A 51,920-nucleotide genomic window follows, 5' to 3' on the forward strand; every position below is an offset into this window, starting at 1 on the left:
CAGGCATCCCAATGCTAATGGGTGGTGAAAACTTCGGTGACGAAACAAGTCCTCAAATTCAGTACTTGAAAGCACTAGAAGCATGGGATGCAGAATTCCCAGGTTTCGAACACGAAACTGAAGGCGCTGAGATCGAAGACGGTAAATACCACGTTCTTTGTATCAAAAAAGACGCTCTATAATCGACTAAATCGATAACGTGTGATTACCTAAATCCCCGCTCTTTGAGTGGGGATTTTTTTATGTTATTCCATTCATAAAATTAATATCGTGCGTATTACATCGCAATCAATAACGCCAAATTACAGATATAAAAAATGCCGGCCTTAGCCAGCATTTCATGCTTATCAGCAGATAAACTTATAGCGCGATAACATTTGCCGCTTGCAGACCTTTCTGGCCTTGCTCTACGTCAAATGAAACTTTCTGACCTTCAGTTAAGGTTTTGAAACCTTCTGAAGCGATAGCACGGAAGTGAACGAAGACGTCAGCGCCGCCATTGTCTTGGGTTAGAAAACCAAAACCTTTCTCTTCGTTAAACCACTTTACTAAACCAGTTGTTTTATTAGACATTATGTGTCCCTTATATGTATTTCATTGAAGTGTCGCAATACGCGACAGGCTGAAATGAAGATGTTTGAACTATCGATAAAGCAAAGGGAAACACGGATAAAACAACATAAATGCAGCGATAAACAGTTTTCTTCTACGAAAAAGATGACAAATTTCAATTTTCAGCAAGTAAGATTATTAAATTAAGCAAATATGTTTATTCGATTAATTTAATACTCTTTGAGTATTAATATGAGATGGTGAAATTACCAATTAATTTATTATCGGAATTAGTAATATCGCCTTTACCTGTTTTTTCACAGTATGAGAAATTAATATCCACATTATCAACATTCCCTTTCATTAATACATGTCGGGTTAATACATCACTATTTAACTGATGAATTTTTGAGTTCCAAGAATGTTTATTTTTTAATAAGTTAAAATTTACGTTCATTATTTTACTGCTTCTTTTGTTTGTGTATTTATTGTATTTACAGGGCGGTTTTGTTGAAACCAAAATCGTTTACGACCAAGAGATCGAGACATAAGCATATCCTTAGCTTTATCATCAACTTAAATGAATTTATAAGATATTTATTAGTACATTTAAATTATAAAATGAGTATAAAATCTATTTATTATAGGTAACGAGGGAAATAGGAACGTAACGACAAATACAAACAAAAGCAGATATTGGAAGTGGTTATTATTTTCGATGGTACGGTATAACTAATTATTTTTACTTTGAAAGCGGCGCAAATAGTATAACTCTTTGCGCCAACTTAAATTCTTATAGCGCTACAACGTTAGCTGCTTGTAGGCCTTTTTGACCTTGCTCTACTTCGAAAGAAACTTTTTGGCCTTCAGCCAAAGTTTTAAAACCTTCAGAAGCGATAGCACGGAAATGAACGAATACGTCAGCGCCGCCATTATCCTGAGTAATGAAACCGAAACCTTTCTCTTCGTTGAACCACTTAACGATACCAGTAGACATATTGTGTCCCTTATTTAATTTAAAATTCATGAGTTATCGCAATAAAAAATCACGATGCGCTGAAAGCTTGAATTATTGAATGTGACGATGAAGCTAAGGGAAACACTGAGGATGACAACAATAACGAAGAAATTCTGAGGTTTTACTTTTACTTGATGTTTCATTAATAACTCTGAACAACAGAGCGACGCCATTATTGTCTTATAACCAGTAATTGTAAAGGCTTATTTTCTATAATTTTTGGTTATCAATGTAACTCATTGATAGTAATCATTTTAAATTTAAAATAAACATTTTATATTTAAATATCGATTCAATATTCCTCTTTTTCTCTCTTTATTTTCAATAAAGGGCTAATCACATAAGTCACAACATAAACACTTATCACACCAATCGCACCACCCAATACAACATCGAACATTCGAACCATAGCAATTGATTCTGTATGTGTCATCGAGCCAGCAGCAATGGCAATAAACATACAACGTAATGTAAAAGCGACAGGATAAGGTTTAATGACGAGAGTTAAAGGAATAAGAAACGCGGCAAAGCTATTTAGTACTGTAGCACTTCCAATAAGTGAAAATAGATAAACAGCCGCTCCTCCTAAACTTAAACCTAATACCGCCCCTCTACCTCGATGCTTAAGCTTTTTATGCATACTACTTAGTTCCCCGGTTATCACACTCACCGAAGACCAAATAACCCACTGTCCTTGTTTTATAGCGAAATATTTAACAAAAACAGCGGTCATAAAAATAGCGAAGAAAATACTTAATACCGAGTAAATGACCGCTGGTTGTTTTTTAACGATATAGGGATGATCCCTACCAATCAGAGCATATGTCCGATCTTTCGGCATTTTAGCCATATTTAAACAGACTAAAACCAATATTGGTCCAATTAAGGTAACGGGTAATTGTTCAAGTAATTTTATATACGCATGAGTAAATGTATGAGGGTTTACACGATCATAAAGCTCACAACTTAAATATAACGCAGGGATCAATATCCAATTTCCTAACGATTTTAAATTTTTATCCCAATAAGCAAAACTGGCGCAAATCGCCCCCAATAAAGCGCAGAGCAAAGCAAACAACAGTGGAGAGCTTTGCACCCAATACAACACCGTAAAACCTAAAATAATAGCCAGCCAATGTAAGCACGTTTCTAATAACCCACTTAAACCTAAACTATTTTGCACACAAAAAAGTGCCCCACTCACCAACCCCAGTTGCAGGTAATGATGATCGCCGGTTATACACGCCACAATGAAACAGGGAAAAATAGCAACCGTCATGCACACAAGCGTTGGTACATCACACCATGCAGATAGTGTCTGTTTTATATGCCACTGATTATAGCCCCATGTCATTTTCATCGGCTTTATGCTCTTGTATTTGTCTCAATTACTAACAGGTAAGCTGCTCAACCCTGATCACTTCGGCAAGTCGAGAAAGCAACTCAATAGACTGTTGATGTGTTTGCTGACTGTCTGCAGCACAAGCGTCTTCAATAATCGTCACTTTATAATCGCGGTCATGCGCATCTCGGGTCGTCGATTGAATAGCTAAAGTGGTACTCACACCAGCTAAATACACATGTTCAATACGGTTGGCACGTAAAACCGCTTCTAATGGTGTACCGTAAAAAGGGCTAATTCTTGGTTTTTCAATAATAAAGTCACTCGTTTGTACATCTAAATCATCATGAAATTCAGTACCAAAGCAGCCTAACTGCAATGCCTTATATTGATTGGCCAAACCAAAGATTGGCGAGTTTTTAGGTTGGGCATAATAATGGGATTCGAATCCGACTTTAACGAGAATCACTAACCAATCATTTTTACGGGCATATGCAAGCGCTTGGTTGGCATGGGTTATCGCATTTTGTTCTTGAACATGCGTAGCACATGATGGGATTTTGCCGTCGGGGTGGACAATATCATTAATAAAATCGATAACGAGTAATGCTTTTTTCATCATAATTTTCTCTTGTTAGATCATTAGCACTTCAATTAAATATCCTGCTAAAAACGAATATTTCTTCTTGTTTTCACTGTATTTTAGTTTTTAGCAACAATAGAGAGAAACGATATATACTTACGGTTATGTAAGTTTTTCTAACAGATGAAAATGAAGCATCTACCGCCATTAAAATCGCTACCTGTTTTTCTCAGCGTATGTGAACACCTTAATTTTTCTAAAGCAGCCAATGCATTGTGCGTCACTCACTCTGCTGTTAGTCAAAGTATTCAAAGCCTTGAAAGCTATCTCGGAAAGCGGTTATTTCATCGCACAACACGTCAAATGACGTTAACGGAAGATGGAAAACGCTATCAACGTGCCATTCAAGAGGGGATAAATATCATTGAGCAGGCAACTCTTCGAGAGTTAACCTCTCAGCAGCAGATCTCTATCAGTATTATTCCTTCCTTAGGGCTAAAATGGTTAATTCCTCGAATGCCTGCATTACAAGAAAAGTATCCTGATATTGATTTACGTTTTTCTACGCATTCGACGTTGGCATTAGAGCTACTACCCCATAACCTTGATATTGCTATTTGTTATGGTGAGGGAAATGAATGGCCTGAATACAACGTGGTTCCTTGGAATGAAGATAGGTTGGTGCTAGTCGGTAGCCCCGCAAAAAAGCCTCTTCCTGATGATTTAAATAACTACTTTGCTGAACAGCCAACAATTTGGGTGGATCGCTCTCTACGTGATGCTGATTGGACACATTGGTGTCAAAGCTTAGGCGTCGATGTACCTAACAATACCAAGCGACGTTATTTTCAAAGCTCTGTGCAGGCTATTGAAGCTGCTATCGCAGGGTTGGGTGTTTTTGTTACACATCGAATGTTTGTCAACGATGAAATAAAAGCAGGCTTATTAGCTGAGCTTACACCCCATAGTGTATTAAGCCGTTGTAGCTATTTCATCGTCAGTAAGAAAGAAAACCAGAACAAACCAGAAGTACAAAACGTTATTGCTTGGCTGCAAGACACGCTCAAACAAGAAAAGTCAGTAACGTCTTGATAGGCAGGGAGATACTCTCTTATCTTGCCTAATAAGAGAGTATTAAAAATATGGTATCAAATAAATTAGGCATATTGCCCAGCAACATAGCCAGAGCTCCATGCCCACTGGAAGTTATAGCCACCTAACCAACCACTCACATCCATCACTTCACCCGCAAAGTACAAGCCTTTCACTTTCTTTGTTTCCATGGTCTTTGAGGATAATTCATCGGTATCAACGCCGCCTAATGTCACTTCTGCTGTACGATAGCCTTCTGTACCATTTGGCGCGATCTGCCATTGGTGGAAGTATTCACTCAGTAATGCCAGCTCTTTGTGATTAAGTTGCTTTAACGGTTTATCTTGCACATCACCACGCTCAATCAACGCTTCAATTAAACGCTTCGGCAGTAAGCGAGACAGTGAGTTCTTTAAGCTTTGATTCGGGTGTGCGTCACGCATTTCATTTAAGGTGTCAGCCAAGGTTAAATGCGGTAATAAATCTGCGGTGATCTTCTGACCCGGCTTCCAGTATGACGATACCTGTAATATCACAGGGCCTGATAAACCACGGTGGGTAAACAGTAAGTTCTCTTTAAATGAAGTGCCATCTTCAGTTTCAACGACCGCAGGAACAGCAATACCAGACAGATCAGCTAATGCTTCTTTATCTTCTACATGCAGCGTAAACGGTACAAGACCTGCAGTAGTTGGGATCATTTTCAAGCCAAACTGCTCAGCAATTTGATAACCAAACGGGGTTGCACCCAGTTTCGGCATCGATAAACCACCGGTTGCGACCACCAGCGATTCACAGCTAACGGTGTCGGTATTAAGGCCAAGCGTGAAGCCTGAATCCGTCTTTTCAATACTATGAACATCGACTTGGTAACGCTGGGCGATATTAGGCATATCGCATTCAGACAACAACATTTGAACAATGTCTTTGGCTGAATCTAAACAGAATAACTGGCCATGATCACGCTCTTCATAGTCAATCCCGTGTTGGCACACCATGCCTATAAAATCCCATTGGGTGTATTGAGATAGCGCAGATTTCACAAAGTGTGGATTACGACAAACATAATTATTCGCGGCCACATCCATATTGGTAAAGTTACAACGACCGCCACCTGAGATCAGGATTTTACGTCCCGGCTTCTTACCATGATCAACCACCAATACAGAGCGACCACGCTTACCCGCTTCAGCTGCACACATTAGCCCTGCAGCACCTGCACCGATAATGACGACATCGTATTTATTTGCCATGAATTACTATCTGCCTTTCAAAAACACTAAGGGAAAAACGAAAAAAGGATGCTAGTCGCTAGCATCCTTTCTCTCTCGCGGCGGCTATTTTACCTACCTAATGGCGTAATACCAACCGTAATAATTTATCCTGATAGCAAACCTATTAAGCTTGCTGAGCACGCTCAATAGAGGCCAATGCCGTAGATGCCGCTGCAGGCATGTCTAATGTTGTGGTTGGGAAAGCAAAATCGGCCCCATGCGAATGTACAATCTCAACAATTTTAAGCATCACATCCTGCTGTACGTCTTTGTACTTAATCCATTCAACCGTTTTGGTAAAGGTATATACCAAGATATTAAGTGACGACGCACCGTAAGTATCAAAACTCACAATCAAGGTTTGTCGAGTATCGATATCTGGATGGTTTTGTAGCATAGTTTTAATATCACGCACGACATCACCCACCACCGCAGCATCACAATACCGTAAACCGACACTTTGCTTAATACGGCGATTGAGCATGCGAGACGCATTTTCTACCACCACCGAGCTAAACACCGAGTTAGGCACATACATTGGACGCTTATCAAAGGTGCGAATAATGGTCATACGGAAACCAATTTTCTCTACCGTACCTTCAATTTGACGATCAGGACTGCGGATCCAATCACCCACCTTAAACGGACGATCAAAATATAACATCATGCCGCCAAAGAAATTCGCCAGCAGATCTTTGGCTGCCATACCGACAACTAAACCACCAACACCACCAAAGGTGAGTAAGCCTGATAAACTCAAGCCCAGATTTTGCATCGCAATTAAACCGCCAAACACCATGACGATTAAACGCAAAATCTTCGATATCGCATTTACGGTTGTCGCATCACGCTGCGGTCGGTTTTCCAATATGGTCTGCTCCATATTGGAAATTAAACGAAATAGCGTCCAAACAATGGTCCAGATCAGCAACAGATGACGAAGAGTCGATAATGATGTACTGGAATAACTGGTCAAGTTATCGACTAATATGCCTATCGACAGCAGCCCCGGCCAAACCCAAATACATAAAGTAATGGGGGCGCGGATCGCACTGATTAATGCGTCATCCCAAATAAACTGACTTTTTTCTGCCACTATAGCTAAACGGCGTGACAATAAGATCCATCCGCCCCATAACACCGAGCTCAACAATAACAGTAAGCCAATGTTATACATCCAATCGACAGATGCGCCCTTTTCTAACGACGACCACCAATATATGAACTTTTCCATAACGTTTCTGTTTCTCTATGATTAGCGATACGCAAAAAATAGGCTACCGATATAGCCTATCCGTCATATTATATTGAGATCATACTAAACATCAGACACCGCGCAAAGCTAGCCTAAAAACAAGGTTCTTAGTGCTCCGTCGAAGAAGTGTTAGTAGCCAAGAAAGGCAACCGCAAAAATCGCGATAAAAAAGGTGATCATAAAGGTACTGGCGAGAACAAATAGCTTACGTACTTTAATACATTTCGCCATAAAGACCGGATCATGATGCTTTTTATATTGCTCGCTGCGGATGTAATGAAATAAACGGATCTGTTTACTGACATTACCTTGAGAAGAGAAAAAACCGCGCCCATCCACTTGCTGATACAACAGGGGATCACATTCTCGCATCACCACCAGCAATGTTCTTAAGGTACTGATGTAACGAGACGTATTAACAACTGCCACTAAAAAAAGTGCGAAAAGAAATGCATCACTACTCATATATATTCTCCCAAAAAATGCGGTTCCACTCGCCGGGAGATAAGGGAGCAAATTTGCTCCCTATCAATATTAGGCTTGTGAATCCATAACAGATGTAGACTCTGCTTTTGCCATCGCGGATAAATCTTTATCAATAAAGAATAGTGCCTTACCGTCTTCACCGACTAACTCAATTTTATCTAAAATGCCTTTAAACAATTTTTCTTCTTCGTGTTGCTCTGATACGTACCACTGTAAAAAGTTAAATGTTGAGTAATCTTGCGTAGTAAATGCAACATGAGCAAGCTCATTGATCTTCTTAGTAATTAATTGCTCGTGCTCATAGGTTTCACGGAATACATCACCTAGTGATGCAAATTCGTGTTTTGGCGCCTCAATCGTACCAAGAATTGGCAATGCGCCTGTTTCGCTCACATAAGTAAACAAACGTTGCATATGTTCCATTTCTTCAACGGCATGAGCACGTAAAAATTCAGCAGCACCTTCGAAACCTTTATCCTCACACCATGCACTCATCTGTAAGTATAGGTTTGAAGAGAAAAATTCTAAGTTGATTTGCTCGTTTAGGTTATCAACCATAGCCTTGGCTAACATTGCACTACTCCTGTTTGTTTAAGTGTAATCAAGACATTGTCACTGCGCATTGTTTAGAATGCAACTAACGAAAAAAAATACTGAGATAATTCTCTTTTATTTTTCATGAAGTACGAAATCAACAGTAAAATCGCTTACTTGTTTTTGAAAAATAATTAACCACAACTCCGTAATAAGATGCGACTAAATCGATATTTTTGCCCCATACTCAATGCTAATATGAATCATACCTAATGAATATGGAGTGTCAGTTAATGGTCTATAAACATATCCTTGCCGCCATCGATTTATCAGACGATAGCGAAGTATTAGTCCATAAGGCCGCGCTATTAGCCAAAGCCCTAGATGCGAAGTTATCTCTGATCCATATCGATGTTGATTACGCTGATTTATACACCGGACTCATTGATATTAATTTAGCAGAGATGCATGAGCGTGCTGAAAATGATGCGCAAACACGCCTTCATCAACTGGCACAAAAAGCACACTATCCGGTGTCACATACCCTTGTCGGTAGCGGTGATCTGAGTGAAGAAATTTGTCATGCGATAAAAAACATGGATGTTGATTTGGTCATTTGTGGTCATCATCAAGATTTCTGGAGCAAAATCTTATCATCAACCCGCCAACTTCTAAGCCGTACGCCTGTTGATTTATTAATGATTCCACTGAAATAATCTCGCTATCCCCCTCTTAATCCAGCAGCCAACACCGTTGGCTGCTGCTCATACCTGTTATTTTCTACTCTATCTTTCATAGGCGACAAGATTAACTTTCGCTACACTGCATACCCTTAATTTTTCAAATGGATGTTGCTGGCGTAATGGGATATTTATCTGTCATCACCCTTTTATGGGCGTTTTCTTTTAGCTTAATTGGCGTCTACCTTGCCGGTCAGGTTGACCCTTGGTTTTCTGTATTAACTCGTGTCAGTTTAGCCGCGTTGGTTTTTATCCCTTTTTTACGCTTTAAACATATTCATCCCAAATTAGCGCTCAAATTAATGATGGTTGGCGCTTTCCAATTAGGGATCATGTATTGCTTCTACTACCAATCTTTTTTATATCTCAGTGTGCCTGAGGTATTACTGTTTACTATTTTCACCCCAATTTATGTCACTTTGATTTACGATGCACTCCATAAACAGTTTTCTCCGTGGTATTTGCTCACCGCAGCAATCGCTGTACTGGGTGCTGCTGTGATCAAGTTTGAAGGCATCAACCAAAACTTTATTATCGGCTTTTTCATCGTCCAAGGGGCGAACCTGTGTTTTGCTATCGGGCAAGTGGGCTATAAGCGAATTATCGAACAAGAAACCACAGAGTTGCCACAACATACGGTATTTGGCTGGTTTTACATTGGTGCTATCTGTATCGCGTTACCGATGTTCTTATTGTTTGGCAATAACGACAAGCTACCGACGACCGATACTCAATGGGGGATATTGGTTTATCTTGGTATCGTTGCTTCAGGCTTAGGGTATTTCATCTGGAATAAAGGGGCGACGTTAGTCAATGCTGGCGCGCTGGCAATCATGAATAATGCACTGGTACCTGCTGGGTTGATTGTGAATATCGTGATTTGGAATCGTGATGTGGATTATTCACGTTTGATAGTCGGTGGCGTGATCATAATGTTTTCACTGTGGCTAAATGAAACCTGGGTGAAACGCAAAGTTCAGCAAAGCCAATGGTAAATCGCTTGTTATAAAAACAACAAAGCCAGCGTTTAACGCTGGCTTTGGTTTAAACATTTAATCGTTAAATAAACGCAAATGCGTCAGCAAACATATGTTCTCTTTGCGCATTTTTATCACTGCAGAAACGCTCACGGGCGGCACCTGCCATTTCAAAACGACCACACACGTAGATGTCGTACGCTGATAGGCAAACAAAATCTTCTGCAACAGCATCCAATACATTACCGACTTTGCCTGACCAGTTTGCAGGGGCATTTTCAACTACAGGCACATAGGTAATGTTGCCGTGTTTGGCTGCTAACGCCTGCATCTCTTCATTCGCATACAGCTGATCGATACCACGACCACCCCAATACACAAAAATAGGCTGGGTTAAACCACGGCTAATGCAGTTATCAAGCATGCTACGGATATAAGAAAAACCAGTACCACCGGCGATCATTAGTAGTGGACGCTCACTTTCATGGCGCAGCCATGCATCACCGTGGGCAGCATCAATCACCACAGGTTCATTGCAATCTAATGCCGCTTTCATCGCTTCTACGACTTCTAATGCATACGCATTTTGCTCTGCCGCACCAATATGTAGTTCAAGCTCGCCTTCACGACATGGGCTACTGGCAATTGAAAATGGACGCTTATCTTTCTCGCCCATTACCGCAAGCAGATATTGTCCCGCTTTGAAATCAATCGCCTGCTCAGGCTTTAACAAAATGCGATACGTGTTCGCGGCTAAGGGTTGTACTGACTTTACTTCGCACTGGATAGACATGGTTTTCCTCTAGTCTAACGTTAACACCAAGTCACTTTCCGCGACCGCTTGGCAGGTAAAAATCCATCCTTCCGCTTGTTCTTTTTCAGTGAGCATTGGCGCTAACTGATAACTCACTTCACCGGATGTTTTACGGCACAGACACATAGCACATGCCCCTACCTGACAGCGATTGGGAAAAGTAATGCCTGCGTCGAGCGCTGCTTGTAATACCGTTTGCTGCGTTGACGCAGTAAAGGTGATGTTGTTTGGCAACAGGCGTACTTGATACATAATTTTCTCTTACTACTGACTATTTGAAGCAGCAATAAATAATACTCACTCTACCGCTCAGTATAGCGATAAACAGTTAGATCTCGATCCCAAGTTGGTCCCAAATCGCATCTATTTTCGCGACAACTTGCGGATTTTTAACTATTGGGTTGCCCCATTCACGTGCCACAGCATCAGGCCATTTATTCGTCGCATCTAATCCAAGCTTACTACTTTGGTCTAATACTGACGCTAGCTGTACCGTATCACGGCTAGGATCCATACGTGTAGTGATCGCCCAAATAACATCGTTCCAATCACGCACGTTGACGTCTTGATCACACAAGATGACAAATTTTGCATCACTAAACTGCGCCATGAAGTCCCAAATACCTTGCATCACACGTTGCGCCTGATCCGCTTCAGTATTGGTAATACTTACAATCGCCATCTGCTGCTTACTTGCCGTCGGTAAGTAAATATCAATGATCTCAGAATAAGTGTCACGCAAAGCAGCTATGCCCGCTTCAACATCAAATTGCTGATCATATTTGGTTGCAATTGATGGTGTACTCGCAAGCTCAGCGTCCCATTTCACTGTTGCATCTAAGCCCATTTTAGAGCCAAGCCCAACCACAGGCGAAGCAAAATCTAATGAGTCAATTGGGGTATTATCAATGAACAAGGTATCACGCACGGGCTCCATGTGAGTTGTCATCGCAGACACCACACTGTCCCAATTACGGGCATCGACACTCTCGTCACACACAATCACATATTTGGTGTACATGAATTGGCGCAAGAAAGACCATACGCCCATCATCACACGTTTGGCATGACCCGGATATTGCTTCTTCATCGTCACCACTGCCATGCGGTATGAACACCCTTCTGGTGGCAGGTAGAAATCAACTATCTCAGGAAATTGCTTTTGCAAAATAGGCACAAAGACTTCATTAAGTGCCACACCTAATACTGCAGGCTCATCGGGCGGACGACCAGTGTAGGTGCTGTGATAAATCGGATCGTTACGCATGGTGATATGCGTAATGGTAAAGACATGATGACGCTCTTTCTCGTTGTAGTAACCAGTATGATCGCCATACGGGCCTTCATCAGCAAACTCTTCAGGGTCGATATAGCCTTCCATGACAATTTCTGCACTTGCTGGCACATCTAAGTCATTGGTTAAACTTTTCACCACTTCAGTACGACGCCCACGCAGTAAGCCTGCAAAAGCGTACTCAGATAAGGTATCTGGAATTGGCGTTACAGCCCCTAAAATCGTGGCCGGATCGGCACCGAAAGCGACAGTGATTGGGAATTTCTCACCCGGATGGGTTTCCATCCATTCACGCAGATCTAATGCCCCACCACGGTGAGCCAACCAGCGCATAATGATTTTATTTTTCGCGATTTTTTGCTGACGATAAATCCCTAAGTTTTGGCGCTTTTTATGTGGTCCTTTAGTGATGGTTAAGCCCCATGTAAGCAGTGGTGCCACATCATCAGGCCAACAGCTCATTACAGGGATTTTATCTAAATCAACCTCATCACCTTGCCACACAATTTCTTGGCACGGCGCATTGCGCAGACGCTTCACTGGCATATTGAGTACTTGCTTAAATGCTGGGATCTTATCTAACGCTTCACGAAAACCACGAGGTGGCTCAGGCTCTTTTAAATACGCTAATAATTTACCGACTTCGCGCAACTCTTTCACTTCTGTGCGCCCCATTCCCATCGCAACACGCTGTGGCGTACCAAACAAGTTGGCAAGCACTGGCATGTTGTAACCAATAGGATTTTCAAACAAAAGCGCAGGACCACCAGCACGTAAAGTGCGATCGCTAATTTCTGTTATTTCTTGATCGGGATCGACTGCTTGCTTAATTCGCTTCAATTGCCCGTTTTGTTCTAAATAGGCGATGAAGTCTCGCAGATCCTTGAATTTCATATCTGATACCACGATTGAGCTACGCCATAACCGAAAATAACAGCGTAGTGATGAGAATGATTTTCGCTAGTATAACCAGTTGTAGAGGCTAAAACACCCGTTCTGCGGTCTAATTTCGCCACCAGATGTTTCAATTAAGCTGGTTATCACCCTAGTAAATAAAGGGGTTAGGGTTTCATTGCAGACACTGAGCCCATCGATAACAACTCTTCTATATGAGCAACTAAATCAGGATCACTGCTGGCAGTTAAGAGTTGTTGTAACCAGTGACCATGACCTTGCTTAAGCAAGTGAGGCGTGATCAACAAACGTTCTATTTCGTTACCTAACTGGTTCTGTAAAAAGATTTTGGCTTTATCAGGCAATGGCTTAAAACTGGTTAAAGCGCGGTATGCTGACTCTTTTAATGAAGGGTTTGCTGTTGCTGCAATTAATTGGCTTACCACAAAATCAGAAGCGGTAACTTGAGATAAACGGTTTAATTCTGCCAAGCTGTATTGATCGGTACGGCGACGCCATAACACATCATACAACTTCGCATCATTAGAGTGTGCTGCTAAGGTTGCTAAGATGCTGTTATCTGGCAGCCAAATCAGCTGAGGATCTGAATGAAACTGCTCAACCAGCGCATTAATTGCTGGCGGTGATAATTGCGCGATCGCACGTGCAATCACTTGGCTGCGCTTCTGTTGCTGCTCTAAATCGCCTTTTAGCCATTCAGATAACGTCAATTTTCCTCGCTCTAAGTTAATCACAGCTCGCTGGCTCACTAAGTCCTTTTTCCACTCACGCAGCAGTCCATTGGCTTGATTACTATAAAAGAAAGCCATTCGGCTGACGGTATAACCATCACCTTGCTCAGTAATAGTAAACGGTGATTGTCGCTTCGCTTGAATTTTGAGCCACGCAATACGAGCAGTGTTAAAACGACCGACTTCGCTGGCGTATTTGATCAACTGGCTACGAGCCACTTCTTGAGTTAATGGTGGGAGTTGATCAAGCAGAATCTCCAATGACTGAAAATCACTGTGATCATAATAAGGTTTGAGCGCCTCAATGTGAGCAACAAATTGTGGCATTTGCTTAATATGCTGGATTTTCGCTTCGGTTATCTCTGTCGCAGAAATAGGCTGTAATGCCGAGGCGATCAGCAAGCCTAGCGCACACCAATGTCGTAACATAACGCCTCCCTAGCGAAGTAAAACTCTTCTTCCTTACCCATACCATCGCAATACAAGGTAATTTCTGTCAATAAAAAACGCCGCCCGTGGGCGACGTTTTCAAAATCTGTGACTCAGTACAGCGTATTATGACTTCTGACGACGCATCGCATCAAAGAATTCATCATTAGTCTTCGTCATTGATAGCTTATCAATTAAGAATTCCATGCTGTCAGTTTCGCTCATTGGGTGAACGATCTTACGTAGAATCCACATCTTCTGTAGCTCGTCCGCTTTCGCTAGTAGCTCTTCACGACGCGTACCTGAGCGGTTGATATCAATAGCAGGGAATACACGTTTCTCAGCGATCTTACGAGAAAGGTGAAGTTCCATGTTACCTGTACCTTTAAATTCTTCGTAGATAACTTCATCCATTTTCGAACCAGTATCAACGAGTGCTGTTGCGATGATAGTTAAGCTACCGCCTTCTTCTACGTTACGTGCAGCACCAAAGAAGCGCTTAGGACGGTGAAGGGCGTTGGCATCTACACCACCAGTTAATACCTTACCAGAAGAAGGAATTACGGTGTTGTATGCACGTGCTAGACGTGTAATTGAGTCAAGTAAGATAACCACATCTTTCTTGTGCTCTACTAAACGTTTTGCTTTTTCAATTACCATTTCAGCCACTTGTACGTGACGTGATGCTGGCTCATCAAACGTTGATGCAATCACTTCGCCTTTTACAAGGCGTTGCATCTCGGTCACTTCTTCTGGACGCTCATCAATAAGCAATACCATTAACTCACACTCAGGGTGGTTATGGGCAATACTTTGGGCAATGTTTTGAAGTAGCATTGTTTTACCCGCTTTTGGCGGAGCAACAATCAGACCACGCTGGCCTTTACCGATAGGTGATGCTAAATCAAGAACACGTGCTGTGATGTCTTCTGTAGAACCGTTACCACGTTCCATACGCATACGTGAGTTTGCATGCAGTGGGGTAAGGTTTTCAAATAGGATCTTATTGCGGGCGTTGTCTGGCTTGTCGTAGTTTACTTCGTTAACTTTCAGTAGTGCAAAGTAACGCTCACCGTCTTTTGGTGGACGAATTTTTCCGGCAATGGTATCGCCAGTACGTAAGTTAAAACGACGGATTTGACTTGGTGATACATAAATATCATCAGGGCCAGCAAGGTAAGAACTATCAGCGCTACGAAGGAAGCCGAAGCCATCTTGTAATATTTCTAGAACACCATCGCCAAAAATATCCTCACCACTCTTCGCATGCTGCTTAAGAATGGAGAAGATGATGTCTTGCTTTCTCAAGCGGGCAAGGTTTTCTAATCCTAAACTTTCGCCAAGTGATACCAACTTAGAAATCGGTTGGCTCTTTAATTCTGTAAGGTTCATAGTGGTGGGTTTCTTGTCTGTCAAAATCGGGGTTCTATATTAGTTGAGATAAAGATGACCAATAGGGCCTGGTCAAGAAATGAACGAAAATGTAATTTCTGTGCGCTAAGGTAACACTAAACGTTCTATCCGTCTAGCATAGACGTTAGACAAACCATGTACAACTTACAAATTGTCCATGGTTTGTAAAATTGCACTTATAGGTTCGCGTCTAAGAACTCTTTAAGCTGTGTTTTCGACAGCGCGCCAACCTTTGTTGCCGCTACACCACCGTCTTTAAACAGCAGTAATGTCGGAATACCACGAATACCAAACTTCGGCGGTGTTTCCGCATTCTGATCAATATTTAATTTACCAATCGTTAGCTTGCCTTCGTATTCATCAGCGATTTCGTCAAGAATAGGGGCAATCATTTTACATGGACCACACCATTCAGCCCAAAAATCGACTAATACCGGGCCAGCAGCATTGATTACATCAGTGTCAAAACTCGCATCTGTAAGCTGCACAATCTTGTCGCTCATCTTCCACTCCAACAGTTGATTTTGTTAGCTGATCTTATTTTACCAGCAAATCGTTACCCTATTTGAATGGAATACGTTTCGTATTGCAACCCTAAGCTGATATTCTATAGCAATGAAGACGACTCACATCACAGAGCGGAAATTTGCCGAGCTAGGGTTAAACCCTCTAGTTTTAAAAGGATTGGATGATAAAGGGTTCCATAATTGTACCCCGATCCAAGCCTTGGCATTGCCAGTTATGCTCACTGGCCATGATATCGCGGGACAGGCTCAAACAGGTACGGGTAAAACCATTGCCTTCCTAACCGCTACTTTTAACCATTTATTGGAGACTGCTGCGCCTGCACATCGAAAAACCAATCAACCGCGTGCCATTATCATGGCGCCTACGCGTGAATTGGCGATCCAAATTTATAATGATGCATCATCACTGATTGCAAGTACGGGCTTGAAAGCCGGTCTCGCTTACGGTGGCGAACCTTACGAGAAGCAAAAAGCGATTCTTGATGAGGGTGTGGATATCTTAATCGGTACGTGTGGCCGTATTATTGATTTCTACAAGCAACGTGTTATTGATTTAGCGAGCATTCAAGTCGTAGTACTTGATGAAGCCGATCGTATGTTCGATTTAGGTTTTATTAAAGACATTCGCTTCTTGTTCCGTCGCATGCCAGCACCGAGCGAGCGTTTAAGCCTGCTATTCTCAGCCACATTGTCCTACCGTGTGAAAGAATTAGCATTTGAACATATGAATAGTCCTGAAAGCGTTGTCGTTGAGCCGGAACAAAAAACGGGCCACCGCATTCAAGAAGAATTGTTCTACCCATCTAACCAAGAAAAAATGCGTTTATTACAAACGTTGATCGAGGAAGAGTGGCCAGAACGCGCAATTATTTTTGCTAATACCAAGCACCGCTGTGAAGATGTTTGGGGTCACTTAGCTGCTGATGGTCATCGTGTTGGTTTGCTAACTGGCGATGTGCCACAGAAAAAACGTGAGCGTATTTTGGATCAATTCACCAACGGTGATGTTGATATCTTAGTCGCGACCGATGTCGCTGCACGTGGTTTGCATATCCCTGCAGTAACGCACGTATTTAACTACGATCTCCCTGATGATGCAGAAGATTATGTACACCGTATTGGTCGTACAGGTCGTGCAGGCCTAAGTGGTCACTCAATCAGTTTTGCTTGTGAAGAGTACGCTATTAACCTAACCGCTATTGAAACTTACATTGAACATGGTATTCCACAGTCAAAGTATGATTCAGAAGCATTGTTAGACGATCTTCCAGCACCGATCCGCCTCCAACGAAATCCTCGTCAAGGTGGTCGCCGTAACACTCAACGTCAAGGCCAAGGTCAAGGGCAACAACGTTCGCGCAATAATCGCCGTCGTCCGCCTCAAAACAATAAGCCTGCGTAATAACGATAAGTAATGTATGTCTATGGAAAGAAATTCAGTATCACCGCTTTATGCCGCCATTGATCTCGGCTCAAATAGTTTCCACATGTGGATTGTGCGCGAAGTAAATGGCAGTGTTCAGACACTCGCGAAAATCAAACGTAAAGTGCGTTTAGCCGCAGGGCTTAACAACCAAAATGTACTCAGCGAAGAAGCGATGCAGCGTGGCCTTGATTGTTTGGCTCTCTTTGCCGAACGCTTACAAGATATCAAAGCCGACCATATCCGTATCGTTGGTACTGCCGCCTTACGTACAGCAGTGAACGCAGAAGAATTTCTTTCCAAGGCGAAGGCTATTCTTGGTTATCCGGTCAATATTATTCCGGGTGAAGAAGAAGCCCGCATTATCTATCAAGGGGTCGCACACACCTCTGGTGGTAGTGATAAACGTTTAGTGGTCGATATCGGCGGTGCCAGCACTGAAGTTATTATTGGCAAAGGGTTTGATAGCAGCGCTTTAACCAGCTTAAAAATTGGTTGTGTGACTTGGCTTGAACGTTACTTTAAAGATCGCTACCTCACTTCAGCCAACTTCGAAGCGGCAATTAATGGCGCCAAAGAAGTCATTGAACCGATCATTGAACGCTATACCGAACTCGGTTGGGAATCTTGTGTTGGTGCCAGTGGAACGGTACAAGCACTACAAGAAATTATGCTGGCGCAAGGAATGGATGAAATCATTACCTTGCAAAAGCTTAAGCGCTTACAACGTCAAGCTATGCAATACGAGCGCTTAGAAGATCTTGATATTGAAGGTTTAACACTAGAACGCGCATTAGTATTCCCTAGTGGTTTATCAATTTTAATCGCGCTATTTGAGTCATTAAAAATTGAATCTATGACGCTAGCTGGTGGCGCGCTACGTGAAGGCATGGTGTATGAAATGATGGAACAAATGCGCCATCATGATGTATGTACTCGTACCATAAACAGTGTTCAGCAACGCTTTCAAATTGATACCGAACATGCCGATATTGTCAACGATATGGCAATGTCGATGTTAAGCCAATGCCCAAATTGGCAACTAGAGCCTCAAGCACAAAACTTATTGGAAGCGGCGGTAAAACTGCATGAGATAGGGACAAGCATTGAATTTAAGAAAAGTGCAGATCATGCAGCTTATCTAATCAAGCACCTAGATCTTCCTGGTTTTACCCGTGCTCAACGTCATTTACTGGCCGAAATCTTACGTCGCTACATTGGTCCTCTCACCAGCTTACCTGAGCAACATGCACTCTCAGCTCAAAGCGCGGCGCGATTACTGCGTTTATTACGTATTGCCGTGATTATGTGCCACCGTCGTGATACCCATTGTTTACCGCCATTTAGCCTGCAAGTTGATAACGATAAGTTAACGTTACTGTTGCCTGCAAAATGGCTGATCAACAACCCGCTAACGCGTAGTGAGCTACACCAAGAAGCAACCCGTCAAACAGATATGGGCTGGCCTATGGTCGTGACATCGCAAGACTAAACATTCTACTCGATCAAAAAAGGCTCCTTAAAGGAGCCTTTTTTTATACAGCAATAGTCATAATTAACCCGTAATACCACTATGACGCAGCATTGCATCTAGCTCAGGCTCTCGACCACGGAAGCGTTTGAATAGCGCCATTGGCTCTTCACTGCCCCCTTGCTCAAGAATACAAGTTAGGAAATCTTGACCTGTTAGCGGATTGAAAATGCCTTCCTCTTCAAAGCGTGAAAACGCATCAGAAGACAATAATTCTGCCCACAAATAGCTGTAGTAACCTGCACTATAGCCACCAGCAAAAATATGACTAAAGCTGTGTGGAAAACGTCCCCATTCTGGGCTTGGTACCACTGAGACACGTGATTTCACTTTAAATAAGGTATCTAACACCTGTGCGCCCACTTCTGGATCATATTCGGTGTATAGCGTGAAATCGAACAGACCAAACTCAAGCTGACGTAAAATAAACATCGCTGATTGGAAGTTCTTCGCTGCGAGCATCTTATCTAGCATTTCTTTTGGTAGTGGCTCGCCTGTTTCATAGTGACCAGAAATAAACGCCAGTGCTTCTTCTTCCCAACACCAATTTTCTAGGAACTGGCTTGGTAGCTCTACCGCATCCCATGGCACACCGTTAATACCTGATACTGACGCTACATCAACTTGCGTTAGCATGTGATGAATACCGTGGCCCGTTTCATGGAACAAGGTTACGACTTCATTGTGAGTAAACAATGCCGGCTTATCGCCAATCGGACGGTTAAAGTTACAAGTTAAGTAGGCTACTGGGGTTTGTAGTGTGCCATCAATACGGGTGCGACGAACCATGCATTCGTCCATCCACGCACCACCACGTTTATGATCACGCGCGTAAAGATCAAGATAAAAGCTACCGCGAAGTTTGCCTTTATTATCAAAGATGTCATAAAACGTTACCGAATCATGCCAAACTTCTACACCTTCACGTTGTTTGATCTCTAAACCAAACACACGCTTTAATACCTCAAAGAGACCTGCAACGACTTTCTTTTCAGGGAAATATGGACGTAATTCTTCATCTGAAATGCTGTAACGATGTTGTTTTAGCTTCTCTGAATAGTAAGCAAAATCCCATGGCTGTAGATCGTCGATACCATATTCATTCTTAGCATATTCACGTAGCTCAGCCACCTCACGCTCACCTTGTGGCTTCGCACGATCAGCAAGATCATTTAAGAAACCTAACACTTGCTCGGTAGATTCCGCCATTTTGGTCGCCAGTGATTTTTCACTGTAGCTGTTAAACCCTAACATACGAGCCAGTTCGTGGCTCAGTTTCAGTTTTTCTGCAATGACTTCAGTGTTATCAAATTCACCTGCATTAGGACCACGATCTGAGGCACGGGTACCGAACGCTTCATACATTTCAGCACGGAGTTCACGATTATCACAGTAAGTCATTACCGGTAAGTACGACGGCATTTCTAGAGTGAATAAATACCCTTCTTTCTCTTTCGCTTCTGCGTTCGCTTTTGCCGCAAGCAAAACCGATTCAGGCAAACCGCTTAATTGCTCAACATCAGTAATGACCTTGTTCCATGCCATGGTGGCATCTAACACGTTATTACTAAAGGTTGAAGATAGCTCAGATAAGCGTTTACTGATCTCACCGTAACGCGCTTGCTCTTGTGCAGGTAAGCCAATACCTGATAGCTCAAATTCTTTTAAGGCGTCTTTGATCGACTTTTGCTGCGCTTTATTCAACGACGCAAATTTATCGCTCGCTTTAATCGCTTTATAGGCTTCGTACAATCCTTTGTGTTGTCCAACCCAGGTACTGTAATCAGATAACAGAGGCAAACAGCTTTCATACGCTTCACGTAATTCAGCACTATTTTTCACGCCATTAAGATGACCGACAGGTGACCAAATACGACCTAGGCGATCATCAGTTTCAGCTAAAGGCGCACAGATGGTTTCCCAAGTTGGCTCTGCCATTTCCATCAACACAGATTCTACATTTTCACGACAATCTGCGATCGCTTGTTCAACCGCGGGCTTAATATGCTCAGGTTTAATATGAGCAAACGGTGGCAAATCGGTCATCGTCAATAATGGGTTAGACATACGCTTTTCCTTTATTTTTTTATCTTATTATTAACATGCGCCCGCGATAGGTAAATTTCAATCGTTTGCGTGGTTTAGTGTATAAAAAGGCAAGAATTCACGCATTTACTCATGATTGTTCACTCTAAAGGTGGTGTCATGGTTGGATAATAGGTGAGAATTAACGATAATACTGTTTAACCCCTCTCCTTTTATATACCGATAGAGATTGATTTCATGCTGAGTTATCGTCACAGCTTCCATGCTGGCAACCATGCCGACGTGGTTAAACACATTGTTCAAAGCTTAATTTTGGATGCACTCAAGCAGAAAGATAAACCTTTCGTCTATCACGATACCCACTCAGGTGTAGGTCGTTACGATCTGCAAGATGAGCGCAGCGAAAAAACCGGTGAATTTAAACAAGGTATTGCACGTATTTGGTCACGTGATGATATCCCTGAAGCGATCCAAAGCTACATTGAAACGATTAAAGATCTTAATCACGGCGAAGAGCTGCGTTACTACCCTGGCTCTCCAAAAGTGGCACGCGCACAAATCCGTGATCAAGACCGTATGGTACTCACCGAACTTCACCCAAGTGATTTCCCTCTACTCCTGCAAGAGTTCCGTGGCGATCGCCAAGTAAAAATGTATAAAGAAGATGCCTTTGCTCGCTTAAAAGCGACCCTACCGCCGAAAGAGCGTCGCGGTGTGGTACTGATCGATCCCCCCTATGAACTTAAACATGAATACCAAGATGTAGTAAAAGCGATCAAGCAAAGCCATCAACGTTGGGCGACAGGTACCTATGCGATTTGGTACCCTGTGGTTTATCGTGAAACTATCGACAACATGCTTCAAGGCTTAAAAGATTTAAATATCCCAAAAATCTTACAAATTGAACTGGGTGTAGAGCCTGATAGTGAAGAGCGCGGTATGACAGCATCAGGCATGATTGTGATTAACCCGCCTTGGAAGCTAGAAAGCCAAATGCGTGACATTCTACCTTGGTTACAGCAAGCCATTGCGCCTAATCATGGTCACCACACCGTTAAATGGGTTGTGCCTGAATAAGCTCCATTGGCAATATTTCCTCCCTTTAAATACAGGCAGTGTATGCTGCCTGTACCAGATAATTCGTGCCACAATCTCAATTTTCGATGATTTAATAGCAAATCAATCGTATTTTCCGATTTTAAATCCTCGTCAGGCACCCCAATCTTTATTACACTAGCTCAATAGCTCGTCACGAATATAACGAATATTAATGGAGTAGAGTCATGGCAAAGCATTTTGATTACATCTGTATCGGCGGTGGTAGCGGCGGTATTGCATCGGCAAACCGTGCTGCAATGTATGGTGCAAAAGTTGCGATTATCGAAGCAAAAGCACTCGGCGGTACTTGTGTAAACGTAGGTTGTGTACCTAAAAAAGTGATGTGGCACGGTGCTCAAATCGCTGAAGCTATGCACCTTTACGCAAAAGATTACGGCTTCAATGTTGATGTAAAAGGTTTTGACTGGAGCAAACTGGTCGAAAGCCGTGAAGCTTACATCAGCCGTATCCACACTTCTTACGACAATGTACTAGGCAATAACAAAGTTGAAGTGATCAACGGTTTTGCCCATTTCGTTGACCAGAAAACGGTTGAAGTAAACGGTGAACACTACACCGCTGATCACATTCTTATTGCTGTTGGTGGCCGTCCATCAATTCCTGCAATCCAAGGCGCACACTACGGTATCGACTCTAACGGTTTCTTCGAACTAAAAGAGCAACCAAAACGTGCCGCTATCATTGGTGCAGGTTACATTGCCGTTGAAATCGCTGGTGTATTAAATGCACTAGGTACAGATACGCACTTATTCGTACGTAAAGAATCACCACTACGTAGCTTCGATCCAATGATTGTAGATACGCTAGTTGAAGTTATGGCAGCTGAAGGGCCAGCGTTACATACGCAATCTGTGCCAAAAGAAGTAGTGAAAGAAAAAGACGGCTCAATCACGCTGTACTTTGAAAACGGTGAATCACACAATACTGACGTACTGATCTGGGCTATCGGTCGTGAGCCAACTACAGATGCCATCAACCTAGCCGCTGCGGGTGTTGAAACCAATAACCGTGGTTTCATCAAAGTGGATGAATACCAACAAACTAACGTTCCTGGTATCTACTGTGTCGGTGACATCATGGAAGGCGGTATCGAACTAACACCTGTAGCAGTTAAAGCAGGTCGTCAGCTTTCTGAGCGTCTATTTAACAACAAACCTGATGCGAAGATGGACTACAAATTAGTCCCTACAGTAGTATTTAGCCACCCACCAATCGGTACTATCGGTCTTACTGAAGCTGAAGCGATTGCGCAATACGGCGAAGAAAACGTGAAAGTGTACAAGTCAGGCTTCACAGCAATGTACACCGCAGTTACTGCGCACCGTCAACCATGTAAGATGAAGCTGATCTGTGCAGGCGATGACGAGAAAGTAGTCGGTCTACACGGTATTGGTTTCGCGGTTGACGAAATGATCCAAGGCTTTGGTGTCGCGATGAAGATGGGCGCAACAAAAGCTGATTTTGATAGCGTTGTGGCTATTCACCCAACAGGCTCTGAGGAATTTGTGACAATGCGCTAGGCATTAACACGAACCTAATATAGATAAGGCGATGTAGTGAAATACATCGCCTTTTTTATGCTATTGCTTTTATCAACGATACCAAAAGAGCTTAGTTTAAAAGCGTATTTTTACCTATTAACACACACCGCCAATTCATTAGTAAAACTAATACTAAAACACTAGTTTTTTTCATTTTTCAATGTTCCAAAAATATCTATAATTCGCGCATCGAAACACGACTGAATGCCTATATATCTTAGGGTTGGGCGAAGGTTGTACAGTAAAAACAGCTTAAACTTTATAGGTAATTCCATGACTCGCATCGTAAATAAAATTGTTGCTCTATACACTCCAGCGTTTTCTTCTCTATACAAAAACGGCAACAATAAGTAAGCATTAAAATACCTTACTGAAAAAAGAATTTAGAAAGGGCTTTGAACCTCATGTTCAAAGCCCTTTTGCTATATACCCTCTACCACTCAATCTTTGGCCTGACGTTTTTTAATCACGACAGCGTAAGTGTAATTAAGACGAAAAAAAACACCGCGCAAAGGCGATGTTTTTTTAAATATATTCATTAATTAGTGATGATGGTGGTGATCATGACCACAACTACAGCTTGGCGCAATCACACTTTGAATTTGCGTAAGCGTGATTTGTTTTAGCAACTCTTCAGTGCTGATAGTGTTTAGTAAATGCATGTTTTCTGCATTCACAGCCATCACATCTTCGATTTCACGCTGCTTGTTAACCACATCAATTAATTTATGGCTAACTTCTGCTGGCAATGAAAACTCACGGATCACTTTCATTTCATTGCTTTGTGTATCAACAGCCATCATGTTTAATGTTAATGAAGCTGTATCTTCAGCAGGTTGTGCAAAAAACTCATTAGGGATCACTGCAGCATTAAACTGAATATCAAACGCCAGATCACCGAGTTTTAGTACCACTAAACAACCGCCATTTTCAGTGCTTAATACACCAAACTCAGCACCTGATTCAGCAAGCAGTTGTTGTTCATCTTCAGTAATGTTCTCTAAACCAAGAAAAACAACATTCGTCATATCATTGCGGAACATTTCCAGAACAGCACCATCTCCCGCTGCAAATGGATGATTTTCAATAATTTGACCAACGTGAAAATGATTATGATGTTGTTCTGTCATAGCAAACCTCAATAAATTGGTAACGTTATAATTAAGCTAAAGCAATAAATACAACATATTGTTTAATGTCATCATTATAACCATTACAAAGAAAAACATAATCCCTGCCAAAGCAAAAACACTATTACATATAAGTAATAATATTGCGCAAATGAGAAGAGTATCTAGAACCTCTAGAATAATGAGTCAAATACCCATCACAGTATAATAGTCATAACACACTAATTTTTATTAATTTGTTAAATCATAACGTTTACTAAACACATAAAAATCAGAATAAAATCAAAAAACATTTACATAATTAACCATTTTTTACCAGTCAACTATTCCATGCTTTATTAAAAGAATGTAATCTCTCCCTCCCTAAATATGGAAAACCAGTGAATAGTTATTCTCACAGGGTCTATAGAGGGTATTCCTATTTATTCGGCAGTTTCTATCAGTAGGTTGTAAATCAAGATGCATAACCAAGCAGTAGCACCACCTAAAAACACCTTAAACACCTGGCTAATGTTCATTATCCCATCATTAATTGGTGTCTTTCTTTTTATGGCACCGATTAATTTTAATGGTGACATTACAATCCCTATCGCTGTTTTAGCGAAAACTATTCAAGCGCAGTTTGAACATTCACTGACATCGATTGTGACAGGCGTGATCAGCTTTACAGCTATCATGTCGATCATCACTAAAGTGTTTAAGCCAGGGTTTATTACACGCAATGGTTTTTTAAATGGCTTACTAAACCCATCAGCAATGTGGTTTGTGGTTCAACAGCTTGGTGCTATCTTTGCTGTTATGGCGTACTTTAATATTGGCCCTGTAATGTTTCGTAACGACGCGACAGGCGGTCTTGTATTAAACGATTTACTACCTGTTCTATTCTCAGTATTTATTTTTGCCGGTTTGCTACTGCCGCTTCTACTCAATTTTGGTCTACTGGAATTTTTCGGCACTTTATTTACTCGAATCATGCGTCCGATTTTTGGTTTGCCTGGCCGTTCATCTGTTAACTGCATTGCATCTTGGTTAGGTGATGGCTCGGTAGGCGTATTATTGACCAGTAAGCAATACGAATCGGGAATGTACACCCAACGTGAAGCGGCCATTATTGGTACAACCTTTTCAGCGGTATCTATTACCTTTAGCTTAGTCGTGATCGCGCAAGTTAACTTAGAGCACATGTTTGCACCGTTCTACTTAACGGTATGCCTTGCTGGTCTTGTCGCGGCAATTATTGTGCCTCGCCTACCGCCACTATCACGTAAGAAAAACATCTACATTGATGGCACAACAGAGAGTCAACATGATGAAAATGTGCCACAAGGTCACAACGTTTTCTCTTACGGTTTACACCAAGCACTAAAGAAAGCAGCTGAAGTTAAAAGTATTCCAGCAATTGCGTTAGATGGTGTGAAAAATGCCGTAGATATGGTGTTTGGCGTACTGCCTGTTGTTATGGCAATTGGTACTATCGCGCTGGTAATTGCAGAAAATACACCACTATTTGATTACTTAGGTATGCCATTTATTCCGTTCTTAGAATTGCTGCACATTCCAGAAGCGGAAGCGGCATCAAAGACGATTGTGGTGGGTTTCGCTGATATGTTCTTGCCATCTATTTTGGCCTCAACCATTGAAAGCGACATGACCCGTTTTATCATCGCAGCAATGTCAGTGACACAACTTATCTACATGTCTGAAATTGGTGCACTGCTTATCGGTAGTAAAGTACCCGTTAAAGCGTGGGAACTATTTGTAATTTTCATCCTACGTACACTGGTCACCTTGCCTGTGATTGCAGGCATGGCACATTTACTATTCTAAATTTGAGTTTCACTGATAAAAAAGGCGGCCATTGGTCGCCTTTTTTATTATCAAAATATTGATGTAGCTAGAGCATTAGACTTAATGCCAGCCAGCAATTTCGTTAATCTTATCGCATTTTATAAAATATAGTATTCATCATAAGAATAAGCACTTTTTTACCATTGATTTTATTTTCCTTAATTGCAAACATATCGAAAAATCAACTATAACTAACTGTTTTAATGTTATTTTCGGCTGATTAACTGTGCATATTGTTTAAGGAAATCTATATCATGCAATTTAAACTGTCTCTTGTTGCAGCATCCCTTCTTGCGACGCTAACTCTTACTGGCTGTAACGACGATTCATCTTCAACGCCAACAGCACCAGATGTTGAAAATCCATCTCCTGAGACAGGCAACCCTGACACTGGTAAGCCAGATACAGGCAATCCAACACCAGTTACAACAGGTCAATTTATTGATGCTAAGGTACAGGGCTTAGATTACGTTATCGGTACGAAAGCAGCACAAACAGATGCAGAAGGTAACTACGAGTTAGGTGCAGAAAATGGCACTATTAGTTTCTATATCGGTGGCAAAGACGGTCTATTAATTGGTTCAGTTTCTGGTCGTGCAGTTACAACCCCATTTGAAGCAGCTGGTACCTACGAGCGCTCTATTAACCTTGCACGTTTACTACTAACCATTAACGAACACAATGATGATTCAACCATTATCATCCCTTCACTGATCAAAGATAACCCAAGTACTGATATTCAAGCTGCACTAGCGAAAATTACCTTGGATGATGGTTACTTTGAAAAATCAGTTGAAACACTATTAACCCTGCTAGATTCAAAAGCGCTTGTAGCTGCTGCTGATGCTCAAAAGCACATGCAAGCATCTTTAAACCCAGAACAATTACAACGTGGTTCTGATGAAGTATTAACACAATGGGCAAAAGGCTCTAACCAAATTATTATTCATCGTAGTGCCAACCTACGCGTTAAAAATAGCAGCGATGAAACATTTAAAACGGTTATTCATCAAGACCAACAAAACGGTAAGTACGTTGGTGGCTTAAGCTTAATGAACTACAAGTTGACTGATGATCAATTTATTATTCTTGCTGGTTCTAACGACTCAACCATCGAAAAAACAAGCACTTTACCAAGCTTTGTTTATGAGATGACTAATAAGGCGGAAGCTTATACTGAAAATGAAATGATGCCTTGGTCTGAAATTGAAACAATGGGCTCTCCATACGCTTGTATGACTGCAAAAAACTGTAGTGAACGCTTATTAACTCAAGCTAACCTTGAACACATTGAGCGTCAAGATGGCGACCATAAACAAAAAGAAGCACAGTCAGGTACATACGATCCAGTAACTCAGGTTTACACTCAAATTCGCAGCAAAGAATACCTAGATGGTGATTACGCAGGACGAATCAGTGAATCCATCGAATTCTTCTATCCTGTAGCGGATGCAAAAACAGATCGCTTTGTTGACTTCACAGGAACATGGACCGCTAAAGAAACGCGTCCTGATTGTCATGATGTAGCAACATCTAACTTAACGTTTGGTGAGAATACAATCACACTAACAGGCCAAGAGTTTATAGGTAAATGCGATATTACTGATGGCATAAACGAAACGATCACATACGAAGACTTTGCAAAGATGGACTTCTGGTGGTTTGGTACCAACGATAAAGTATCTACAGCAACACTAGATCAGCTAAACACAACAGTACGTTGGAATGACAAAGATACTGGTGAGACAACCGATAACTTCAAGATCAACCGCTTTAGCTACATCCCAGCAGGTAAAGCATGGGATAAAGGCGTACTTGTTCGTGATACGTTAAGCGATAATGGTGCCAAAGTTGCTACTATTACGATGAAAAAATCGTAACAGCACCTAATAAAAAAGGCGACCAATGGGTCGCCTTTTTATTATCTAAACATCAAGCTATTAGCCTTTATAAATCTTCGGGTTAAACACGTCCCGTAACCAATCACCTAACAAGTTGATTACCAGTACTAATACCACCAGCAAAATACCGGGGAAGACAGTGATCCACCACGCGCCAGAGAAGATATATTTAAAGCCGATACTGATCAGTGAACCCAATGATGGCTGATCTACCGGTAAACCTAAGCCTAAGAATGACAAGGCCGCTTCTGACATAATGGCGTTCGCCACCTGTACCGTTGAAATCACTAAGATCGGTGATAAACAGTTTGGCAGAATATGACGGAACATAATACGTGGCGCTCTAAAGCCCATGACTTTTGCCGCTTCAACATACTCTTTCTTCTTTTCGGCTAATACCGAAGCACGCACTGTACGTGCATACTGAGGCCATTCAGCAATACCAATGATCATTACCAACATGATCACCGCATATTGCGCATAGGTTTCAGCACCTAATGCAGTGCGGAAAATCGCAGAAACGATGATCGCCACCATCATGGTCGAGAATGACAACTGCACGTCCGCAATACGCATCAAGAAACTATCAACACGACCACCATAATAACCCGCAGTTAAGCCAATCACGATCCCCAGTGTCATTTGCAGTGCAACAGCAAGTAAACCAATCGTTAGTGATAAACGCGCACCATAAAGCATGGTCGATAAAATATCACGGCCTTGATCGTCGGTACCAAGTAAGAAGTTCTCATCACCATCTTCCATCCATGATGGCGGTAACTCTGAATCCATAATATCTATCGACGCTAAATCATACGGATTACTCGGCGCTATAAATGGTGCAAACAATGCCGTGGTGGCAAACGTTAGAAAGACAGCGAAGCACACCATCGCCACTTTGTCTTTCTTAAAATAATACAAAATATCGGAGTTTTTAAAACGCTCCCAACGGCTTGGTGCAGCTAGTGTATTACTCATGACTTACTCTCCCTTGCCAGTCAGGTTTACAGTCGGGTTAACCAATCCATAGAGCAAATCGACGATGGTATTAGTTACAACAAAGATCAAGCCAACAAAAATCACGTAAGCTGTGATAAGTGGGGTATCAACACGGTTAATCGCATCTAAAAACAGCAATCCTGTGCCTGGCCATTGGAATACACTTTCAGTCAAAATAGTGTAAGCAATCATGGTACCAATCTGCACCCCGCCAACCGTTAATACCGGCAGCATGGTGTTTTTTAAGGCGTGTTGGTAGTAGACCTTTTTCATCGGTAGCCCTTTCGCTTTCGCAAACTTAATGTATTCAGAGCTCAACACTTCTAACATTTCAGAGCGCACTAAACGAATAAACAACGGCAACATAATCGACGCTAAGGCAACACATGGCAGCACAAGGTGCTTTAAGCCATCAAGGGTAAAGAACCCCGACTCCCAACCTAAATAGTTGGCGGTTTCACCTCGACCAAACGAAGGTAACCAACCTAGCTCAATAGAAAAGACGTACATCAACATAATGGCAGTTAAGAAAACGGGAATTGATATACCAATACTACTGAACGCCATAATGGCTTTGGTTAAGAAACTATTGGGATGAATCGCGGAGTACACGCCAAGCGGAATAGAGACCAAGACAATAATAATTGTGGCACCAAAAACTAACTCTAAGGTGGCAACTAACTTGTCTAAAATCACCTCTGTGGCAGGCTTTTTAAAGGTATAAGACGTGCCCAGATCGCCTTGCACCGCATTCGCTAAAAATCGGCTGTATTTGGTGATAAACGGATCGTTAAGTCCTAAATCATCACGTAATTGTTGTCGTTCAGCTTCTGATACAGATTGCCCCACCAACTCTCGTAATGGGTCGCCAAGGTTATCTTGGATGGCAAAGGCCACCAAACTGATCACAAACATCACTATCAGTGCCTGATACAGGCGCTTGACCAGAAACGTAAACATTCCCTGCCCCTTCTCTTTCTTCCTGAAAAAGTGCCGGAGCAAGCTCCGGCACTGTCGCTTTCGCTATAACATTACTTACTTTTCATCGACCACAAGATCGCCAAAGTAAGGCTGTTCCATTGGGTTAACAATATCGGCCGCGTGTACATTTGAACGCGCGCCCCATGCAAGGCTCTGCCAATGCAGTGGGACAAACGCCGCTTCGTTGTACAACGTCGCTTCTACCTTCTGTAGCATGACTTTACGTTTGGCTTGATCGGTTTCTACGTTCGCCGCTTCAATCAACTTATCGACTTCAGGGTTAGAGTAAAAACCACAGTTGTACTGACCTTGACCTGTTTCTTCATTACGCGTCATGGTTAGGAACTCAGTCATGTTCGCTGAATCTTCAGTATCGGCATGCCAACCAATCATCATCATGTCTGCCGCACACTTATCAAACTCAGGCCAGTATTGCGCTTTTGGCATGGTCTTGAGATCGACTTTCACGCCAATTTTAGACAGCATCGCCGCTACCGCTTGCGCTACTTTTGCATCGTTCACATAACGGTTATTCGGTGCCATCATGGTTAATGTAAAGCCGTCGGCATAGCCTGCTTCTTTCATTAATTCTTTGGCTTTTTTCACATCGTAACGCGGTACTAAATCAGCATTGTAACCTTGGTAACCGGCAGGGCTCTGTTGACCTGCCGTAGTCGCAAAGCCTTTCATGATTTTCTTCACGATGCCTTCGTTGTTAATCGCATGTACGATCGCTTGGCGTACGCGTACATCTTTCAACGCTTCATTGCTGTTTTGGTTCATTTGGAACGTGATGATACGGGTACCCGGTAGTGTCACCAGATCAACATCTTTTGCTTCTTTCAAACGTTTATGATCATTAGGTGCAACGTGATCAATCATATCAACACCACCAGAAAGCAACGCTGCAAGACGTGTTGCATCTTCTTTGATAGGCAATAGTGTTAGCTTATCTACATTACCTTTTGACGCTTTATCCCAGTAATTTGCATTACGGGTAAATTCAACTTTTACCCCTTGCTCACGCTCTGTAACGATAAATGGACCGGTACCTGAAAGATTGGTAGAAGCAAATGAGTTACCGTGTTTCGCAATTTCCGCTTTATCTTTACCTTCAGCGGTTTTCCCTGTGTAGAACTTGCTGTCCATTGGGAAGATGTATGTCGCGGTTTGTAGCACCAGTGGATAGGTTCCTTTCGAGATCAACTCAACCGTGTAGTCATCCACTTTCTTCATTTCAGAATACGGGGCAAAGATCTTTTTAAAGTCTGCCGAATCTTGCAGGCGATTAAATGTCCATACCACATCGTCCGCCGTAAGTGGATTACCCGAATGGAATTTCACCCCTTGACGCAATTTGAAACGGAACGTGTGATCATCAACACGCTCCCAGCTTTCCGCTAGACGCGGCTCAAAATCCATATCTTGGGTAAAACGAACAAGAGGATCGAACACCATATGAGATAGCTGTAGCGTACCGCCTGATAACTGCTCATGCGGATCTAATGAAACAGGATCCGAAGCGTAACCCAGTTTGATTTCTGCAGCAGTAGCACTAAAACTTAACCCCGCGGCAATCAATGCTACGGCTAATTTGCTCTTGATGGTTTTCATTGCATAACTCCTTTATGCACGGGACCTCTCCCGCGAGTAATGTTTGTTGATGTGGACTAAGCGCGCTTTAATCCATTTTGACTAATCCCTTTAAATTCTGGCATTAGTGAAATTAAATGTTGGCTGTATTCATGTTGAGGATCGGTAAAAAGCTGTTCAGTTTTCGCCACTTCCAGCAAAGTACCTTTTTGCATCACCCCAATGCGATCACACATTTGACGGATCACGGGTAAGTCATGGCTGATAAACAGCATGGTTAAATTCAATTCGTCTTGCAGATCTTTAAGTAAATTCAAAATTTGTGCTTGAACAGACACATCCAGAGCTGATGTTGGCTCATCACAGATCAACAATCGTGGACGTGTTGCGAGAGCACGAGCAATAGAAATACGTTGACGTTGACCGCCTGAAAACTCGTGAGGATATTTCACCCCAGAGGCACGTCCTAATCCAACATGATCCAATAAATCATGCACAATTTGACGGGTTTGTGCTTCGTTCTCGGTTAATTTATGAAAACGGATAGGCTCTGCAATAATATCGAAAATACGCATCCGTGGATTCATCGAGGTATAGGGGTTTTGGAAGACCATCTGCATTTGACGACGGAAAGGACGACGGTCAGCTTCACTTTTCAGCGCCGTTAGATCCATTCCTTCAAATGTCACCCGACCTTCATTCGGCGGGTATAAACCAGCAATTACACGAGCAATGGTTGATTTACCAGAGCCAGATTCACCCACTAAGCCAAAGGTTTCACCTTCAAAGACTTGGAAACTGACATCATTATTGGCTTGAACATATTCCCGACGACTTTCAAAGAAAGAATCTTTGGTCACAAAGCGCAAACTCACGTTCTCTACATTCAACAATGGTCCTGAATAATCACGTTGCTCTTGGCGCTGCCCTAACCAATGATTTTTAACATCTAATGGCGGCGTTTCTTCTGCCGCTTCGATATAATTCACCAATGGAAAACGCTGTAATTTAATATCTGAACGTGGAACAGCTGAAATTAGGCTTTGAGTATATGGATGTTCTGGACGGTGTAAAACTTGCTCTGTGGTGCCGAGCTCGACTAAGTCACCGCGATACATTACTGCAACGCGATCAGTCACATTCGAGACAACGCCCATATCGTGAGTAACCAACATACAGCCGACGTTTTTCTCAACACACAACGCACGGATCAACGTCAAAATTTGATCTTGAATCGAAACATCTAACGCTGTTGTAGGCTCATCAGCAATGATTAAATCAGGCTCTCCTGCCAGCGCGATAGCAATCACGACACGTTGGCGCATACCGCCTGAAAACTGGTGAGGGTATTGCTTAATGCGCAATTCCGGTTGCGGAATACCCACCTGCTCCATTAACGTTAATGCACGTTTGTACGCTTCCTGCTGAGTGACTTGTAAATTGGTTACTATAGTTTCAGTGAGTTGTTGTTCAACCGTAAATAGCGGGTTTAGCGATGTCATTGGGTCTTGAAAAATAAACCCTATCTTAGCGCCACGTACCTGACGCATTTGCTCTGGCGTCAGCCCTGAAATTTTTGTCCCATCAAGATACACATCACCCTTAGCGATTTGTCCTGGTGGACTCAATAGATCAATCACCGCATTGCCGACGGTTGATTTACCCGCACCAGATTCACCCACTACGCCGACAATTTCACCGCGCTCAATAGAAAACGACAATGATTTCACCGCAGCATGCACCCCATGGCGGGATGGATATTCTATCCGAAGGTTTTTTACTTCTAATAAAGCCATGACCGACCTCAATTGCTTGGCAGATCCTGCCAATATAAAAACTTGAATCCTTTCCACACCAGAACATTCATCTATGGCATGTCGGCCTATCAATCTGTCAAATATTTTACACAAAAGCAACATTTCAAAGCAAAAAACTATAATAAATGTGAATTATCGAATAATTATTCACTTTTACTTATCGGCAAAACTATATCCACCTAAATATATTTTCAATGCAAAACACCCACAAAAACAGCGATATCATGCAAAATCATCAAAATAATCACTATTTCCTAAAAAAACAAAAGACAAGTTATGAATAATTTATCACTAACAACAACTACCACGATTTACATAATCACAACATCAACTGCTTTCATAAAAATACACAACAGTAACAACCAAAAATTTTAATTTACTAGATATATAAGTGGATAATTACAAATTTATTAAAATCTATCACCACATAAAATCAGATTGGCGACGAAGAAAACCTACGATTACGATACAGCTCCTTCATTAGGAACGATAAAAAGCGAAGCTCTAACATCAGGGAATCCTCCACCTCTCTGGCCCCAATCAACAACACTGAGCGACTTTTACTTTTCTATAGGCGAAAAAAAACCGCATCTTTCGATACGGTTTTCTTAATAGTGGTCGGTGAAGAGGGATTCGAACCCCCGACCCTCTGGTCCCAAACCAGATGCGCTACCAAACTGCGCTATTCACCGACAATGTTTTAGGCTTTTAATGCCAAGGCTTCTTAATAAGATAACCTAAATAATGGGGTGGCTAACGAGACTTGAACTCGCGACAACCGGAATCACAATCCGGGACTCTACCAACTGAGCTATAGCCACCATTATAAGTGGTCGGTGAAGAGGGATTCGAACCCCCGACCCTCTGGTCCCAAACCAGATGCGCTACCAAACTGCGCTATTCACCGACTTAATTCTGTGTGCTTGAATAAACAAGCGGGCTTTAAAAAAGCCAGAAAGCTGACGTATCAACTCTCTATAATATGGGGTGGCTAACGAGGCTTGAACTCGCGACAACCGGAATCACAATCCGGGACTCTACCAACTGAGCTATAGCCACCAATGTATTACCTTCCGCCAATACGACCATTTAAATGGTGCGCCCGAAAGGATTCGAACCTTCGGCCTTTGGCTCCGGAGGCCAACGCTCTATCCAGCTGAGCTACGGGCGCCTTGCCCTATCGACGGGGGTGAATATTACGGATCAGAACGCCTCTCGGCAAGTGTTTTTTTTTATTTTTCTTTCGCTCGCTGATTTTATGCTCAAATAACTATTGATTCGTATCATACAAATACAGCGCACAAGTTTGATCCTACAGCACAACCCGATATACTAACAAATATGCAACAATATAATCATTTAAAAACATTAACCGTTCAATTTCAACATTAGCTGCGCATAAAGATAACAACAACTAAAAATACAATTGGGAAGTATAAGGTGAACGCCATGGATTTTTCTTTTCGACAATTTTTATTCGCTGCTGTAGTCGCATTCACCATTGCAGCTCCCACAGTTGCTGACGACATGACAGATGAAGCTATTGCTGAACGCATTAAACCTGTAGGTTCATTACATCTTGAAGGTGAAGCCCCTATTGTAGAAGTCACAGTAGCTCCACGTAATGGTGATGCCGTTTATAATACTTTTTGTGCTTCTTGTCATACTTCTGGTGTCATGGGGGCGCCAAAGAAAGACGATGCGGGTGATTGGTCTGCTCGTATTGCCCAAGGTAAAGATGTGTTAGCCGATCATGCTATTAATGGCTTTAAGGCTATGCCTGCAAAAGGGGCCTGTATGGATTGTAGTGATGAAGAAATTGTTGCCGCAATTAATTATATGATTGCTGGCTTATAATTTTTCTCAACCATAAATTTCTCAATCATAAATAAAGAGGGTGAGCATTATTAATGCTCACCCTCTTTTTATATGGCCGCTATTTTGTAGGGTTACTTTTTAAACATCGCGCGAATATTAGCAATATGCGCTTGCCCTTTGTTCATCCGCTCTTCAGCAGAAACAGGTTTGCGCTCACTTTCCCACTCCAAATCATCTTGTGGTAATTCGTACAAGAATCGACTTGGCTCAGGTTTGATTAGCTCGCCATACTGACGACGCTCTTTACATAAAGTAAAGGTTAGTTCGCGCTGTGCTCGCGTGATCCCAACATATGCAAGGCGACGTTCTTCATCAACGTTTTCTTCATCAATGCTGGTTTGGTGCGGCAAGATCCCCTCTTCTGTCCCCACTAAGAACACATAAGGAAACTCCAGCCCTTTAGAGGCGTGCAACGTCATAAGTTGTACTTGATCAGCATCGTCATCATCATCCCCTCGTTCCATCATGTCGCGTAGGGTTAAACGTTGCACCACTTCTTTTAAGGTTTTCTCTTCATTATCATAGTTATCACCTTCTAAATCAGCGGTGATCCAACTATATAAATCAGAGACGTTTTTCATTCGCATCTCAGCAGCTTTTGGGCTTGGTGAGGTTTCGTATAGCCAATCTTCGTAATGAATATCACGCACTAATTGACGCACAGCCGCCACCGTATCACCGCGTTCAGCATTATCTGCTAATTGATTAACCCAATGGGTAAAGCGTTGCAGTGATTCTAAACCTCGACCTGATAGGTGTTGCTCTAACCCCATCTCAAAACTCGCGGCAAACAAGCTTTTGCCACGCATGTTAGCGTATGTCCCAAGCTTCTCGAGTGTCACTGGGCCGATTTCTCGACGTGGTGTATTGACGATACGTAAAAATGCGTTGTCATCATCGAGGTTAGTCAGTAGGCGTAAGTACGCCATGATGTCTTTGATTTCAGAACGTGAGAAAAATGATGTGCCACCTGAAATTTTATAAGGAATACGGTTTTGCATCAGCGACTTTTCAAACAAGCGTGACTGATGGTTACCTCGATACAAGATCGCATAATCTTTATAAGCGGTGTTATTCATAAAGCGATGAGCAATGAGTTCACCAATCACTTTTTCTGCTTCATGCTCTTCATTTTTCGCTGTGATCACTTTAAGCATCGCGCCATCAGGGATCTCAGAGAAAAGGGCTTTTTCAAATAAGTGGGGGTTATTAGCGATCAAAATATTCGCTGTTCGCAAAATACGGCTGGTCGAACGGTAATTTTGCTCGAGTTTGATCACTTTTAAACTAGGGAAATCTTTATTCAGCAAGCCTAGATTTTCTGGCTGCGCTCCACGCCATGAGTAAATAGACTGATCGTCATCACCAACCACAGTAAAGCGCGCACGCTCACCTACCAATAGTTTTACAAATAAGTATTGGCTAGTATTAGTATCTTGATACTCATCCACCAGCAAGTAACGAATACGGTTCTGCCAATGTTTACGCACTTCGGCGTTATCTCGCAGCAACAAAACAGGCAGTAAAATCAAATCATCAAAATCTAATGCGTTATAGGCTTTCATTTGACGCTGGTACATTTCATAGCAATGTGCAAACAATTGATCGCGCTCACTACGGGCGTGTGCTGCCGCATCAGCTGGCGATAACATGTCATTTTTCCAATTAGAAATAGAGGACATTAATTGCTTTAATAAATCTTTATCGCCTTCAAGCTCATCTTCGGTGAGCTCTTTGAGAAGCGCCATTTGGTCTTGATCATCAAACAGTGAAAAACTGGCTTTTAAACCTAAATGCTTATATTCACGACGAATGATATTCAAACCTAAAGTATGAAAGGTAGAAACCATCAACCCTTTCGATTCTTGACGTCCCAATGTTTGCCCTACACGCTCTTTCATTTCACGTGCCGCTTTATTAGTAAAAGTCAACGCGGCAATATTGCGTGCTTTGTAATCACACTGCTGTACTAAATAAGCAATTTTATTAGTGATCACACGGGTTTTACCAGAGCCTGCACCAGCAAGTACTAAGCATGGCCCAGAAACGTATTTTACTGCTTCTGTTTGCCTTGGGTTCAGTTTCATTCGTTATCCTGACGCTCGTTTAAAAAGGTGCATATACATTCACTTTAAACTTGAGTTTTATTCATATAGCAAATACTAAAACTCAGACCAATCACAAAAAATCATACGTAATGATTAACAATCCCCTAAAGGTATAAATAGTAATTTCTACGTGACTCCATGGTAGAAACTCTATTTTATGCCAAAAATAACCGTTCTGTGTTTAAACGGTTATCATAGGTTACAAAATGGTAAATAGTGGTTACTCTATTGTAAATCCATATATTTGGATATTTACGCTCGGTTATATTGCTTAAAATTAGGAGATTTCATGCGGAAAATCGCAAAAATGGCCATGGTTGTCAGTATGGCACTATGGGTAACAGCTTGTGATCAGAATGCGGCAGAAAATACTGCGCAACAAGCAGCAAAAAGTATCCCCGTCGGTACTATTGCCATTACATCTCACCCACAAGAAATCCGCGTGGAATTACCCGGTCGAAGCAAAGCTTATTTAGAAGCAGAAGTTCGTCCTCAAGTTTCTGGCATTATCACAAACCGTGGTTTTACCGAAGGTAGTGATGTAAAGAAAGGCCAATCACTCTATAACATTGACTCTGCAACTTATAATGCCGCTTACTTAAGTGCTAAAGCAGAACTTGCCAAGGCACAAGCAACGTTAGAATCAGCAAAAGCATTAGCTATTCGTAGTAAAAAGCTAGTAGAACGCGGTGCTTTCAGCAAACAAACTAACGATGATAACCAAGCTGCCTATAAAGTTGCTATCGCAGGACTTGAAGTAGCAAAAGCAAACGTCAATACAGCCAAAATCAATTTAGATTATACCAAAGTTAAAGCCCCAATTTCAGGTCGTATTGGTCAATCTTCTGTAACTCCTGGCGCATTAGTTAATGCAGGGCAAGCTCAAGTACTTGCAACTATTCAGCAGTTAGATCCCATTAATGTCGATATTGCTCAATCTAGTGCGCAATTACTCCGTTTAAAAGCGGCATTAAAGCAAGGTGAACTCCAAGCTAGCCAGAATGCTGATGTTGAACTTATCCTAGAAGATGGTTCGGTTTATCCTCATCACGGCGTATTACAGTTTTCTGAAGTCAACGTTGATCCTAATACAGGCTCTGTCACATTACGCGCTGAATTCCCAAATCCAGACGGTATCTTACTTCCGGGTATGTATGTTCGCGCAGTGCTAAACACAGGTACCGATCCTAAAGCTATCATGGTTCCACAAAAAGCCGTTACCCGTAATAGTAAAGGCGAAGCAACGGTCATGGTTGTTAATGCCGAAAACAAAGTGGAATCTCGCCTTGTAACTACAGCACAAGTGATTGATAACCAATGGCGTATCACCAAAGGCTTAAAAGATGGTGACCAAGTCATTGTTGATGGCTTACAAAAAGTTCGCCCAGGTGCTTTGGTTCAACCGACCATAGCCGATAACACACAACCACAAAAGTAGAGATAAGATATGGCTCGTTTCTTTATCGATCGCCCTATTTTTGCTTGGGTGATCGCAATTATCGTGATGCTTGCGGGGGTACTGTCAATTCTCAAATTGCCAGTGTCGCAGTATCCGAGTATTGCACCACCTACGGTGGTGATCAGCGCTAGCTACCCTGGCGCAAACGCAAAAACCATGGAAGATACCGTTACTCAGGTTATCGAACAACGTATGACAGGTATCGATAACCTGCGCTATTTATCCTCCACCAGTGATAGCTTTGGTAATACTCAAATTACCCTCACCTTTAATGCTGAAGCGGATCCTGATATCGCTCAGGTACAGGTGCAGAACAAACTGCAATCAGCCCTTCCTCTGTTACCAATGGAAGTGCAACAACAAGGTGTGAAGGTAAACAAAGCAAGCTCATCATTCTTGATGGTTGTTGGTTTCTATTCTGAAGATGGCTCAATGGATAAAAACGATATTTCGGACTATATCAGTTCGAATGTTGCCGATCCTATGAGTCGTGTTCCGGGTGTGGGTGAAATCACCACTTTCGGTGCACAATATGCGATGCGTATCTGGCTAGATCCTTTAAAACTGACCAAATATAACCTTACCAGTATTGATGTTATTTCGGCAATTAAAGAGCAGAATGCACAGATCTCGGCAGGTCAACTTGGTGCATCTCCTTCTCTGCCAGGCCAAGAGCTTAACGCGACAGTTTCCGCACAAAGCCGCTTACAAACACCAGAAGAATTTAAAAACATTATTGTTAAATCTGACTCTTCTGGCGCAACAGTCCACCTTAGTGATGTTGCACGAGTTGAATTAGGGGCTGAAAGTTATTCAGTTCAAGTACTTTACAACGGAAAACCTGCTAGTGGTTTAGGTATAAAACTCGCTACAGGGGCTAATGCACTTGCGACAGCAGAAGCGGTAAAAGCGAAAGTTGAAGAGCTAAAACCTTTCTTTCCTGAAGGTTTAACCGCGGTTTACCCGTACGATACTACGCCATTCGTTGAAAAATCGATTGAAGGGGTTGTTCATACACTGTTTGAGGCGGTGGCACTGGTGTTTATCATCATGTACCTGTTCTTACAGAACTTCCGTGCAACCTTGATCCCAACTATTGCGGTTCCCGTTGTACTATTAGGTACCTTTGCGGTGCTGTCTCTGGCGGGATACTCCATCAATACTTTAACCATGTTCGCGATGGTGCTTGCCATCGGCTTGCTGGTTGATGATGCTATCGTGGTGGTAGAAAACGTTGAACGTGTGATGCATGAAGAAGGCTTAAATGCCGTTGAAGCAACACGTAAGTCGATGGATCAGATCACGGGCGCACTGGTCGGTATTGCCTTAACCCTCTCTGCTGTATTTGTTCCTATGGCATTTATGTCAGGCTCAACAGGGGTTATTTACCGTCAGTTCTCAATAACCATTGTTACCGCCATGGCACTCTCAGTCTTGGTGGCCGTGATTTTGACCCCTGCCTTGTGTGCAACCATGCTAAAACCGGTAGAGCACGGAGAGAAGAAAGGCTTCTTTGGTTGGTTTAACCGCACCTTTGATAACTTAACCAAGCGCTATGAATCAAGTGTTGCGGCGATGATCAAGCGCTCTATTCGCGTGATGTTTATCTTCCTTGGCCTAACCGTTGCTGTCGGTTGGATCTTCATGCGTATGCCAACCTCGTTCTTACCTGATGAAGATCAGGGTATCTTGTTTAGTCAGGCTATTTTGCCAGTTAACTCGACCCAAGAACAAACCCAAGAGGTGATGGATAAAGTCTCTGATTACTACCTAACTCAAGAAAAAGATAGCGTCGCTAGTGTGTTTAGTGTGTCAGGCTTTAGTTTTGCCGGTAGTGGTCAAAACATGGGTATGGCCTTTGTTGGATTAAAAGATTGGTCAGATCGTCAGTTACCAGGAATGGATGTAAAATCTATCGTTAATCGTTCAATGGCTTACTTCCATCAAATCAAAAATGCATTGGTATTTTCATTTGCACCACCAGCGGTGATTGAATTGGGTACTGCCAGTGGTTTTGACTTCTATCTCCAAGATAGAAGCGGCCAAGGACACGATAAACTGATCGCGGCGCGTAACCAGCTATTAGCTCTAGCGGCACAAAATCCAAACCTTATTGGGGTTCGTCCTAACGGACAAGAAGATGCACCGATGTACCAAATCAATATTGATCAAGCCAAAATTCGTGCTCTCGGCATTGATATTCAATCGGTGAATCAAGTATTGGGTACCGCTTGGGGTAGTTCGTATGTGAATGACTTCATCGACCGCGGACGTGTGAAAAAAGTGTTCGTACAAGGTGATGCACAATATCGTATGAAACCAACGGATTTAGATACCTGGTATGTCCGTAACAACAAAGGTGAAATGGTGCCATTCTCCGCATTTGCGACGGGTGAATGGAAATACGCATCACCTCGACTTGAGCGTTTCAATGCGACACCTGCGGTCAACATTCAGGGCAGCGTGGTTGCAGGTTACAGTACAGGTCAGGCAATGCTTGATATTGAAGAGATGGTGAAACAATTACCACCAGGCTTCGGTGTTGAGTGGAATGGCTTATCCTATGAAGAGCGTCTATCAGGTAACCAAGCACCTATGCTGTATGCGTTATCTATCTTAGTTGTATTCTTAGTACTTGCAGCCTTGTATGAAAGCTGGTCTGTTCCTTTTGCCGTGGTATTAGTCGTGCCACTTGGGATCATCGGTGCACTACTGGCCATGAACGCTCGTGGTATGCCAAATGACGTGTTCTTCCAAGTAGGTCTATTAACCACAGTTGGCTTGGCAACTAAGAACGCCATCTTGATTGTCGAATTTGCTAAGGAGTACTACGAAAAAGGCGCTGGACTGGTTGAAGCAACACTCCACGCTGTTCGTGTGCGTCTGCGGCCGATTATCATGACATCACTGGCATTTGGTCTCGGTGTTGTGCCATTGGCAATCAGTACTGGTGTAGGCTCTGGCGGTAAGAATGCGATTGGTACTGCAGTACTTGGCGGTATGTTAAGTTCGACATTCCTTGGGATTTTCTTTATTCCAATATTCTTTGTGGTGGTTGAGCGTATTTTCAGCCGCGGCAAAAAGAAAAATACCGACAATAAAGAGCAAGTAGCCGAGTAATACTTCCTCCGAAAAATAAATTAGCGCATGCCTTTGGGTGTGCGTTTTTTTATCTCTAACTTCCTCTAAAAGCAACACCTATAACATCTAACAAATAAGTTCAAAGCCACCATTCGCCTAGCATATAACTTAAACTGAATAATCAATGAATATTGTGCAAAAGCCATATTAAAAACTTGCGTATCAAGGGTGACTATCTACAATAATGAACGAGCGTTCATTCATTGCACCCCCAAATATGATTACCACTATGAATGAGAAAAAAGTACGTATATTGGCAGCGACAGAAAAGCTACTTGCTGAATTTGGTTTTCACGGCCTTTCAATGCAAATGGTGGCTAAAGAAGCCAATGTTGCAGCAGGAACTATTTATCGTTACTTCAACGATAAAGACGACTTACTCAACCAATTACATGATCATATTTTAAGTTATATCGCCGCTCAAATTAGTAACAATGTTGTCGATACCATGCCAATTAAGCAGCGTTATCGCACCATGTGGCTTAATTTATGGCATATGACACTAAATGGTGATGCCCCATTGATCATTCGGGGTCAGTTCCAAAATCTGCCTTGTCGCAGTAGACAAGAGCAGAAGCACTTAAGCCAAAAATTATTTTCTTCCGTAGCAACTATGTTTAATGAAGGAAAAACCTGCGGCTTATTTAAAAATATTGATAACGAGGTTCTGAGTGTTTTGAGCCTTGAGACGAGTTGTAACCTAGCTCGACGTCAAATCAATGGTGGTTTACAGATCAACGATGACGAACTTGAAGCAGTAATCAATGCTTCGTGGGACGCCATCATTCTGCATTAATAGCGTAAAACCGGAGCAAACTTTACAATGAAAAAATGGATAGTCGTGTTACTTCTTGTCCTCCTGTTATTCGGGAGCGTCATTGGTTTCAACTTGTTCAAACAGAAAAAAATCGCGGAGTACATGGCAAATATGCCAGAGCCCAATTATCCAGTTACGGCGATGACAACAAAAGGAGAGAACTGGTATCCAGCCATTCAAGCGATTGGTTTTATTGAACCAGTACAAGGTGTAACATTAACTTCTGAAGCCTCAGGTGTGATCAGCAAAATTGCATTTGAATCAGGTCAGCATGTTAAAGCCGGTCAAGAGTTAGTATCAATTAACTCTAATGTAGAAGTCTCTAGCCTAGAAAGTACTAAAGCGAAATTACCGGCAGTAGAGGCTACCTACAAGCGCTACCAAGATCTATATCGTAAAGGCTCGGTATCTAAATCAAACCTTGATGAAGCAAAAGCTAATTACCTTGCACTTGTCTCACAGATCAAATCGTTAGAAGAATCAATCCAACGCCGTGATATCGTGGCACCCTTTACTGGTGAAGTTGGCTTACGTAATGTTTACTTAGGTCAGTACATTCAACCGGGTACGCAAATTGTTCGCCTTGAAGATACCCGTACCATGCGTTTTCGCTTTACGGTTCCTCAAACAGATATTTCTAAGATCAAAATTGGTCAAGAAGTAGATATCAATGTCGATGCTTACCAAGATATTAACTTCAAGGGTCAAATCACAGCGATTGAGCCGGCAGTAAATGCCCAGACAGGTCTAATCCAAGTTCAAGCAGATATTCCAAACAGTGGCGGCAAATTACGTAGCGGTATGTTTGCTCGTGCACGCGTGATCTTACCAACCATTCCCGATCAAATTATCGTCCCACAAACTGCGATTACTTACACCTTATACGGTGACACGGTATACGTATTAAAAGAACAAGACGGTAAATTACGTGCAATTCAAACAGTGATAACCACAGGTCAAAATCATGGTAATCAAGTGCGAATCCTTTCTGGTATTAAAGCTGGCGAGCAAATTGTTACTACAGGTCAAATCCGTTTAAGTAATAAGACGCTAGTACATATAGTTGAAAATGATGCACTTAAAGCTCCAGCCGTAACCCCACTGTTGTAATTGGAGAACACTCAGTATGCGCTTTACTGATATATTTATCAGACGCCCAGTCCTCGCAATTTCGATCAGTTTAATGATCGCATTGCTCGGATTTCAGGCGATTTTCAAAATGCAGGTTCGACAGTATCCAGAAATGACCAACACCGTAGTAACCGTAAGCACAGCTTACTACGGTGCAAGTGCCGATCTGATGCAGGGCTTTATTACTCAGCCCTTAGAACAAGCCATTGCCCAAGCCGATAATATTGACTACATCACCGCCCAAAGTACCTTGGGGATGTCGACAATTACGGTACAAATGAAACTGAATACCAACCCCAATGCAGCCTTGGCTGACATTTTGGCGAAGGTAAACTCAGTACGTTCACAACTACCTACAGAAACCCAAGATCCAACGATCACCTTATCAACAGGTGGTGATACCGGTGTGCTTTACTTAGGTTTCACCAGTAAGAGCTTAAACTCGAGTCAAATCACTGACTACATTGAGCGAGTGGTTAAACCACAGTTATTTACCGTTAACGGTGTGTCTAAAGTCGATATGTACGGTGGTGTTCCTTACGCCTTACGTGTTTGGTTAGATCCACAAAAGATGGCGGCATTTAACCTATCAGCTGCCGATGTTATTCAAGTACTCAAAGCCAATAACTACCAATCTGCTGTTGGTCAGGTTAATAACGACTTTGTACTTTATAACGGCAGCGCTAACACGCAATCAAATAGTCCTGAAACACTAGAAAAGTTAGTTGTTACTAGTAAAGATGGTCAAGTCACTCGCTTAGGTGACATTGCTAAAGTAACGTTATCAAGAAGCAGTGACAGCTACCGTGCGACAGCAAATGGTCAAGAAGCCGTAGTCGCCGCTATCCAAGCAGCGCCGAGTGCAAACCCAATTGATATTGCATCCGATGTGCTAAAACTACTGCCAACCATTGAACGTAATATGCCAAGCACCATCAAAATGACGGTGATGTACGATTCAACGATTGCGATTAACGACTCGATTCATGAGGTGATTAAAACCATCCTTGAAGCAGCCGTGATTGTATTAGTGGTGATAGCCCTATTTATCGGTTCACTACGCTCGGTACTGATCCCAATCATCACGATCCCGCTATCACTTGTTGGTGTCGCCCTCGTGATGCAAATGTTTGGTTTTTCTTGGAACCTCATGACACTACTGGCCATGGTACTCGCCATCGGACTGGTGGTGGATGACGCCATCGTTGTTCTTGAAAACGTTGAGCGCCACATGAAAATGGGACAAAGCCCTTTCCGTGCTGCCATTATTGGTACCCGTGAAATTGCCGTTCCGGTTATTTCGATGACTATCGCCCTAGGCGCGGTATACGCACCTATCGCATTAATGGGTGGCTTAACAGGCTCGCTGTTTAAAGAGTTTGCATTAACACTCGCGGGCGCCGTATTTATTTCAGGGATCATCGCACTAACATTATCGCCGGTAATGTGTGCCCACTTCCTGAAAGAAAACGCAGCGCCAAATAAATTTGAACAAACAGTGCATCGCTTCCTTGATCGCCTCACCCTACGCTATGAAAAAATGCTAGGTGGCATCATGAAGATGCGTTCAGTCGTGATTGTATTTGCAATTTGTGCATTTGCGAGCTTACCGTTCTTATTCAAGTTCATTCCAAGTGAACTGGCACCAGCTGAAGATAATGGTGTGGTGGTATTCCAAGGTAATGCGCCATCAAACGCAAACTTGGATTACATTGAAGACACCATGAACCAAGTTAACAAGGTGCTAACCGATCAAAAGAGCGTAGAGTATGCACAGGTATTCTCCGGTATCCCTGCATCTAACCAAGCCTTTGGTCTAGCGACCTTGAAACCTTGGAGTGAGCGCGACCAAAGCCAAGCCGAAGTGGCAAATGAGGTTGCTAAGAAAATCAAAGACATTCCTCAAATGTCAGTGGCTGCGTTCCAAATGCCAAGCTTGCCTGGTGCTGGCGGTGGTTTCCCTGTGCAGTTCGTGATCACCACGCCGAATAACTTTAAAAGTTTGTTCCAAGTGGCATCTGATATGCTGACTAAGGTGAAAGACAACCCGATGTTCGTCTACTCAGATCTTAACTTGAAGTACGACTCGGCAGATATGAAAATCAATATCAACAAAGACAAAGCAGGTGCTTATGGTGTGACGATGCAATCAATCGGTAACACATTAAGTACCATGTTAGCCGGCGGTGATATTAACCGTGTTGATATCTTAGGTCGTTCATACAAGGTGATCCCACAGGTTGAGCGTAAGAATCGTTTCAATCCAAATGATTTAAACAACTATTATGTGAAAACCAATACTGGTGATCTGATCCCACTAGGTAGCTTAGTAACCATCACGGTGAAATCAACCCCACCAACGTTACCAAGCTTTAACCAGCAAAACGCAGCAACCATCAGTGGCGTATTAGCCCCTGGCACATCCATTGGTGAAGCGGTAAGTTGGTTAAATACAGAAGCAGCGAAAGTTCTCCCTAAAGGTTATAGCTACAACTACCTTGGTGAGAGCCGTCAGTACGTAACAGAAGGTAATGCACTATACGCAACCTTCGGTTTAGCATTGGCTGTTATCTTCCTAGTACTTGCGATTCAATTTGAATCACTTCGCGATCCGCTGGTTATTCTTGTGTCAGTTCCACTTGCTATTTGTGGTGCGTTAATCGCACTGGCATGGGGAGCGACGACCTTGAATATCTACTCACAAATCGGTTTGATAACCTTGATAGGTTTGATAACCAAACACGGCATCTTGATCTGTGAAGTAGCAAAAGAAGAACAGTTATACCATGGTAAGAATCGCTTAGAAGCGGTCATGGAAGCCGCGAAGATACGTCTTCGTCCAATCCTAATGACCACATGTGCGATGATTGCAGGCTTGGTTCCACTACTTTACGCATCAGGCGCAGGTGCAGCCTCTCGCTTTAGTATTGGTATCGTTATCGTGGCAGGTCTTTCTATCGGTACATTGTTTACCTTGTTTGTTCTGCCAGTTATCTATACATTCCTCGCAAGCGAACACAAACCGCTACCTGTATTCGTTGAAGATGACGATGCAACAGATAGCCATTTCTAAGTAATAAATAAATGAAAAAGGGCGCTGGAACTTCCGCGCCCTTTTATTTTAGCTAGTACGACGATTACAATAGAAGAATAACGATTCTCGCAACGGAGTAAGCGAATCATGTTTGATCCAAAGAAGCTTGAGCAAGTAGCTAAGCAAATTCAAGACGCAATGCCACAGCCAGTAAAAGAGCTCGGCAATGACGTTGAGCAAAAAGTACGACAAGTGATCCAAGCGCAATTGGGTAAATTAGATGTCGTGAACCGTGAAGAATTTGATGTGCAAACTCAGGTTCTCCTTCGTACTCGACAGAAGCTTAATGAACTTGAGCAAAAAATGGCAGAGCTTGAAGCAAAACTTGATGCTGAAGCGAAAAGCGATAACGCTTAATTTGAAAATTCCGACATTAAAAAGCCCGGTATAAACCGGGCTTTTTTCTATTTAATCAACGCTAAAATTAACCGCCAACAGCAATTTGCTTCATGTCTTTCATGTAACCACGTAGCTCTTTACCAATCACTTCTACTGGGTGATTACGCAGCGCTTCATTCACTTCAATTAACTTCTGGTTATCAGCAAAGTTAGATGTCTCACCTAGTCCTTTACCAATCACATCCGTCGCTACTTTTGGCATGAACTGCTCACGAAGTAGAGGTGTTGCCACATTTGCAAATAGGTAGTTACCGTATTCTGCGGTATCAGAGATCACTACGTTCATTTCATATAAACGCTTACGTGCAATAGTATTTGCGATAAGTGGTAGTTCGTGTAGCGACTCGTAGTATGCTGACTCATCAATAATGCCTGATGCCGTCATTGCTTCAAATGCCAGCTCAACACCTGCACGTACCATAGCAACCATCAAGATGCCGTTATCAAAGTACTCTTGCTCACTGATTTGAATATCAGAAGATGGGTAGTTTTCGAATTGTGTTTCAGCGGTCTCACCACGCCAGCCAAGAAGATCAGCATCATCGTTCGCCCAGTCAGCCATCATAGTGCTAGAGAAGTGACCAGAGATAATGTCATCCATGTGCTTGTTGTAAAGTGGACGCATCAGATCTTTTAGCTCTTCCGATAGGTCAAACGCTTTTACTTTAGCTGGGTTTGATAGACGATCCATCATATGAGATACACCACCAAACTTCAGTGCTTCAGTGATTGTTTCCCAACCGTACTGCAGAAGTTTACCTGCGTATTCTGGTGCGATGCCATCAGCAATCATCTTCTCGTAACAAACAATAGAGCCTGCTTGTAGCATGCCACACAGGATCGTCTGCTCACCCATTAGATCAGACTTTACTTCAGCGACAAATGATGACTCAAGTACGCCCGCACGGTGACCACCTGTTGCTGCCGCCCATGCTTTAGCAATCTCAAGACCATCACCTTGTGGGTCATTTTCTGGGTGAACGGCAATCAGTGTTGGCACACCGAAACCACGCTTATATTCTTCACGAACTTCTGTACCTGGACACTTAGGTGCAACCATAACAACGGTTAAGTCTTTACGAATTTGCATGCCCTCTTCAACGATGTTGAAACCGTGTGAGTAACCAAGAGATGCACCTTGCTTCATTAATGGCATAACCGTTTCAACCACATTCGTGTGCTGCTTATCAGGTGTTAGGTTTACCACTAAATCAGCTTGTGGGATCAGTTGCTCGTAGCTACCTACTTCAAACCCATTTTCTTTTGCATTCTTAAATGATTGACGTTGCTCATCAATCGCCGCTTGGCGTAGCGCATAAGAGACATCTAGACCTGAGTCTCGCATGTTTAGGCCTTGGTTTAGACCTTGCGCACCACAACCAACAATCACCACTTTCTTACCTTTAAGGTAATCAGCTTCTGTTGCGAATTCCGCACGATCCATAAAACGACAACGACCTAGTTGATCTAACTGCTGACGTAGGTTCAGGGTATTAAAATAATTAGCCATAACAACAAACTCCGTGAAAAAATAAATCCTTTAGTCGACATATTATTGTCGAATAACCTGATAGTAGATCAGGTAATTTGTTGCGCAAAGTGCTATATTCACAACAACTAATTGCAAATTGTGCAACATGGATGATGAATATTAAAAATCTGCAACTATTTATTCACCTTTGTGAGTCCCATAACTTTAGCCAAACAGCACAAGCCATGCATATCAGCCCTTCGGCATTAAGTCGCGTTATTCAGCGTCTCGAAGAGGAGTTAAGCCAAACCTTATTTATGCGTGATAATCGCAGTGTTGAATTAACGCTAGCTGGAAAGAAATTGCTTCCCGTCGCATCTTTAATTGTGAGTAATTGGTTCGAATTAAAAAGTGAATTACAGGAAGATCATTCTCAGCTACAAGGGAAATTAACCCTCTTCTGTTCGGTGACGGCAAGCTATAGCCACCTTCCTAATATCTTAAATAAGTTTCGCGTCATTTATCCCCATATCGAAATTCAACTTCAAACAGGGGATCCTGCCCTCGCAATAGAGAAAGTCCTATCCGGTGATGTCGACATCGCTATTGCTGCTAAACCAGACACCCTACCGTCTAAATTAACTTACATCGAAGTTGATCAAATCCAGATGTCGTTGATTGGGCCATTAATCTCATCACCCACATTACAAAAAAGCTTAACTTATGATCCAGATTGGAAATCTTTATCTTTTATACTGCCAGAATCTGGACCTGCGCGAACCCGTGCTGATAAATGGTTCAAGAAAAAGAAAATAACACCCTCTATTTATGCCCAAATATCAGGCCATGAAGCCATTGTTAGTATGGTTGCGCTTGGCTGTGGTGTAGGCATAGCGCCCGATGTTGTTATTAACAACAGTCCTGTTAGTGATAAAGTACAACGGTTTAACACAGAATCAATAGAGCCGATGAGTTTAGGTTTATGTTGTAAACAGTCCCGTGAGCAAGAGCCTCTATTGCATGCTTTACTACAGCTTTTTAATGATAGCTATGTAGATAACTTACTTTAGCTCGTTTTATTAGTGCATTTTTCAAGGAACAACAGTAGTGCCTAGTCCAATATTAACGCATTCATATTGTGCTGATTTTTATGCTGATCATGGTTATCAATTTCTAAAAAAACTCTCACAAGAATATGTTCTCCCTAATAATCTTGTGATTTTTTCTGTCATGCATTGCTATGAAGGCTCTTTACCCTATATTAACGTTCTTGCCGAGCTCGCAGACAAACTTATATTCATTCCCAAAGATGCCACTGTAGGCGCAAACCCAGAACTTCTCGCAACGATAAAGAAAATCCCACGTTGTCATGTTGTTTCGACTCACAATAATAAAGCTCATTTAAAAAATATTGAGTATTGTGAGATGTTTATCCGCCAACATATTACTCCTGACACTCCTTTCCTTATTCTTGATCACGGTGGATATTTCTCGTCCTCTATTACACATATTTGCGACACCTTCAAAGAACAATGCATTGGTATTACTGAGTTAACCGCGAATGGCTTACAAAAATATCTTAATAAATCAATTTCAAAGCCTCTTGTTACGGTTTCCCATCTGAGTATCAAAGCGCCAGCAGATTTTGAAGCTTCTGAATGTATTGTTCACTATTCCGATCAAATATTACGAGAAGAATTTGGCCTTAAAATTAATAATTCAGGCTTTCTAAAAACTGGCGTAATCGGAGCGGGAAACCTTGGCCGCGGTGTGATAAAACATCTCAGATCAAAAGGTATTACCAATATTCATGTTACTGATATCGACCCAAGAAGATTAACTCAGTTTCCTCGTGACGGCATTCAAGCTTGCTCAATCAAATATTTAGTCGAACATTGTAATATGTTGTTTTGTTGCACAGGCAATCAATCAATTACACCTGAGATGATTGATGCACTTTCACAACCAATGTTTATCAGCACAGTTACCTCTGCTGATGATGAACTTCATTTGCCTGATTTATTACAACAAGGTGTACTCACCGAAGTGAAAACCAATAATTTAACCAAAGAATATAAAACACGTCATGGGTACAGCGTGTATCTCTTTGCGGGGGGGGAATCAGCAAATACGCCTTTTAAAACAGGGATGGGCGATCCAACTCTGTATTTATTTGAAGCGGCTCATATGCTTGCAGGATTAAAGCTCATTAAAGATGCCACGCAATTTAAACCAGGTATTCAATCATTATGTGAAGATGACGAAATAATGATAGCTGAACGTTGGCTACGTCACTTTTATCACTATCAATGATCATCATATTAAGCCTCACTTTATCGTGGGGCTTTCTTTATGTGGGAATTTACAATCATACAGACGTAAAAAAGCCTCGTCATTTCTGACGAGGCTTTCTTGAAGATGGCAGGGGTGGAGAGATTCGAACTCCCAACACGCGGATTTGGAATCCGCTGCTCTGCCAATTGGAGCTACACCCCTGTAGTTATTTTAAAGACTTAA

At 42.2% G+C, this 51,920-nt stretch carries 42 protein-coding genes and 6 tRNA genes; 19 read left to right on the forward strand and 29 right to left on the reverse strand.

The genetic code is table 11. From position 1 onward, the window contains the following. Positions 1–182 (forward strand): hypothetical protein (locus C9J41_RS19650; protein WP_146144315.1); only part of this gene is annotated, 182 nt, incomplete at its 5' end. A 178-nt stretch (positions 183–360) separates the two neighbouring features. On the opposite strand, the gene C9J41_RS19655 is transcribed toward C9J41_RS19650, so the two are convergent. The 5 genes from C9J41_RS19655 to C9J41_RS19675 all read right to left on the reverse strand — a co-directional run bounded on the left by C9J41_RS19655 (position 361) and on the right by C9J41_RS19675 (position 3,531). Continuing rightward, complete coding sequence (locus C9J41_RS19655) at positions 361–573, reverse strand: cold-shock protein (RefSeq protein WP_107262304.1); 213 nt, start codon at positions 571–573, stop codon at positions 361–363. 226 nt (positions 574–799) lie between these two features. Next, the gene (locus tag C9J41_RS19660; protein WP_045084684.1) at positions 800–1,009 is read right to left on the reverse strand and encodes a hypothetical protein; all 210 of its coding nucleotides are present in this window, start codon (positions 1,007–1,009) and stop codon (positions 800–802) included. Between the two features lie 336 nt (positions 1,010–1,345). After that, positions 1,346–1,579 (reverse strand): cold-shock protein, encoded by a 234-nt coding sequence (locus tag C9J41_RS19665; protein WP_039861059.1) that lies wholly within the window; start codon positions 1,577–1,579, stop codon positions 1,346–1,348. A 283-nt stretch (positions 1,580–1,862) separates the two neighbouring features. Further along, on the reverse strand, positions 1,863–2,930 hold the full coding sequence (locus C9J41_RS19670; protein ID WP_107294926.1) for an FUSC family protein: 1,068 nt from the start codon (positions 2,928–2,930) through the stop codon (positions 1,863–1,865). A 31-nt stretch (positions 2,931–2,961) separates the two neighbouring features. Then, positions 2,962–3,531: an isochorismatase family cysteine hydrolase gene (locus C9J41_RS19675; protein ID WP_107208578.1), complete on the reverse strand. Its 570-nt coding sequence runs from the start codon at positions 3,529–3,531 to the stop codon at positions 2,962–2,964. Between the two features lie 147 nt (positions 3,532–3,678). On the opposite strand from C9J41_RS19675, the gene C9J41_RS19680 reads away from it, so the two are divergent. Further along, a complete protein-coding gene (locus C9J41_RS19680) occupies positions 3,679–4,587 on the forward strand; it encodes a LysR substrate-binding domain-containing protein (protein WP_107291381.1) in 909 nt (302 codons plus the stop codon). A 65-nt stretch (positions 4,588–4,652) separates the two neighbouring features. On the opposite strand, the gene C9J41_RS19685 is transcribed toward C9J41_RS19680, so the two are convergent. The 4 genes from C9J41_RS19685 to ftnA form a co-directional block, all read right to left on the reverse strand. After that, complete coding sequence (locus C9J41_RS19685) at positions 4,653–5,840, reverse strand: NAD(P)/FAD-dependent oxidoreductase (RefSeq protein WP_107261870.1); 1,188 nt, start codon at positions 5,838–5,840, stop codon at positions 4,653–4,655. A gap of 145 nt (positions 5,841–5,985) precedes the next feature. Beyond that, on the reverse strand, positions 5,986–7,095 hold the full coding sequence (locus C9J41_RS19690; RefSeq protein WP_107208570.1) for a mechanosensitive ion channel family protein: 1,110 nt from the start codon (positions 7,093–7,095) through the stop codon (positions 5,986–5,988). A gap of 150 nt (positions 7,096–7,245) precedes the next feature. Then, positions 7,246–7,581 (reverse strand): universal stress protein UspB, encoded by a 336-nt coding sequence (gene uspB, locus C9J41_RS19695; protein WP_105061214.1) that lies wholly within the window; start codon positions 7,579–7,581, stop codon positions 7,246–7,248. Positions 7,582–7,650: 69 nt separating this feature from the next. Continuing rightward, positions 7,651–8,175 (reverse strand): non-heme ferritin, encoded by a 525-nt coding sequence (gene ftnA / locus C9J41_RS19700; RefSeq protein WP_107208569.1) that lies wholly within the window; start codon positions 8,173–8,175, stop codon positions 7,651–7,653. 254 nt (positions 8,176–8,429) lie between these two features. On the opposite strand from ftnA, the gene C9J41_RS19705 reads away from it, so the two are divergent. Both C9J41_RS19705 and C9J41_RS19710 read left to right on the forward strand, forming a co-directional pair. Beyond that, a complete protein-coding gene (locus C9J41_RS19705; protein WP_107208568.1) occupies positions 8,430–8,852 on the forward strand; it encodes a universal stress protein in 423 nt (140 codons plus the stop codon). Between the two features lie 146 nt (positions 8,853–8,998). Further along, positions 8,999–9,871 (forward strand): carboxylate/amino acid/amine transporter, encoded by an 873-nt coding sequence (locus tag C9J41_RS19710; protein WP_107291382.1) that lies wholly within the window; start codon positions 8,999–9,001, stop codon positions 9,869–9,871. A gap of 64 nt (positions 9,872–9,935) precedes the next feature. Here the strand turns inward: C9J41_RS19710 and fre are convergent, their stop codons facing one another. From fre to trxA, 6 genes are all read right to left on the reverse strand, one after another. Further along, on the reverse strand, positions 9,936–10,646 hold the full coding sequence (fre, locus tag C9J41_RS19715; protein ID WP_107247864.1) for an NAD(P)H-flavin reductase: 711 nt from the start codon (positions 10,644–10,646) through the stop codon (positions 9,936–9,938). Between the two features lie 9 nt (positions 10,647–10,655). Then, the gene (locus C9J41_RS19720; protein ID WP_199187169.1) at positions 10,656–10,922 is read right to left on the reverse strand and encodes a 2Fe-2S iron-sulfur cluster-binding protein; all 267 of its coding nucleotides are present in this window, start codon (positions 10,920–10,922) and stop codon (positions 10,656–10,658) included. 73 nt (positions 10,923–10,995) lie between these two features. After that, positions 10,996–12,855, reverse strand: a complete 1,860-nt coding sequence (gene ubiD, locus C9J41_RS19725) for a 4-hydroxy-3-polyprenylbenzoate decarboxylase (protein ID WP_107288075.1) — start codon at positions 12,853–12,855, stop codon at positions 10,996–10,998. Between the two features lie 167 nt (positions 12,856–13,022). Further along, complete coding sequence (locus C9J41_RS19730; RefSeq protein WP_107208565.1) at positions 13,023–14,036, reverse strand: hypothetical protein; 1,014 nt, start codon at positions 14,034–14,036, stop codon at positions 13,023–13,025. Positions 14,037–14,162: 126 nt separating this feature from the next. Beyond that, positions 14,163–15,428 (reverse strand): transcription termination factor Rho, encoded by a 1,266-nt coding sequence (rho, locus tag C9J41_RS19735; RefSeq protein WP_005372168.1) that lies wholly within the window; start codon positions 15,426–15,428, stop codon positions 14,163–14,165. Between the two features lie 197 nt (positions 15,429–15,625). Further along, positions 15,626–15,952 carry a thioredoxin TrxA gene (trxA, locus tag C9J41_RS19740; protein WP_005372169.1) on the reverse strand — a complete coding sequence of 109 codons (327 nt, stop codon included), beginning with the start codon at positions 15,950–15,952 and terminating at the stop codon, positions 15,626–15,628. Positions 15,953–16,064: 112 nt separating this feature from the next. Here trxA and rhlB point away from each other — a divergent pair, with 112 nt between their 5' ends. Together rhlB and gppA are read left to right on the forward strand one after the other, a co-directional pair. Continuing rightward, on the forward strand, positions 16,065–17,378 hold the full coding sequence (gene rhlB, locus C9J41_RS19745) for an ATP-dependent RNA helicase RhlB (RefSeq protein WP_107208564.1): 1,314 nt from the start codon (positions 16,065–16,067) through the stop codon (positions 17,376–17,378). A gap of 22 nt (positions 17,379–17,400) precedes the next feature. Continuing rightward, positions 17,401–18,891: a guanosine-5'-triphosphate,3'-diphosphate diphosphatase gene (gene gppA, locus C9J41_RS19750; protein WP_107208576.1), complete on the forward strand. Its 1,491-nt coding sequence runs from the start codon at positions 17,401–17,403 to the stop codon at positions 18,889–18,891. A 63-nt stretch (positions 18,892–18,954) separates the two neighbouring features. Here the strand turns inward: gppA and prlC are convergent, their stop codons facing one another. Further along, positions 18,955–20,997, reverse strand: coding sequence for an oligopeptidase A (prlC, locus tag C9J41_RS19755; RefSeq protein WP_107208563.1), 2,043 nt, complete (start codon positions 20,995–20,997; stop codon positions 18,955–18,957). A gap of 216 nt (positions 20,998–21,213) precedes the next feature. Here prlC and C9J41_RS19760 point away from each other — a divergent pair, with 216 nt between their 5' ends. Together C9J41_RS19760 and gorA are read left to right on the forward strand one after the other, a co-directional pair. Then, entirely contained in the window at positions 21,214–22,053 is an 840-nt protein-coding gene (locus C9J41_RS19760; RefSeq protein ID WP_107247861.1) for a 23S rRNA (adenine(2030)-N(6))-methyltransferase RlmJ, read from the forward strand. Between the two features lie 206 nt (positions 22,054–22,259). Then, a complete protein-coding gene (gene gorA / locus C9J41_RS19765) occupies positions 22,260–23,615 on the forward strand; it encodes a glutathione-disulfide reductase (RefSeq protein ID WP_107208561.1) in 1,356 nt (451 codons plus the stop codon). Between the two features lie 563 nt (positions 23,616–24,178). Here gorA and C9J41_RS19770 read toward each other — a convergent pair. Next, positions 24,179–24,766 (reverse strand): hypothetical protein, encoded by a 588-nt coding sequence (locus tag C9J41_RS19770; RefSeq protein WP_107208560.1) that lies wholly within the window; start codon positions 24,764–24,766, stop codon positions 24,179–24,181. 459 nt (positions 24,767–25,225) lie between these two features. On the opposite strand from C9J41_RS19770, the gene C9J41_RS19775 reads away from it, so the two are divergent. Next, entirely contained in the window at positions 25,226–26,593 is a 1,368-nt protein-coding gene (locus C9J41_RS19775) for a YjiH family protein (protein WP_107247860.1), read from the forward strand. 275 nt (positions 26,594–26,868) lie between these two features. Further along, the gene (locus C9J41_RS19780; RefSeq protein WP_107294927.1) at positions 26,869–28,494 is read left to right on the forward strand and encodes a chromosome partitioning protein ParA; all 1,626 of its coding nucleotides are present in this window, start codon (positions 26,869–26,871) and stop codon (positions 28,492–28,494) included. 60 nt (positions 28,495–28,554) lie between these two features. Here the strand turns inward: C9J41_RS19780 and C9J41_RS19785 are convergent, their stop codons facing one another. From C9J41_RS19785 to C9J41_RS19825, 9 genes are all read right to left on the reverse strand, one after another. After that, positions 28,555–29,493 (reverse strand): ABC transporter permease, encoded by a 939-nt coding sequence (locus C9J41_RS19785; protein WP_006647518.1) that lies wholly within the window; start codon positions 29,491–29,493, stop codon positions 28,555–28,557. Positions 29,494–29,496: 3 nt separating this feature from the next. Next, on the reverse strand, positions 29,497–30,474 hold the full coding sequence (locus tag C9J41_RS19790) for an ABC transporter permease (protein WP_005372184.1): 978 nt from the start codon (positions 30,472–30,474) through the stop codon (positions 29,497–29,499). Positions 30,475–30,549: 75 nt separating this feature from the next. Further along, positions 30,550–32,109: an ABC transporter substrate-binding protein gene (locus tag C9J41_RS19795; protein WP_107247859.1), complete on the reverse strand. Its 1,560-nt coding sequence runs from the start codon at positions 32,107–32,109 to the stop codon at positions 30,550–30,552. A gap of 56 nt (positions 32,110–32,165) precedes the next feature. Next, positions 32,166–33,884: an ABC transporter ATP-binding protein gene (locus C9J41_RS19800; RefSeq protein ID WP_107208556.1), complete on the reverse strand. Its 1,719-nt coding sequence runs from the start codon at positions 33,882–33,884 to the stop codon at positions 32,166–32,168. Between the two features lie 636 nt (positions 33,885–34,520). After that, a tRNA-Pro gene (locus C9J41_RS19805) sits at positions 34,521–34,597 on the reverse strand. A 53-nt stretch (positions 34,598–34,650) separates the two neighbouring features. After that, positions 34,651–34,726 (reverse strand) — tRNA-His (locus C9J41_RS19810). A 9-nt stretch (positions 34,727–34,735) separates the two neighbouring features. Next, positions 34,736–34,812: transfer RNA gene (locus tag C9J41_RS19815), tRNA-Pro, on the reverse strand. 76 nt (positions 34,813–34,888) lie between these two features. Next, positions 34,889–34,964 (reverse strand) — tRNA-His (locus C9J41_RS19820). Positions 34,965–34,999: 35 nt separating this feature from the next. Next, positions 35,000–35,076 (reverse strand) — tRNA-Arg (locus tag C9J41_RS19825). A gap of 278 nt (positions 35,077–35,354) precedes the next feature. Between C9J41_RS19825 and C9J41_RS19830 the strand changes: the two genes are divergently transcribed. Further along, positions 35,355–35,762: a cytochrome c5 family protein gene (locus C9J41_RS19830; RefSeq protein ID WP_107288078.1), complete on the forward strand. Its 408-nt coding sequence runs from the start codon at positions 35,355–35,357 to the stop codon at positions 35,760–35,762. 92 nt (positions 35,763–35,854) lie between these two features. Here C9J41_RS19830 and rep read toward each other — a convergent pair whose 3' ends face one another. Continuing rightward, positions 35,855–37,870, reverse strand: coding sequence for a DNA helicase Rep (gene rep / locus C9J41_RS19835; protein ID WP_107208554.1), 2,016 nt, complete (start codon positions 37,868–37,870; stop codon positions 35,855–35,857). A gap of 310 nt (positions 37,871–38,180) precedes the next feature. On the opposite strand from rep, the gene C9J41_RS19840 reads away from it, so the two are divergent. The 6 genes from C9J41_RS19840 (at position 38,181) to C9J41_RS19865 (ending at position 47,890) form a co-directional block, all read left to right on the forward strand. Next, positions 38,181–39,329 (forward strand): efflux RND transporter periplasmic adaptor subunit, encoded by a 1,149-nt coding sequence (locus C9J41_RS19840; RefSeq protein ID WP_107208553.1) that lies wholly within the window; start codon positions 38,181–38,183, stop codon positions 39,327–39,329. Positions 39,330–39,338: 9 nt separating this feature from the next. After that, positions 39,339–42,470 (forward strand): efflux RND transporter permease subunit, encoded by a 3,132-nt coding sequence (locus tag C9J41_RS19845; RefSeq protein WP_107261860.1) that lies wholly within the window; start codon positions 39,339–39,341, stop codon positions 42,468–42,470. Positions 42,471–42,675: 205 nt separating this feature from the next. Next, complete coding sequence (locus C9J41_RS19850) at positions 42,676–43,287, forward strand: TetR/AcrR family transcriptional regulator (RefSeq protein WP_107208551.1); 612 nt, start codon at positions 42,676–42,678, stop codon at positions 43,285–43,287. A 27-nt stretch (positions 43,288–43,314) separates the two neighbouring features. After that, the gene (locus C9J41_RS19855; RefSeq protein ID WP_107208550.1) at positions 43,315–44,418 is read left to right on the forward strand and encodes an efflux RND transporter periplasmic adaptor subunit; all 1,104 of its coding nucleotides are present in this window, start codon (positions 43,315–43,317) and stop codon (positions 44,416–44,418) included. A 16-nt stretch (positions 44,419–44,434) separates the two neighbouring features. Then, entirely contained in the window at positions 44,435–47,512 is a 3,078-nt protein-coding gene (locus C9J41_RS19860; RefSeq protein WP_107291456.1) for a multidrug efflux RND transporter permease subunit, read from the forward strand. A gap of 108 nt (positions 47,513–47,620) precedes the next feature. Next, positions 47,621–47,890, forward strand: a complete 270-nt coding sequence (locus C9J41_RS19865; protein ID WP_107208548.1) for an accessory factor UbiK family protein — start codon at positions 47,621–47,623, stop codon at positions 47,888–47,890. Positions 47,891–47,957: 67 nt separating this feature from the next. Here C9J41_RS19865 and ilvC read toward each other — a convergent pair whose 3' ends face one another. Continuing rightward, entirely contained in the window at positions 47,958–49,442 is a 1,485-nt protein-coding gene (ilvC, locus tag C9J41_RS19870; RefSeq protein ID WP_005372215.1) for a ketol-acid reductoisomerase, read from the reverse strand. A 134-nt stretch (positions 49,443–49,576) separates the two neighbouring features. On the opposite strand from ilvC, the gene ilvY reads away from it, so the two are divergent. Together ilvY and C9J41_RS19880 are read left to right on the forward strand one after the other, a co-directional pair. Next, positions 49,577–50,473: an HTH-type transcriptional activator IlvY gene (ilvY, locus tag C9J41_RS19875; protein WP_107208575.1), complete on the forward strand. Its 897-nt coding sequence runs from the start codon at positions 49,577–49,579 to the stop codon at positions 50,471–50,473. A gap of 37 nt (positions 50,474–50,510) precedes the next feature. Then, on the forward strand, positions 50,511–51,716 hold the full coding sequence (locus C9J41_RS19880) for an NAD(P)-binding domain-containing protein (RefSeq protein ID WP_107208547.1): 1,206 nt from the start codon (positions 50,511–50,513) through the stop codon (positions 51,714–51,716). A 106-nt stretch (positions 51,717–51,822) separates the two neighbouring features. On the opposite strand, the gene C9J41_RS19885 is transcribed toward C9J41_RS19880, so the two are convergent. Continuing rightward, a tRNA-Trp gene (locus C9J41_RS19885) sits at positions 51,823–51,899 on the reverse strand. Positions 51,900–51,920 lie beyond the last annotated feature (21 nt).

The organism is Photobacterium sp. GB-50 (assembly GCF_003026755.1).
In the GTDB taxonomy this organism is placed as follows: Bacteria; Pseudomonadota; Gammaproteobacteria; order Enterobacterales; family Vibrionaceae; genus Photobacterium.

Excerpts from the sequence above, each read along its gene's own strand:
- C9J41_RS19655 (WP_107262304.1), bottom strand. The coding sequence starts at position 573 with ATGTCTAATAAAACAACTGGTTTAGTAAAGTGGTTTAACGAAGAGAAA.
- C9J41_RS19660 (WP_045084684.1), bottom strand. The coding sequence starts at position 1,009 with ATGAACGTAAATTTTAACTTATTAAAAAATAAACATTCTTGGAACTCA.
- C9J41_RS19665 (WP_039861059.1), bottom strand. The coding sequence starts at position 1,579 with ATGAATTTTAAATTAAATAAGGGACACAATATGTCTACTGGTATCGTT.
- C9J41_RS19670 (WP_107294926.1), bottom strand. The coding sequence starts at position 2,930 with ATGAAAATGACATGGGGCTATAATCAGTGGCATATAAAACAGACACTA.
- C9J41_RS19675 (WP_107208578.1), bottom strand. The coding sequence starts at position 3,531 with ATGAAAAAAGCATTACTCGTTATCGATTTTATTAATGATATTGTCCAC.
- C9J41_RS19680 (WP_107291381.1), top strand. The coding sequence starts at position 3,679 with ATGAAAATGAAGCATCTACCGCCATTAAAATCGCTACCTGTTTTTCTC.
- C9J41_RS19685 (WP_107261870.1), bottom strand. The coding sequence starts at position 5,840 with ATGGCAAATAAATACGATGTCGTCATTATCGGTGCAGGTGCTGCAGGG.
- C9J41_RS19690 (WP_107208570.1), bottom strand. The coding sequence starts at position 7,095 with ATGGAAAAGTTCATATATTGGTGGTCGTCGTTAGAAAAGGGCGCATCT.
- uspB (WP_105061214.1), bottom strand. The coding sequence starts at position 7,581 with ATGAGTAGTGATGCATTTCTTTTCGCACTTTTTTTAGTGGCAGTTGTT.
- ftnA (WP_107208569.1), bottom strand. The coding sequence starts at position 8,175 with ATGTTAGCCAAGGCTATGGTTGATAACCTAAACGAGCAAATCAACTTA.
- C9J41_RS19705 (WP_107208568.1), top strand. The coding sequence starts at position 8,430 with ATGGTCTATAAACATATCCTTGCCGCCATCGATTTATCAGACGATAGC.
- C9J41_RS19710 (WP_107291382.1), top strand. The coding sequence starts at position 8,999 with ATGGGATATTTATCTGTCATCACCCTTTTATGGGCGTTTTCTTTTAGC.
- fre (WP_107247864.1), bottom strand. The coding sequence starts at position 10,646 with ATGTCTATCCAGTGCGAAGTAAAGTCAGTACAACCCTTAGCCGCGAAC.
- ubiD (WP_107288075.1), bottom strand. The coding sequence starts at position 12,855 with ATGAAATTCAAGGATCTGCGAGACTTCATCGCCTATTTAGAACAAAAC.
- C9J41_RS19730 (WP_107208565.1), bottom strand. The coding sequence starts at position 14,036 with ATGTTACGACATTGGTGTGCGCTAGGCTTGCTGATCGCCTCGGCATTA.
- rho (WP_005372168.1), bottom strand. The coding sequence starts at position 15,428 with ATGAACCTTACAGAATTAAAGAGCCAACCGATTTCTAAGTTGGTATCA.
- trxA (WP_005372169.1), bottom strand. The coding sequence starts at position 15,952 with ATGAGCGACAAGATTGTGCAGCTTACAGATGCGAGTTTTGACACTGAT.
- rhlB (WP_107208564.1), top strand. The coding sequence starts at position 16,065 with ATGAAGACGACTCACATCACAGAGCGGAAATTTGCCGAGCTAGGGTTA.
- gppA (WP_107208576.1), top strand. The coding sequence starts at position 17,401 with ATGGAAAGAAATTCAGTATCACCGCTTTATGCCGCCATTGATCTCGGC.
- prlC (WP_107208563.1), bottom strand. The coding sequence starts at position 20,997 with ATGTCTAACCCATTATTGACGATGACCGATTTGCCACCGTTTGCTCAT.
- C9J41_RS19760 (WP_107247861.1), top strand. The coding sequence starts at position 21,214 with ATGCTGAGTTATCGTCACAGCTTCCATGCTGGCAACCATGCCGACGTG.
- gorA (WP_107208561.1), top strand. The coding sequence starts at position 22,260 with ATGGCAAAGCATTTTGATTACATCTGTATCGGCGGTGGTAGCGGCGGT.
- C9J41_RS19770 (WP_107208560.1), bottom strand. The coding sequence starts at position 24,766 with ATGACAGAACAACATCATAATCATTTTCACGTTGGTCAAATTATTGAA.
- C9J41_RS19775 (WP_107247860.1), top strand. The coding sequence starts at position 25,226 with ATGCATAACCAAGCAGTAGCACCACCTAAAAACACCTTAAACACCTGG.
- C9J41_RS19780 (WP_107294927.1), top strand. The coding sequence starts at position 26,869 with ATGCAATTTAAACTGTCTCTTGTTGCAGCATCCCTTCTTGCGACGCTA.
- C9J41_RS19785 (WP_006647518.1), bottom strand. The coding sequence starts at position 29,493 with ATGAGTAATACACTAGCTGCACCAAGCCGTTGGGAGCGTTTTAAAAAC.
- C9J41_RS19790 (WP_005372184.1), bottom strand. The coding sequence starts at position 30,474 with ATGTTTACGTTTCTGGTCAAGCGCCTGTATCAGGCACTGATAGTGATG.
- C9J41_RS19795 (WP_107247859.1), bottom strand. The coding sequence starts at position 32,109 with ATGAAAACCATCAAGAGCAAATTAGCCGTAGCATTGATTGCCGCGGGG.
- C9J41_RS19800 (WP_107208556.1), bottom strand. The coding sequence starts at position 33,884 with ATGGCTTTATTAGAAGTAAAAAACCTTCGGATAGAATATCCATCCCGC.
- C9J41_RS19830 (WP_107288078.1), top strand. The coding sequence starts at position 35,355 with ATGGATTTTTCTTTTCGACAATTTTTATTCGCTGCTGTAGTCGCATTC.
- rep (WP_107208554.1), bottom strand. The coding sequence starts at position 37,870 with ATGAAACTGAACCCAAGGCAAACAGAAGCAGTAAAATACGTTTCTGGG.
- C9J41_RS19840 (WP_107208553.1), top strand. The coding sequence starts at position 38,181 with ATGCGGAAAATCGCAAAAATGGCCATGGTTGTCAGTATGGCACTATGG.
- C9J41_RS19845 (WP_107261860.1), top strand. The coding sequence starts at position 39,339 with ATGGCTCGTTTCTTTATCGATCGCCCTATTTTTGCTTGGGTGATCGCA.
- C9J41_RS19850 (WP_107208551.1), top strand. The coding sequence starts at position 42,676 with ATGAACGAGCGTTCATTCATTGCACCCCCAAATATGATTACCACTATG.
- C9J41_RS19855 (WP_107208550.1), top strand. The coding sequence starts at position 43,315 with ATGAAAAAATGGATAGTCGTGTTACTTCTTGTCCTCCTGTTATTCGGG.
- C9J41_RS19860 (WP_107291456.1), top strand. The coding sequence starts at position 44,435 with ATGCGCTTTACTGATATATTTATCAGACGCCCAGTCCTCGCAATTTCG.
- C9J41_RS19865 (WP_107208548.1), top strand. The coding sequence starts at position 47,621 with ATGTTTGATCCAAAGAAGCTTGAGCAAGTAGCTAAGCAAATTCAAGAC.
- ilvC (WP_005372215.1), bottom strand. The coding sequence starts at position 49,442 with ATGGCTAATTATTTTAATACCCTGAACCTACGTCAGCAGTTAGATCAA.
- ilvY (WP_107208575.1), top strand. The coding sequence starts at position 49,577 with ATGAATATTAAAAATCTGCAACTATTTATTCACCTTTGTGAGTCCCAT.